This is a genomic window from Variovorax gossypii, from assembly GCF_003965815.1.
In the GTDB taxonomy this organism is placed as follows: Bacteria; Pseudomonadota; Gammaproteobacteria; order Burkholderiales; family Burkholderiaceae_C; genus Variovorax; species Variovorax gossypii.
The window spans coordinates 505,900-563,570 of sequence record NZ_RXOE01000001.1 but is presented as its reverse complement, the minus strand read 5'-3'; the positions used below and the strand labels follow the sequence as shown (position 1 = coordinate 563,570).

General features: G+C 68.7%; 47 protein-coding genes (1 of these 47 running past the window's edge). 23 read left to right on the top strand and 24 right to left on the bottom strand.

Annotated elements, in window-relative coordinates:
* Positions 1 to 11: 11 nt before the first annotated feature.
* The 8 genes from EJP69_RS02560 to EJP69_RS02525 form a co-directional block, all read right to left on the bottom strand.
* Positions 12 to 914, bottom strand: a complete 903-nt coding sequence (locus EJP69_RS02560) for a hypothetical protein (RefSeq protein ID WP_126468621.1) — start codon at positions 912 to 914, stop codon at positions 12 to 14.
* 140 nt (positions 915 to 1,054) lie between these two features.
* A complete protein-coding gene (locus EJP69_RS02555) occupies positions 1,055 to 4,054 on the bottom strand; it encodes a transglycosylase domain-containing protein (protein WP_126468620.1) in 3,000 nt (999 codons plus the stop codon).
* A 109-nt stretch (positions 4,055 to 4,163) separates the two neighbouring features.
* A complete protein-coding gene (locus tag EJP69_RS02550) occupies positions 4,164 to 5,060 on the bottom strand; it encodes an NmrA family NAD(P)-binding protein (RefSeq protein WP_126468619.1) in 897 nt (298 codons plus the stop codon).
* Positions 5,057 to 6,142 carry an ABC transporter substrate-binding protein gene (locus EJP69_RS02545; RefSeq protein ID WP_126468618.1) on the bottom strand — a complete coding sequence of 362 codons (1,086 nt, stop codon included), beginning with the start codon at positions 6,140 to 6,142 and terminating at the stop codon, positions 5,057 to 5,059. The genes EJP69_RS02550 and EJP69_RS02545 overlap by 4 nt, the downstream gene beginning before the upstream one ends.
* Positions 6,143 to 6,160: 18 nt before the next feature.
* Entirely contained in the window at positions 6,161 to 7,798 is a 1,638-nt protein-coding gene (locus EJP69_RS02540) for an ABC transporter substrate-binding protein (protein WP_126468617.1), read from the bottom strand.
* Positions 7,799 to 7,802: 4 nt separating this feature from the next.
* The gene (locus EJP69_RS02535) at positions 7,803 to 9,428 is read right to left on the bottom strand and encodes an ABC transporter substrate-binding protein (RefSeq protein WP_126468616.1); all 1,626 of its coding nucleotides are present in this window, start codon (positions 9,426 to 9,428) and stop codon (positions 7,803 to 7,805) included.
* Positions 9,425 to 10,942 carry an amidase gene (locus EJP69_RS02530; RefSeq protein ID WP_126468615.1) on the bottom strand — a complete coding sequence of 506 codons (1,518 nt, stop codon included), beginning with the start codon at positions 10,940 to 10,942 and terminating at the stop codon, positions 9,425 to 9,427. The genes EJP69_RS02535 and EJP69_RS02530 overlap by 4 nt, the downstream gene beginning before the upstream one ends.
* A gap of 16 nt (positions 10,943 to 10,958) precedes the next feature.
* Positions 10,959 to 12,572: an ABC transporter substrate-binding protein gene (locus EJP69_RS02525; protein ID WP_240652008.1), complete on the bottom strand. Its 1,614-nt coding sequence runs from the start codon at positions 12,570 to 12,572 to the stop codon at positions 10,959 to 10,961.
* A 216-nt stretch (positions 12,573 to 12,788) separates the two neighbouring features.
* Between EJP69_RS02525 and EJP69_RS02520 the strand changes: the two genes are divergently transcribed.
* The 14 genes from EJP69_RS02520 (at position 12,789) to EJP69_RS02455 (ending at position 30,209) form a co-directional block, all read left to right on the top strand.
* On the top strand, positions 12,789 to 14,027 hold the full coding sequence (locus EJP69_RS02520) for an acyl-CoA dehydrogenase family protein (RefSeq protein WP_206169276.1): 1,239 nt from the start codon (positions 12,789 to 12,791) through the stop codon (positions 14,025 to 14,027).
* Between the two features lie 98 nt (positions 14,028 to 14,125).
* Positions 14,126 to 15,310, top strand: a complete 1,185-nt coding sequence (locus EJP69_RS02515) for an LLM class flavin-dependent oxidoreductase (protein WP_126468613.1) — start codon at positions 14,126 to 14,128, stop codon at positions 15,308 to 15,310.
* Positions 15,311 to 15,357: 47 nt separating this feature from the next.
* A complete protein-coding gene (locus tag EJP69_RS02510; protein ID WP_126469266.1) occupies positions 15,358 to 16,386 on the top strand; it encodes an aldo/keto reductase in 1,029 nt (342 codons plus the stop codon).
* Positions 16,383 to 17,624: an SfnB family sulfur acquisition oxidoreductase gene (locus EJP69_RS02505; RefSeq protein ID WP_126468612.1), complete on the top strand. Its 1,242-nt coding sequence runs from the start codon at positions 16,383 to 16,385 to the stop codon at positions 17,622 to 17,624. The genes EJP69_RS02510 and EJP69_RS02505 overlap by 4 nt, the downstream gene beginning before the upstream one ends.
* Positions 17,625 to 18,014: 390 nt before the next feature.
* Positions 18,015 to 18,782, top strand: coding sequence for a response regulator (locus EJP69_RS02500; protein WP_126468611.1), 768 nt, complete (start codon positions 18,015 to 18,017; stop codon positions 18,780 to 18,782).
* Between the two features lie 117 nt (positions 18,783 to 18,899).
* Positions 18,900 to 20,252 (top strand): LLM class flavin-dependent oxidoreductase, encoded by a 1,353-nt coding sequence (locus EJP69_RS02495; protein WP_126468610.1) that lies wholly within the window; start codon positions 18,900 to 18,902, stop codon positions 20,250 to 20,252.
* Between the two features lie 185 nt (positions 20,253 to 20,437).
* Positions 20,438 to 21,649, top strand: coding sequence for an acyl-CoA dehydrogenase family protein (locus tag EJP69_RS02490; RefSeq protein WP_126468609.1), 1,212 nt, complete (start codon positions 20,438 to 20,440; stop codon positions 21,647 to 21,649).
* A gap of 67 nt (positions 21,650 to 21,716) precedes the next feature.
* The gene (locus EJP69_RS02485) at positions 21,717 to 22,730 is read left to right on the top strand and encodes an ABC transporter substrate-binding protein (RefSeq protein WP_126468608.1); all 1,014 of its coding nucleotides are present in this window, start codon (positions 21,717 to 21,719) and stop codon (positions 22,728 to 22,730) included.
* Between the two features lie 7 nt (positions 22,731 to 22,737).
* A complete protein-coding gene (locus EJP69_RS02480) occupies positions 22,738 to 23,538 on the top strand; it encodes an ABC transporter ATP-binding protein (RefSeq protein WP_093307169.1) in 801 nt (266 codons plus the stop codon).
* Entirely contained in the window at positions 23,535 to 24,443 is a 909-nt protein-coding gene (locus tag EJP69_RS02475) for an ABC transporter permease (protein ID WP_126468607.1), read from the top strand. Before EJP69_RS02480 ends, EJP69_RS02475 begins: the two co-directional genes overlap by 4 nt.
* Positions 24,430 to 26,118, top strand: a complete 1,689-nt coding sequence (locus tag EJP69_RS02470) for an amidohydrolase (RefSeq protein ID WP_206169275.1) — start codon at positions 24,430 to 24,432, stop codon at positions 26,116 to 26,118. The genes EJP69_RS02475 and EJP69_RS02470 overlap by 14 nt, the downstream gene beginning before the upstream one ends.
* Entirely contained in the window at positions 26,115 to 27,281 is a 1,167-nt protein-coding gene (locus EJP69_RS02465) for an ABC transporter ATP-binding protein (RefSeq protein ID WP_126468606.1), read from the top strand. The genes EJP69_RS02470 and EJP69_RS02465 overlap by 4 nt, the downstream gene beginning before the upstream one ends.
* Positions 27,266 to 29,053, top strand: coding sequence for an ABC transporter permease subunit (locus EJP69_RS02460; RefSeq protein WP_206169274.1), 1,788 nt, complete (start codon positions 27,266 to 27,268; stop codon positions 29,051 to 29,053). The genes EJP69_RS02465 and EJP69_RS02460 overlap by 16 nt, the downstream gene beginning before the upstream one ends.
* A gap of 55 nt (positions 29,054 to 29,108) precedes the next feature.
* Positions 29,109 to 30,209 carry an extracellular solute-binding protein gene (locus EJP69_RS02455; protein WP_093195129.1) on the top strand — a complete coding sequence of 367 codons (1,101 nt, stop codon included), beginning with the start codon at positions 29,109 to 29,111 and terminating at the stop codon, positions 30,207 to 30,209.
* On the opposite strand, the gene EJP69_RS02450 is transcribed toward EJP69_RS02455, so the two are convergent.
* The 6 genes from EJP69_RS02450 to EJP69_RS02425 are packed head-to-tail and all read right to left on the bottom strand — an operon-like array spanning position 30,187 to position 36,857.
* The gene (locus EJP69_RS02450; protein WP_126468604.1) at positions 30,187 to 31,587 is read right to left on the bottom strand and encodes an LLM class flavin-dependent oxidoreductase; all 1,401 of its coding nucleotides are present in this window, start codon (positions 31,585 to 31,587) and stop codon (positions 30,187 to 30,189) included. The two genes, EJP69_RS02455 and EJP69_RS02450, sit on opposite strands and share 23 nt — an antisense overlap.
* 53 nt (positions 31,588 to 31,640) lie before the next feature.
* On the bottom strand, positions 31,641 to 32,510 hold the full coding sequence (locus EJP69_RS02445; protein ID WP_126468603.1) for an ABC transporter ATP-binding protein: 870 nt from the start codon (positions 32,508 to 32,510) through the stop codon (positions 31,641 to 31,643).
* A gap of 27 nt (positions 32,511 to 32,537) precedes the next feature.
* Positions 32,538 to 33,353 (bottom strand): ABC transporter permease, encoded by an 816-nt coding sequence (locus tag EJP69_RS02440; protein WP_093307176.1) that lies wholly within the window; start codon positions 33,351 to 33,353, stop codon positions 32,538 to 32,540.
* Positions 33,350 to 34,219, bottom strand: a complete 870-nt coding sequence (locus EJP69_RS02435) for an ABC transporter permease (RefSeq protein WP_126468602.1) — start codon at positions 34,217 to 34,219, stop codon at positions 33,350 to 33,352. Before EJP69_RS02435 ends, EJP69_RS02440 begins: the two co-directional genes overlap by 4 nt.
* A complete protein-coding gene (locus EJP69_RS02430) occupies positions 34,216 to 35,313 on the bottom strand; it encodes an ABC transporter substrate-binding protein (RefSeq protein WP_420824200.1) in 1,098 nt (365 codons plus the stop codon). Before EJP69_RS02430 ends, EJP69_RS02435 begins: the two co-directional genes overlap by 4 nt.
* A 26-nt stretch (positions 35,314 to 35,339) precedes the next feature.
* Positions 35,340 to 36,857 (bottom strand): amidohydrolase family protein, encoded by a 1,518-nt coding sequence (locus tag EJP69_RS02425; protein ID WP_126468601.1) that lies wholly within the window; start codon positions 36,855 to 36,857, stop codon positions 35,340 to 35,342.
* Between the two features lie 315 nt (positions 36,858 to 37,172).
* Between EJP69_RS02425 and EJP69_RS02420 the strand changes: the two genes are divergently transcribed.
* The 5 genes from EJP69_RS02420 (at position 37,173) to EJP69_RS02400 (ending at position 42,966) form a co-directional block, all read left to right on the top strand.
* Positions 37,173 to 37,946, top strand: a complete 774-nt coding sequence (locus EJP69_RS02420; protein WP_240652007.1) for a MetQ/NlpA family ABC transporter substrate-binding protein — start codon at positions 37,173 to 37,175, stop codon at positions 37,944 to 37,946.
* Between the two features lie 10 nt (positions 37,947 to 37,956).
* Positions 37,957 to 39,555, top strand: a complete 1,599-nt coding sequence (locus tag EJP69_RS02415; protein ID WP_126468599.1) for an ABC transporter substrate-binding protein — start codon at positions 37,957 to 37,959, stop codon at positions 39,553 to 39,555.
* Between the two features lie 157 nt (positions 39,556 to 39,712).
* Positions 39,713 to 40,567, top strand: a complete 855-nt coding sequence (locus EJP69_RS02410; RefSeq protein WP_126468598.1) for a LysR family transcriptional regulator — start codon at positions 39,713 to 39,715, stop codon at positions 40,565 to 40,567.
* A 296-nt stretch (positions 40,568 to 40,863) separates the two neighbouring features.
* Positions 40,864 to 41,853, top strand: coding sequence for an agmatine deiminase family protein (locus EJP69_RS02405; RefSeq protein WP_126468597.1), 990 nt, complete (start codon positions 40,864 to 40,866; stop codon positions 41,851 to 41,853).
* A gap of 93 nt (positions 41,854 to 41,946) precedes the next feature.
* The gene (locus EJP69_RS02400; protein WP_126469263.1) at positions 41,947 to 42,966 is read left to right on the top strand and encodes an agmatine deiminase family protein; all 1,020 of its coding nucleotides are present in this window, start codon (positions 41,947 to 41,949) and stop codon (positions 42,964 to 42,966) included.
* Between the two features lie 21 nt (positions 42,967 to 42,987).
* Here the strand turns inward: EJP69_RS02400 and EJP69_RS02395 are convergent, their stop codons facing one another.
* From EJP69_RS02395 to mltG, 6 genes are all read right to left on the bottom strand, one after another.
* Complete coding sequence (locus EJP69_RS02395; RefSeq protein ID WP_093195119.1) at positions 42,988 to 43,668, bottom strand: ankyrin repeat domain-containing protein; 681 nt, start codon at positions 43,666 to 43,668, stop codon at positions 42,988 to 42,990.
* Complete coding sequence (locus EJP69_RS02390) at positions 43,665 to 44,471, bottom strand: TatD family hydrolase (RefSeq protein WP_126468596.1); 807 nt, start codon at positions 44,469 to 44,471, stop codon at positions 43,665 to 43,667. Before EJP69_RS02390 ends, EJP69_RS02395 begins: the two co-directional genes overlap by 4 nt.
* 115 nt (positions 44,472 to 44,586) lie before the next feature.
* Positions 44,587 to 44,973: a PilZ domain-containing protein gene (locus EJP69_RS02385; protein ID WP_093306771.1), complete on the bottom strand. Its 387-nt coding sequence runs from the start codon at positions 44,971 to 44,973 to the stop codon at positions 44,587 to 44,589.
* Complete coding sequence (locus EJP69_RS02380; RefSeq protein ID WP_093306772.1) at positions 44,970 to 45,983, bottom strand: DNA polymerase III subunit delta'; 1,014 nt, start codon at positions 45,981 to 45,983, stop codon at positions 44,970 to 44,972. The genes EJP69_RS02385 and EJP69_RS02380 overlap by 4 nt, the downstream gene beginning before the upstream one ends.
* Positions 45,980 to 46,645 carry a dTMP kinase gene (tmk, locus tag EJP69_RS02375; RefSeq protein ID WP_126468595.1) on the bottom strand — a complete coding sequence of 222 codons (666 nt, stop codon included), beginning with the start codon at positions 46,643 to 46,645 and terminating at the stop codon, positions 45,980 to 45,982. Before tmk ends, EJP69_RS02380 begins: the two co-directional genes overlap by 4 nt.
* Positions 46,642 to 47,664 (bottom strand): endolytic transglycosylase MltG, encoded by a 1,023-nt coding sequence (gene mltG / locus EJP69_RS02370; RefSeq protein ID WP_126468594.1) that lies wholly within the window; start codon positions 47,662 to 47,664, stop codon positions 46,642 to 46,644. The genes tmk and mltG overlap by 4 nt, the downstream gene beginning before the upstream one ends.
* 125 nt (positions 47,665 to 47,789) lie before the next feature.
* Between mltG and ygfZ the strand changes: the two genes are divergently transcribed.
* Entirely contained in the window at positions 47,790 to 48,716 is a 927-nt protein-coding gene (gene ygfZ / locus EJP69_RS02365; protein ID WP_126468593.1) for a CAF17-like 4Fe-4S cluster assembly/insertion protein YgfZ, read from the top strand.
* A 147-nt stretch (positions 48,717 to 48,863) separates the two neighbouring features.
* The gene (locus tag EJP69_RS02360) at positions 48,864 to 49,793 is read left to right on the top strand and encodes a hypothetical protein (RefSeq protein WP_126468592.1); all 930 of its coding nucleotides are present in this window, start codon (positions 48,864 to 48,866) and stop codon (positions 49,791 to 49,793) included.
* Here EJP69_RS02360 and EJP69_RS02355 read toward each other — a convergent pair.
* The 4 genes from EJP69_RS02355 to EJP69_RS02340 all read right to left on the bottom strand — a co-directional run bounded on the left by EJP69_RS02355 (position 49,787) and on the right by EJP69_RS02340 (position 55,818).
* Entirely contained in the window at positions 49,787 to 50,662 is an 876-nt protein-coding gene (locus EJP69_RS02355) for a YbgC/FadM family acyl-CoA thioesterase (protein WP_126468591.1), read from the bottom strand. The genes EJP69_RS02360 and EJP69_RS02355 overlap by 7 nt on opposite strands.
* 70 nt (positions 50,663 to 50,732) lie before the next feature.
* On the bottom strand, positions 50,733 to 53,540 hold the full coding sequence (locus tag EJP69_RS02350) for a DUF6493 family protein (protein WP_126468590.1): 2,808 nt from the start codon (positions 53,538 to 53,540) through the stop codon (positions 50,733 to 50,735).
* Positions 53,537 to 54,907: an SWIM zinc finger family protein gene (locus EJP69_RS02345; protein WP_126468589.1), complete on the bottom strand. Its 1,371-nt coding sequence runs from the start codon at positions 54,905 to 54,907 to the stop codon at positions 53,537 to 53,539. Before EJP69_RS02345 ends, EJP69_RS02350 begins: the two co-directional genes overlap by 4 nt.
* The gene (locus EJP69_RS02340) at positions 54,904 to 55,818 is read right to left on the bottom strand and encodes an alpha/beta hydrolase (RefSeq protein WP_240652068.1); all 915 of its coding nucleotides are present in this window, start codon (positions 55,816 to 55,818) and stop codon (positions 54,904 to 54,906) included. Before EJP69_RS02340 ends, EJP69_RS02345 begins: the two co-directional genes overlap by 4 nt.
* Before the next feature lie 141 nt (positions 55,819 to 55,959).
* Between EJP69_RS02340 and EJP69_RS02335 the strand changes: the two genes are divergently transcribed.
* The gene (locus tag EJP69_RS02335) at positions 55,960 to 57,096 is read left to right on the top strand and encodes an iron-containing alcohol dehydrogenase (protein WP_126468587.1); all 1,137 of its coding nucleotides are present in this window, start codon (positions 55,960 to 55,962) and stop codon (positions 57,094 to 57,096) included.
* 184 nt (positions 57,097 to 57,280) lie between these two features.
* On the top strand, positions 57,281 to 57,671 hold the start of the coding sequence (locus EJP69_RS02330; protein ID WP_126468586.1) for a type VI secretion system Vgr family protein. The gene runs 1,952 nt beyond the window's last position; 391 of the gene's 2,343 nt are visible here — the first part of the coding sequence; its start codon is at positions 57,281 to 57,283; the stop codon falls past the right edge of the window.

The window sequence follows — 57,671 nt, the reverse complement described above, 5'->3', positions numbered from 1 at the left end:
CTAAACGCGGATCAGATCCACCGCCTGACGTCGACATTGGGCAGGCCTTCGAGCAGCGCGATGCCTTGCTGCGCAACACCGACGGAAAGGGTTCTGGCTTGGGTTTGCAAGGCCGTGGATCGCTGTTGCACCCTGGCTCTCAAAGCGATGGCTGCCTGGTTTTCTGCCCTAGCCTCATTCATCAGCAGGCCTTTGTCGTGACCGGTCAGTTGATTTGCCCGCTGCCGCATCAACGTGGACATATTGGCTTGAAGCCGGGCAAACTCCAGTGACCGCGGCGCGTCGACTGCCTGATATCTGACCTGTTGAACGGCTGCGTCGGCGATCTGTCGCTCCCTGGCACTCATGAGCCGGTCGACGCCGATGCCGCCCATGGGGGCGTAGCTTGTCGCGTCCGAGCCATTCAGTGATAGGAATGCGATGCGCCATTCGATGCGCATGTCCTTCGCCAGCACGAACTCGTAAAGCTTCGAGGAGCAGCCGACCGGCATGTACCTCGGTGTGTTGGCGAGGCGCAGCAGCGACGATCCCGAGTCGCCATAGCAAGGGCTCTTCGAGAGCGCCAGCTCGACACAACGCAGCTGGTTTTCCTGCAGGTCGGCACCTCGCAGCAGGGCCGGCCAGCAGGCGATGAATATCTCCTCTGCGTGATAGCCGCGAATGTCGTTGACCTTGTTGGCTCGGCGCGAGCCTCCACCCGGCAGGTCGCAGCGCCACATCTCGGGCCGATCCGCCGGATGGGGGTTGTACTTGTGCTTCGGAGCATTGGAGCCCTCCGACCAAAGGTCGCGAAGCGTGCTGTCGTCCTCGTTGAAACGCATGACCAGCCCCACCGTGTTCGGCCCGGCCTTGGCTTGCATGTCGTCCACCGCCTGCCGGAAGGCCGGCGTCGGCTGTATAGCGCGTTTGGGCATGTCCGCGATCCTTCTTGAACCATCGACAGCGCGGATCGTAGGGAGGCGACAGCGCCACGGCCATACCCGAAAACGGGTATGCCGGGCTCCGGCGTGGGGAGGGACGGCAAGTCGGCCTGAGCCGCCGGCCGCCGGAAAAATCAGTCGCCCCCGCACCCGCTGCGCTGGAGCACGGGCAGCAGCTGCGGCCCCAGCGACTTCAGCAGCTGGGTCGGCAGCGCGCTCGTGAACCGGTAGCGGGCGGCATAGGGTTCGTGCACATAGGCCATGACGGTGCCGAAGTAGCGCTCGCCGATCATGAAGACGAAGGTGGCGGAGCGGTCGATCTTGCGCTCGGAGATCACCCGGCCGCCGCGGCCGGTGCGCTCGTAGCGGTGGTCGCCGGTGCCGGTCTTGCCGCCGATGTCGATCGCGCGGCCGCTCGCGTCCGCGAGCGCGCCTTTCAGGCGCCTTGCCGTGCCGTCGTTCACAACCTCGAAGAGTGCCCGGCGCAGCGTCGCCGTCACTTCCGTCGGCAGCACCCGCTCGGGCTTCGCGTTGCGCGGCTCCAGGCGTGTCTCGTAGGGCGTGTCGCGCGCGAAGTGCAGTGCCTCGACTCGCTGCGTGGGCAGCCGCACGCCGTCGTTCACGATGATGCCCATCAGCTCGGCCAGGGCGGCCGGCCGGTCGCCCGATGCGCCGATGGCGCTGGCGTACGACGGCGTCAGCGAGGCGAACGGGTAGCCCTGGCGCTGCCATGAGCGATGGATCTGTGCGAAGGCGTCGAGCTCGAGCAACTCGCGCAGGCGCCTGTCCTGCGCGCTCTTGTGGCGCGTCTTGAAGAGCCAGGCGTAGACCTCCTGGCGTTCGCCCGCGCTCGCGTCCAGCACATCGGCCAGCGTCGCGCCCGGGTGGCGCCGCAGGAATCCCACCAGCCAGAGCTCCAGCGGATGCACGCGGGCGACGTAGCCGCGATCGGCCAGCGACAGGCCGGCGTAGGTGGTGCGCAGCGCCTTCAGCTCGCGCGGCGAGGCCGCGCCCCGGCCGAGCTGCCGCGCGAGCAGCTCGTCGAGCCGTGCCTCGCTGGCATCCGGCTCGATCGTGAACAGCACGCTCGCCAGGCGCGGCGCCGAAGGCCTGAGGCCGCGCAGCAGCAGCGCCTCGGCTTCCGCGGCGCTGCGGTTCTGGTACTTGCGATGAAAGCGGACGAGGAAGGCCGAGCCCTCGCGGTCGGCGAAGCGCGCGAGCAGCTCGCGCCGGCGCGGGTCGGCGGGGTCCTTCAGCATCCGCTCGGGGTCCGTCGCGCCGCCGAACATGCGGTGGCGGACCAGGTCGCGCATCAGGCGGATGAACACCAGGTTGACCGAGTGCTTGAAGCCTTCGCGCACCGTCATCGAGCTGCCGTTGCGCGAGCGCTCGAAGTTCTCGAACTGGTGCAGCCCGCCGCCGGTGAAGAAGGCCTCGCCCGGATTCGCGGAGTATTTCCGCTCCATGGCCGCCTCGAGCATCGGCGCGAGCCGGCGGTCCTTGGCCCGCAGCAGGTATTGCCGCGCCCAGGTGCCCAGCGGGTCGCGCGGGCTGGGCGCCAGCGCCGACAGCTCGGCCGTGCTCAGGCCGGACCAGCTCGCGTGCAGCTCGGCCACGAGCTCCAGGTAGCTCACCAGGGTGCGCAGCTTGGCGGTCGAGCCCAGGTCCAGCCGGGCGCCCTGGTTCACGTCGAAGGGCTGGTCGATGCTGTCGGCCTGCACGCGCAGCAGGTTGGCCCCGGCGCCGCGCTCGAACAGCGTGAAGCTGTAGACCAGCGGGCCCGGGTCCGCACCCGGGTCGAGCATGTGCGAGCCGTACAGTCCCGCCGCCTTGGCCGCGGCGGGCGTGCGCAGGCCGGCCAGCACCCGGGCCGCCACGGCCTGCGCCTGGCTGTCGAGACTGGTTTCGGCCTCGAGGTCGAGGCGCTCCAGGTCGTAGGCGCGCGGCACGTCGAGCAGCGTGGAGATATGCGTGCGCAGCGCGGTCGTGGCCTTGCGCTGCACGAAATCCGGCCGGGGCGTCGGCGGCAGCTCGGGCTGCAGGTGCAGGGGAAGCGGCAGTGCCGCATCGCGCAGGGTGGGCGTGATCAGGCCGGCCTCGGCCATCAGCCGCAGGTAGCTGTCGGTCAGCCGGGCCAGGCCCTCGCCGTCGCCGAGCAGGTGCTGCGAGGGGCGGCGCTGCGCGATCATCAGCGACAGCGCTTCCTTGAAGGCGCCGGCCTGGCGTTCGAGCGCCTCGGGCGTGGGCGCGGCGCCTTCGGCGTCGTCGGCCAGCAGGCGGTTGACCTCGCGGAAGTCGCGCCCGTACCAGGCCCACAGGCCGTCGCCCAGGCCGTGCACCTCGCCGATGCCCGGGCGCGCGGCCAGCGGCACGGTGTCGAGGTAGTCGACGACGATCTGGCGCCGCCGCGCCTGCGTGTCCTCGCCGTCCTGGTAGGCGCGCAGCGAGGCCGACGCCATCTGGCGCAGCTTCTCGCCGACCGACCCGGTGCGGCCCTGCGGCGAATGGCGGTACTTCTCGATCTGGGTGGCCAGCGTGCTGCCCCCGCTCGCCGTCCGGCCCAGGCTGACCGTTCGCAGAGCCTGCTCGAGCACCGCCTTCGCGAAGCGCTCCGGGTCGATGGCAGGGTTGCGCTGCACCGGCTGCGCATCCAGCAGGTGGCGGTCCTCGACGAAGAGCAGGGCGCTCACCAGCAGCGGGGGCACGTCCTCGAAGCGCTCGTAGGCGCGCCCGGGCACGCGCGTGTGCAGCAGCGCTTCGTTGCGGCAGTCGCGCACGCTCAGGCCGGCCTGGTTTTTCTCGCGGTAGGGGGCGAAGAGCCCGTGCTCCTGCAGCTCGATCAGCCGCGGCGACATGCGCGCCTGGCGGGTGACGGCATAGCCATGGAGCTGCAGGCGGTCGATGAAGTCGGGAAGCTGCCGGTAGCCCAGCCGCTCGTCATGCGGCCCGGTGCGGGGAAAGCGGATGGCGTCGCTGGGGCCTGCGTCGACGCTGAAGCGGGCGTCCCTGGCAAGGTCGCGCCAGAAGGCCGATTGCAGCCGCGAGGTCTTCAGCTCGTCCGCCACGAACACGACAAAAACTCCCCCCACGGCGAGCCCTGCGCCGACCCAGAAGAGCTTCTTGAACCATGCCATGCTCTGCCTCGCGAACAGTCTGCACCGTGGGTTCGTCAGCCACCATGATGCGCCTTTCGCGGGCTTTTGGGTTGGGCATGGCGAGGCGGGATGGCCCGCCCCGCGATCTTCAGGCCGGCACGCGGCCCGCGACAGTCTCCGCGAGAAAGGCTTCCACCGTGCGCGGCGGGCGGCCGAGGACATCGGCCACGGTGTCGCTCACTGGCTCGGCTTCGCCGGCGACGATCAGCGCCGCGAACTGGGCGTGCACGCGGGCGATGTAGGGCGAGGGCGCATTCGCCGCCTGCCGCTGCTGCTGTGCCTGCGCGGACAGCGGCGTGGCGACGATCCGGCGCCCCGTGAGCCGCGACGCGATGCTCGCGATCTCGTCATACCCAAGGGCGCTGCCGCCCGTGAGCACCCATGGCTCGGGCGAGGCTTCGTGGGAGGCCGGCTGCTCGAACAACGCCTCCACCGCCACGTCCGCGATGTCGCGCGCGTCGATGAAGGCGACCTTCGGATCGCCCGGCGGCGCATGCAGTTCGTCGCCGGCCGCGAGCTCCGACGCCACGCGCGCGAGCATCACCTGCATCCATGCGTTCGGGCGCAGCACGCGGTGGGCGATGCCCGAGCGGCGCAAGGCGGCCTCGATCTCGCGGTGCGCGTCGCCCGAGAGCGAGCGCCCGGGCGGATCGATGGTCCAGTGCGAACCCGAGAGCTTCACGATGCGTTCGACGCCCGCTGCCGCGGCCGCCTCGATCACCGCGATCTGCTGATCGGCCAGCGTGGGCGTGATCGGGGACAGCAGGAAGAGATGGGACACGCCTTCCAGCGCACGGCGCAGGGTGTCGCCGTCGTCGAAATCACCGACGGCCGTTGCGGCGCCTTGCGCCCTGAGGCCGTTGGCCCGCGCAGGATGGCGTGTGAGGGCGCGTACCCCGGCACCGCGCGCGAGCAGGCGCGGCACGAGCAGCTGCCCCAGCCGGCCGGTGGCGCCCGTCACCAGGATGCGGGGCGGCGAGCTCATGCGGCGGCCGCCAGCGCCACGGGTACGGCGTGCCCCGCCTGCGCATGCAGCGCGCGCAGCGGCGCGTGGTCGACCCAGGCGTCGAGATCGAAGTCCGCCGGCAGGAAACCCCACTGCAGCAAGAAATCCTTGAAATGCCCGATGGCCTCGACCAGCGGCGCATCGAGCCCGATGCCCAGGTGCCGGTGCACATCGGGGCCGTTGGAGGCGAGCACCGCTTCCTCGTTGGTGGCGATCTCGCGCGCGACGAAGCGCAGCGTCTCGTCGGGATGAGCCTCGGCCCAGCGGCCCGCGCGCGCGACCACGCCGAGCAGGCGCACCACGAGGTCGGGACGCTGCCGCGAGAGCGCGTCGTCCACCGTGAGCACCCGCGGCGTGCCGTTGTTGATGCGGATCTTCGGATCGGGATGGTTGCCGAACTCCACGACGACCTGCGCGCCGATCAGGTTCGCCACCACGATGCCTTCGGCGCCCTTGAGGAAGATCGCGTCCACCTCGCCGCGCACCAGTGCCTCGACCTCGCGGAAGTACGGATGGCGCCGGCGCAGCCCGAAGAGGCTCGGGTCGCCCTGCGCGACGATGACCGATTCTTCGATCAGCAGCTCCACCAGCGTCACGTCGCCGGTGGAGAGCCCGGCCAGCGACAGGCCCGACACGACGCCCTTGAGCGCCGTCGCGCGGTGGAAGTCGATCAGGTCGTTCACGCGGCGCGGCACCGCGAGGCGCCGGCCCGCGAGCGCCTCGGCCGATGCGATGCCGCTGCCCGGCAGTGTCACGATGGCCTGGAACTCGTCGGTCCAGGTGATGGCCACCAGCCGCGTGGCACGCCCGTTGGCGCGCGCCCAGATCGGCGGGATGTTGCCGCCCTGGCGGAAGGACCAGGCCAGGTGATGGTCGAAATGGCTCTCGCGGATGCTGCGGTCCTTCGAGTCGATGATCGATTCGATGGCGATGCCTTCCTCGGCGAAGGTCTCGGCCAGCCAGCCCTGCCGGGCGGCGATGCCGAGCGGGGAGGGCACGGGGCAGCGGGTGTACCAGAGCACGCCGGGGCTGGTGCCGGTGGGGGACGAAGGCGAAGTCATTGAGTGTGTTCCTCGGTTTCAGGCGCCGATCCACGCGCCGGCCAGGTTGCCGGCGATGCCGTCGGCGCTCACGGTGTGGCCGTGCACGCGGCGGTCGGCGATGGTGTAGTTGTCGATGGCCAGCAGCGTGATGTCGGGCAGGTCGCGCACGATGTGCCGCTGGAACTCCGCGAAGGCCTGCCGCCTGCGGCCCTCGTCCACCTCGACGGCCGCGGCCTCGAGCAGGCGGTCGACCTCGGGGTTGCTGTAGCCCGAGCCGTTCGAGAACGGCAGGCCCTTCCTGAAGTTCTTCGACCAGTACAGGCGCTGGATGCCCACGGTCGGATCGAATGTGTTGCTCATCACGCTCACGTGCAGGTCGAAGGCGCGGTCGGCGTACACGCGGCGCACGTAGGTCGCGAAGTCCTGCGAGTTGATGGTGACCTCGATGCCGATGCGGCCCAGGCTCTGCTTCAGGTACTCGGCCGTGCGCTGGCCGCCTTCGTTGGGGATCGGCACCAGGCCGAGCTTCAGCCGCAGGTTGCCGCCGGCCTTGCCGCGCGCGATGCCCGCCGCGTCGAGCAGCGCCTCGGCTTGCTTCAGGTCGTAGGGCAGCACGGGCAGGTCGGGCACGTAGAACTTCTTCAGCGCCGGATGCACCGGCCCCGGGATCAGCGTGCCCTGGCCGTACCACACGGTCTTGCGCACCACCTGCCGGTTGATGGCGTACGCGATGGCCTGGCGCACGCGCAGGTCCTGCAGGGCGGGGTTCTCCAGGTTGAACTCCACGCGCGAGACGTTGTTGATGTACTGGTAGCCGTTGGGCTCGAACACCAGGTTCGGCTTGGCGCGCAGCCGTTCGACGTCGCCCAGCGGCACCGGCGTGCCCGGGCTCAGGTGCACCTCGCCCTTCTCGATGGCGGCGGCGCGGGCCGCCGCGTCGGGAATGAAGCGCACGATCAGCCGGTCGACGTAGGGCCTGGGGTTGTCCCAGTAGTTCGGGTTGCGCTCGTAGGTCACGTGGCTGCCGCGCACCCACTCCTTGAACACGAAGGGGCCGGTGCCGACGGGCGCGTTGTTGGCCGGGTTGGCATCGGCCTTGCCGCTCTCGTACAGGTGCTTCGGCACGATGGGCGATTCGGAGGCGGAGAGCGCGGTGATCAGGTAGGGCACCGGCTTCGACAGCACCAGCACGGCCGTGAACTCGTCCGGCGTGCGCACCTCGGCCAGGCTGGAGAAGGTGGCGCGCCCGCGCGGGTGGTATTGCTTCAGCAGGCCGATGGAGTGCGCCACGTCGGCCGAGGTGAAGGGCCGGCCGTCGTGCCACTTCACGCCGCGGCGCAGGGTGAAGGTGTATTGCAGGCCGTCGCTGCTCACGGACCAGGCGGTGGCAAGCTGCGGCTGCGGCGCGAGGTCGAAGTCGTAGCTCAGCAGGCCTTCGGTGACCTTGGCCGAGATCAGCACCGACGAGCCCGCCGAATGCGCGATGGTGGTGAGCGTCGGCGGCTCGGGGTCGATCAGCACGGTGAGCGTGCCGCCGCGCACCGGGGCGCCGGTAGTGGTGGTGGGTGCAGGGAGCCCCTGCGCCCACGCGGGCGCCAGGCCCGCCAGGCCCGCCAGGCCCAGGCTCGCGCCGCCCTGCAGGAAGAGGCGGCGATGGATGGCGTTGTCGTTCATGGTCTCAGGCCCTGATGTAGATGTCGGCGAAGTTGCCCGAGAGCCCGTCGGCGCCGACCGTGTGGTCGCCGATGCGCCGGTTCGCCACCGTGACCTGCGCCACGGCCACGAGGCCGATGGTCGGCAGCTCGGCGGCGATCACGCGCTGGAATTCGCTGAAGAGCGCGCGGCGCTTCGCAGGGTCGTTTTCCACCGCCGCGGCCTCCAGCAACCGGTCGACCTCGGGGTTGTCGTAGTGCGCGCCGTTCGAGAACGGCACGCCGGGGCGGAAGTTCTTCGACCAGTAGAAGCGCTGGATGCCCACCGTGGGGTCGAACATCTGGCTCATGCCCTGGTTGTTGAAGTCGAAGTCGCGGTCGGTGTACACGCGCTTGATGTAGCTGCCGAACTCCTGCGTGCGCACCGTCACGTCGATGCCCACGCGCGCCAGCGCCTGGCGGATGTACTGGCCCACGCGGTTGCCGCCGCCGTCGAACACGTCGTGGCTCACGCGAAAGCGCACGCCGTCGGCGCCGCGCGGAAAGCCGGCCTCGTCCAGCAGCGCCTCGGCGCGCTTGCGGTCGAAGCGCGGCACCGCCACCTTCGGGTCGTGGAAGGCCTTGAGCACCGGCGAGATCGGCCCGGGCGCGGCGATGCCGTAGCCGTACCACACGGTCTTCAGGATCACCTCGCGGTCGATCGCATGCGCCACGGCCTGGCGCACCTTCGCGTGTTTGAAGTAGCGGTTGTCGAGGTTGAACTCGATGCGCGTGGTGGAGTTGTTGAAGTACTCGTTGCCACGCGTGTCCAGGCCAAGGTGAGGCAGGTCCTTCAGGCGGTCGAGGTCGGGAATGGGCACGGGCGTGGCGCCGGCAAGGTCGACCGTGCCGCTCTCGAGCGCGGCGGCGGCCGCCGCCTGGTCGGGAATGAAGCGCACCACCAGGCGGTCGATGTACGGCTTGCCCGGGTCCCAGTAGTTCGGGTTGCGCTCGTAGATCACGTGGCTGCCGCGCACCCATTCCTTGAAGACGAAGGGACCGGTGCCCACTGGCGCGTTGTTGGCCGGATGGGTGGCCAGGTCCTTGCCCTCGTACACATGGCGCGGAACGATCGGCGACTCAGCCGCCGCGAGCGCGGTGAGCAGGAACGGGGCAGGGCGGCTGAGCACCAGCACCGCCGTGTGCGCATCGGGCGTGCGCACCTCGGACACGCTCGCGAAGGTGGCCCTGCCGCGCGGATGCGAGGCCTTGAGCGCGAGTATCGAGAAGGCGACATCGGCCGAGGTGAAGTCGCGCCCGTCATGCCACTTCACGCCGCGCCGCAGCCGGAAGGTGTATTGCAGGCCGTCGGGCTGCACCTCCCACGCTACCGCCAGCTGTGGGCGCGGGCGCAGCTCGAAGTCGTAGCTCAGCAGGCCTTCCACCGCCTTGGGCGAGACCAGGAAGGTACCCGCGGCGGAGTTGACCAGGCCGACCAGCGTGGGCGGCTCCAGCGCCGTGAGCAGGGTGACGACGCCGCCTTGCGCGCGGCGCGGCGCATCGGCCGGGGTTGCGGCGGTGGCCGCCAGTGCCGGTGCAGCCAAGGGCAGGCCGAGACCGCCGAGAACACGCCGGTGAAAGCGCCGTCGGCTGATGGGCAGCGTGGGCCTCATGCCGCGCCGCTCCCTCCGAAACCGGGCGGCGCGATGAAGCCGCCGTAGACCTGCTCGAGCAGTTCGGCGAAGGCGATGGTCGTGCGGTCCTCGAGATAGGGGCCGACGGCCTGCGCGCTCACCGGCAGGCCGTCTTCGTCGAGCCCGACCGGGAAGCTGGTGGCCGGCAGGCCCGGCAGCACCGGCAGGCCGGCCCAGTGGAACAGGTCGAGGAAACGAACCTCGCGCGTGCCGTTCTCGAAAGCGACGGGATAGGTGCGCTCGTCCTTCGGCTCGGTGTGGTTGTGGCGGAAGGCCGGAAGCGGCGCGACCGGCGTCACCACCACGTCGAAGTTCTCGAAGAAGCGCTCCCACTGGTGGCGCAGCGCCACGCGGCGCTCGTTGTCCTTCAGCCATTCGCCGTGGCGCAGCGTGGGCGCGCGCAGCCATGCGGCATCGGCGCTGTCGTCGTCGGGCGAGAGAGCTTCTAGCCGCTTCTGCGCCGACTTGCTCAGCGCGGGCGGCGTGGCCAGCGAGGAGCCCAGCAGGCTGCGGTAGACGCGGTGCGACTGCGTGAGGTCGGGCAGCAGGCCGGCCGGCAGCTCCGAAGGCCGCGTCACCTTCACGCCCTGCGTGCGCAGGCGCTCCACCACGCGATCGACCACCAGCGCCTCGTGCAGGCTGCGCGCGCTGCCGGGCCACTGGTCGATCACCAGCACGCGGAAATCGCTCAATTTGGCGTGGCGCGCCGGCGGCAGGGTCGCCTTCCAGGCCTTGGCGGCCAGCGGCTCGAGGTTGACCAGCAGGTCCAGCGCGAGCCCGAGGTCGGACGCGGTGCGCGCCAGCGGACCGGCCACGGCGAGGTCGCGATCGGCCAGCCGGCCCGAGGGCACGCCGGTGCCGCGCAGCGCGACGAGACCTGCCGTCGGCTTGTGGCCGTACACGCCGTTGAAGTGCGCCGGAATGCGGATCGAGCCGCCGATGTCGGTGCCCAGCTCCAGCGCCACGTAGCCTGCCGCGAGCGCGGCGGCCGAGCCGCCCGAGGAGCCGCCCGGCGTGCGCGCGGTGTCCCAAGGGTTGTTGCTCACGCCGTAGACGTCGTTGTAGCTCTGCAGGTCGGCGAGGGCCAGCGGCACGTTGCTCTTGCCGACGATCACCGCGCCGGCGCCGCGCAGCGCCGCGACGGCCAGGGAGTCCTGCGCGGCCACGTTGTTCGCATAGTCCGGGTTGCCGCTGCTCGTGACGTAGCCGGCGACATCGAACGATTCCTTCACCGTGATCGGCACGCCGAGCAGCGGCCGCCGCTCGCCGCGCGCCAGGGCTGCGTCGGCTTCGCGGGCCGCCGCGCGGGAGGCCTCGTCGTCGCGAACCACCACTGCGTTGAGGTCGTTGTCGAAGCGGCTGATGCGCGCGAGCACATGCTCCAGCAGATCGACTGCCGACACGCGGCCGGCGGCCAGCGCCTCGGCCTGCGCGCGGGCACTCGCGAAGGTCAGCGAATCCAGAAGGGTGTGATGAAGGTCCTGGGTGGTCATGTGGGCTTTCGGGTGGTCACTTGCGCGGTTCGATCCATGCGTCGGCCAGGTCGCCCGACATCAGGTCGATGCTGTTGTGGAAGTCGTGCAGGCGCGCGCTGTGCACCACGATCGAGGGCACCGCGACGATCGGAAGCACCGGCAGCTCGCGGCCGACGATCTGCTGCACCTGCCTGAACTGCGCCGCGCGCTTGCCCGCGTCGAGTTCGACGGCGGCCTGGCGGAACAGCTCGTCGACCTGCGGGTTGTCGTAGTGGGCGGCGTTCACCCAGATCAGCGGGTTGCGCACGCCGTCGCCCCAGTAGATGCGCTGCACGCCCACCGTGGGATCGAAGAGGCGGCCCAGGCCGTTGATGTTGATGTCGAAATCGCGCGTGGTGTAGACCCGCTTGAGGAAGGTGGGAAGGTCGCCGTCCACGATCTCGACCTTGATGCTCACGCGCGCCAGCGCGGAGCGCAGGTAGTCGGCCGTGCGCTTGAACTCCGCGCCGGGGATGTAGCTCAGCCGCAGCGAGAAGCGCTGGCCGTTGGCCTGCTTGGGCTGGCCCGCCTCGTCGAGCAGGCGGTTGGCCGCGGCGACGTCGAAGGGATAGCGGAAGGTGCTGTCGTCGTAGTAGTCGGACAGCACGCGCGGGATCGGCGAGTTCACGACCTCCACGCGCTTGTAGTAGATCGTGTTGCGGATGAAGTTGCGGTCGATGGCCTGCGCGATGGCGTGGCGCACCTTGGCGTTCGCCAGGACCGGGTTCTCCACGTTGAACTCGAGGAACGAGGCGTTGTTGAGGAAGCCGTCGTAGCCGTCGTCGACCTTGAGCTTCGGGTTCGTCGACAGCCGCTCGAGGTCGGCCAGGCTCACGCCCTGAGCCACGTCGACTTCGCCGGTCTCTATGGCGGTGGAGATCGCGGCCGGGTCGCGAACGAACTTCACGATCACGCGGTCGATGTACGGGCGGTCCTTGCGCCAGTAAGCCGGGTTCTTGCGCAGCACCAGGTGGCTGCCGCGCACCCACTGCTCGAAGATGTACGGCCCGGTGCCCACGGGTGCCGAGATGTTCGGGCTGGAGAGCGGGTCGCCGTCGGCATAGCGGTGGGCCGGCACGATCGGCAGCTCCGCCGACGACAGCGACTTCAACAGGAAGGGCGCGGGCTTGGCCAGCACGATCACCGCGGTGAGCGGATCGGGCGCGTCCACGCGCTCCACGTTGGCCAGCGTGATGCGTCCGCGCGGGCCTTGCTTCTTCTGGACCAGCACCGAGTAGCGCACGTCCTCGGCGGTGAAGTCGCGCCCATCGTGGAACTTCACGCCCGGACGCAGCTTGAAGGTGTACTTCAGGCCGTCGGCGCTGACCTGCCACGAGGTGGCCAGCAGCGGCTGCGGGTTGAACTTCGCGTCGTAGCGCAGCAGGCCCTCGGTGACCTTGGCGCTGATGTTTCGGTTGTCCGTCTTCGTGTCGAGGAAGGACACCAGCGAGGTCGGCTCCTGCGACACCGCGTAGGTCAGCGTTCCGCCGCTCACCGGCGTGGGCGCGGCGGCGTTCTGCGCGCTTGCGGTGAAGGGCAGGGCGGCCAGCGCGAGGTGAATCAGCCGCCGGTCGAACTTCAGTTTTGCGAGGAGAAGAAATGAAAGCATGGGATGGATCACCGTGTCCGCGAGTGGCTCGAAAGGCTGACGATGGTCTTGGAAATCCGTCCCGGCGCTTAGCATTTTTTCGATCATCGAAATGCAGTCGCGACGGGTGCCCGGCGTGCTGCGCACCGAGCCGAAAACCGAGTTTGCTTATGCGCAAACCGATGAGTGCCGCGGCCTATATTCCCGAGCCTCTGCCGCTTACGGGAAATGCAAGCAATGAATGCCGTCGATCGCGCCGTGCCAGGTGCCCAACTCAGAACCTTGCTCGAGCGGCTGCCTGCGCTGGCCGCGGCGATTGCCGAAGGCGCCTCGCAGCGCGAACGCGAAGGCACGTTGCCTTTCGAGGCTTTCGCGCTGTTTCGCGCGTCGGGGCTGGGCGCGCTGCGCATCCCAGCTGATCGCGGCGGCCCCGGCGGCTCGATCGAAGACCTCGTGCAGGTCGTCGCCACGCTGGCCGCGGCAGACTCCAACGTGGCGCACGCATTGCGCACGCACTACAACGCCATCGAGCTGTGGACTTCCGCACCGCCGAATGCGGATGCCGACCGCCAGCTGGCCCGCGTGCTCGAGGGGGCCCTGTTCGGCGGCGCCTTCACCGAACTCGGCACGCCGCGTTCGGGCACGGTGACCACCGCGCTCGAACGGCAGGGCGACAGGCTCGTGCTCAACGGCAGCAAGTACTACGCGACCGGCACCGCGTTTTCCGACTTCGCGAGCATCGCGGTGCGCGACGAGGAAGGCCGCGATGCCACGGTGATCGTGCCCACCGGCCGCGAAGGCCTTCACGTGAAGGACGACTGGGACGGCATGGGGCAGCGGCTCACGGCCAGCGGCAGCCTGGAGTTCGACGGGCTGGAGATACGGCCCGACGAGATCGTGCTCACCTCGCCGCGCAGCCTGCAGCGGCGCCACGCTTCCTCGCTGCGGCAGCTCTACCTCGTAGCCGTCGCGGCGGGCATCGTGCGCAATGTGTTCAGCGACGCCGTGCACTACGCGCGGCATCACGCCCGTCCCGCGGCGCACAGCCCGGCGTCCTCGGCAGCCGAAGACCACTTCACGCAATGGGTGTTGGGCGACCTGGCTACGTACACGCATGCGGTGGATGCGCTCATCGCCGACAACGCGCGGCAGCTCGACCGATCGGCCGAGGCCCTGAGGCGCGGCGCCGCGAACGGCGACGCGGATGAGGAGGGCGTGCAGCAACTGGTGCTCGACGGTGCGCTCGCGACGGCCAAGACGCAACTGGCGGTGAGCCGGATCGCGCTGCAGGCCGCCGAGCGCCTCTTCGAGGCCGGCGGCGCCTCGGCCACTTCGCGCAGGCACAACTTCGACCGCCACTGGCGCAACCTGCGCACCATCTTCAGCCACAACCCGCTGCTGCAGAAAGCGCGCGTGATCGGCGACTACCACCTCAACGGCACCACGAAGCACCTGGAGGAAGGCAAGGTCTTCTGAGCCTGATGATGAATCCCGCGAATTTGGATATGCGGATTCCGGGCGTGCCAATTCGGGTACGGCTGACCAGAATCCCGGACCTCGGAAGGTAATTTCAAATGTCCCTGCCACAACGGCCCGGCGCCATTGCCGGATGGGAGCGCTTTGCCGCTCCGACCGAATTCAGCGAAAGCCCGATCTCCCAGGCCTTCAGGCAGCCCGTGCTGCTGGGGCTGTTCCTGCCGATACAGGCGGGCGGCTGGAGCGCGTCGACACTGCCGCGCACCACCGACTGGCGCTTCGACTACAACCGCGATCTCGTTCTGAAGGCCGAGCGACTGGACTTCGACCTGGTGTTCGCGCTCTCGCAATGGCTTCCCAAGGGGGGCTATGGCGGCGTCTTCAACGGCAACGCGCTCGACTCGTTCATGACCACGGCCGCGCTCACCGCGCTGACGAGCCGGATCATGCTGATATCGACCATCCACGTGCTCTATGGCCCGCTGCATCCGCTGCACCTGGCCAAGTACGCCGCCACGCTCGACCACATCTCGGGCGGGCGCTGGGGCATCAACGTGGTCACGGGCCACCGCGCGGTCGAGCACGAGATGTTCGGCTCTCATCGCATCGAGCACGACCGGCGCTACGAGCTCGCGGCCGAGTTCCTCGAAGTGGTGCAGCGGCTGTGGGCCGACACCGAGAACTGGTCGTTCAAGGGCGAATCGCCGTGGAAGCTTGACGGCGCGTTCGTCTCGCCCAAGCCGCGCTTCGGACGGCCCGTGCTGGTGAACGCCACCGGCTCCGATGCGGGCATCGGCTTCGCGGCGCGCTACTCCGACATCGTGTTCATCACCAGCCCGAGCGGTTCCAGCTTCGCGAGCGCCATCGAGGCGCTGCCGGCGCACGCCGCGCGCGTGAAGCAGGCGGCGCGCGACGTGGGCCGCGAGGTGCGCACGCTGCTCAACCCGATGGTGATCAGCCGCGAGACCGAGCGCGAGACCTGGGACTACCACGACGCCATCGTCGCGCACATCGACGCCGACCCGAAGACCAGCTTCAACCGCTTCGACAGCGACGCGCACGCCTGGCGCGGCCGCGTCGGCAACGACGCGCCCAAGCGCCGCGCCATCGGCGGGAACATCGAAGTCATCGGCACGCCGGAGCAGGTGGTCGAGCAGTTCGTGCAGCTCAAGCGCGCGGGCATCGACGGCCTGCAGCTGAGCTTCTTCGACTTCAAGCCCGACCTCGAATTCTTCGGCGACCGCATCCTGCCGCTGATGAAGCAGGCGGGGCTGCGCCTGTAGGCGCCTCTTTTCTCACCCGATACCAAAGAACTTCCTTCATGAGCACCATCGACTATCGCCCCCTCGGCCGCAGCGGCATCCTCGTGTCGCCGTTGACGCTCGGCACCATGATGTTCGGCGGCCAGACCGACCGCGCCACCGCGCAGCGCATTGCCGACCGGGCCTTCGAGCAGGGCATCAACTTCATCGACACCGCCAATGCCTACAACAAGGGCGAGTCGGAAACGGTGGTGGGCCAGCTCGTGGCGCCCAACCGCAACCGCTGGGTGCTGGCGACCAAGTTCGCGAACGCCGATCCGGACATCGCCGGCCCCAACAACAGGAGCACGGGGCGACACGGCATCGTGCAGTCTGTCGAGGCCAGCCTGAAGCGCCTGGGCACCGACCACATCGACCTGCTGTACCTGCACCGCGAGGACCGCGCCACGCCGGTGGCCGAGACGGTGCGCGCGCTGGGCGACCTGATCCGCGCGGGCAAGCTGCGCAGCTACGGCCTGTCGAACCACAGTGCCTGGAAGATCGCGGAATTCAGCCGCACGGCCGACGCCCTGAACGTGGACCGGCCGGCGGCGAGCCAGCCACTCTACAACCTGGCCAACCGGCAGGTCGAGTCCGAGCACCTGCCCGCGGCCGAGTACTACGGCGTGGGCGTGGTGTCTTACAGCCCGCTCGCGCGCGGCGTGCTCACCGCCAAGTACGAGCCCGGCAAGGCGCCGCCGCCCGGCACGCGTGCCGGCCGCGACGACAAGCGCATCCTGCAGACCGAGTGGCGCGCCGAGTCGCTGCAGATCGCCCAGCGCGTGAAGGAGCACGTCGAGGGGCGGGGCATCACGCCCGGCCAGTTCGCGCTCGCATGGGTGCTGAACAACCGGCTGATCACGTCCGCCATTGCCGGCCCGCGCACGCTGGAGCAGTGGGAAGACTACGTGCCGGCGCTGCAGTACCGCTTCAGCGACGAAGACGAGGCGCTGGTCGACGCGCTGGTGACCACCGGCCATTCGTCGCTACCGGGCTTCAACGATCCGAGCCATCCCTTCTTCGGGCGGCTGCCGCGGCATCGCGTGGCTGCCTCATGAATGCCGTGCTCGCCTCGGTGACCAAGCGCCAGCAGCCCGCCCACCGCACCGCGCGCGCCGTGCAGGCGGGGCAGGTGCTGCGCTCCGATGCGGAAGTGCTCCAGGCCGCGCGCCGCATCGCCGGCCTGATCGCCGAGGGCTCGGCCGAGCGGGACCGCGATCGCATCCTGCCCGAGCCGGAACTCGACCTGGTCTCGGGCGCGGGCCTGTGGGCCATGAACGTGCCGCGCGAACACGGCGGCGCGGGCGTGTCCTATGCCACCGTGGCGCAGGTGTTCGCGATTCTTTCCGCGGCGGATGCGTCCATCGGCCAGATCCAGCAGAACCACAACAGCGCGGTGTTCTGGCTCTCGACCATAGGCACCGCCGCGCAGAAGGACTTCTTCCTGGGCGAGATCCTGCGCGGCTGCCGCTTCGGCAATGCCAACACCGATGCGCCTGGAAAGCAGGGCGTGCAGCCGACCGTCATCGCCCGCACCGCGCGCGGCCACGTGCTCAGCGGCGAGAAGATCTATGCCACGGGTGCGCTCTTCGCGCACTACGTCACCGTCATCGGCCAGAACGAGGCAGGCGAGAAGACGGTCGCCGTCATTCCAGCCGGCACGCCCGGCCTCTCGATCGAGGACGACTGGCAGGGCTTCGGCCAGCGCACCACCGCGAGCGGCCGCGTGCGGCTCGACCGGGTCGAGCTGCCGGACCTGTGCGTGCTGCCTATCCACCGTGCCTACAGCGAACAGGCCATGGGCGCCGTCTCGCAGCTCAGCCATGTGGGCATCGACCTGGGCATCGCGCAGGCGGCGTTGGACGACACGGTGCGCTTCCTGCGCGGGCACTCGTCGATAAGCCAGCCAGAGAGCTCGCCGCGCGCGGTAGTCGACCCGCTGGTCATCGCGCAGGCCGGGGAAATCCAGATCCGCATCCATGCCGCCGAAGCCATGACGCAGCGGGCGGGCCTGGCGGTGGATGCGGCAATCGCCGAGCCCGACAGGGCGCTTCGGGCGGCTGCGTCGCTGGCCGTGGCCGAGGCCAAGGTGCTTACTTCGGAGGTGGCGCTGCTTGCCTCCAGCAAGCTCTTCGAACTGTGCGGAACGCGCTCGGCGCAATCACCGCATGCCTTCGACCGGCACTGGCGCAATGCACGGGTGCACACGCTGCACGATCCGGTGCGGCACAAGTACACCGTGGTGGGCGACCACCTGCTCAACGGCATTCTTCCGGAGAGTGCCGGAGCGCTCTGATCGTCTCTGCCGTGCGGGAAGATGGGCAGCCGCGCGTCGCGAATCGACGGCTCCTTGCGTGATGCTTCCCGTCGCTAATCCTCCGAATAGACGCCACTGAGGCTGGGCGATTTTCGACTGAGCGAGAGCGAGAAAAGCGCTCAGGCTGGCGTTCCCGAGGCCGTTAGTGGATTAGATCAATCAATGCAGCCGGCCCTATAAATCAAAGTTCTTCGCATGGCCTTGTGGCCGATGCCGAACTTGATGAATCGAGCCGGTTTCCATGATTTTGCATTTGATTTTACGCAAGACCGAGGGGTCTGCCGGGGTGGAAGGGGAGAAGACGGGCTCGGGAAGCCAGTGCCATCGAGGTTCATGCCGCCTCATCCGGTGCGGCAAGGAGGCGCTTGGATGACAGGCCACCATCGCCCCGACGCGATCGCGGTCGTCGACGACGACCCCCGACTGCGGCAACTGATCGGCGGCTATCTCTCCCAGGAGGGCTACGAGGTCTTCGAGGCCGAGAACGGCAGGTCGCTCGCGTCGATCCTGCTTCGCCGCGCCATAGACCTCATCGTGCTCGACGTGCTGTTGCCGGGCGAGGACGGCCTGTCGGTCTGCCGGCGGCTGCGCGCCATGGGCGTACGCACGCCGATCATCATCCTCAGTGCGAAGGGCGAGGACGCGGACAAGATCGCCGGCCTGACGATGGGCGCGGACGACTATGTCTGCAAGCCGGTCAATCCACGGGAGCTTCGCGCACGCATCCAGGCGATCCTGCGGCGCAGCTCCCCGAGGGAAGAGCCGGGCGGCCCCTCGATCGCGAACGAGATCGTGCGGTTCGGGCCCTTCGAATTCAACCTGGGCACCCGCACGCTCCGCAAGGGCGACCGGATCCTCGGCATCACGACCGTCCAGATCGCGATCCTCAAGGTGCTCGTGCGGCATACGGGCCAGCCGCTGTCGCGGGAGAAGATCGCCCAGGTGGCGCGCGGACGCGAGCTCGGCGCCTACGATCGCAGCCTGGACGTGCAGGTCTCGAGATTGCGCAGGCTTCTGGAAGACGGGGCGTTTTCCTATATCCAGACGGTCTGGGGCGTGGGCTACATGTTCGATCCCAGCGGCAGGGAAGGCGTTGGGCGGCACCTGCAGGCGAGCGGCGAGGCGGCTTCCTGGTAGTGCCGGTGCCGCGTGAATAAGGAAGCGCGGAATTCTTCTTTGGCGCGGCCGCCGCGGCGGTCTAACGTGGCGTGCTTTGCGGCACGCCAGATGCCGTTCATTCCAGCACGGCATCTCATGAGTCAACGCAAGCTGCGCCTCGGCGCCTTCATCATGGCCACCGGCCATCACGTGGCCGCATGGCGCCATCCGGGGTCGCAGGTCGATTCGGGCGTCAACATCGATCACTACATCGAGGTCGCCAAGACGGCCGAGCGCGGCCTGTTCGACCAGGTGTTCGTGGCCGACACGCCCGGCGTCGGCTTCCACGGCGACGAGGAAGCCTTCAGCCGCCAGGGGAGGGTGTCCTACTTCGAGCCCGTGACGCTGTGGGCGGCGCTGTCGGCGGTGACGCGGCACATCGGCTTCGTCGCGACGGCCTCGACCACCTACGAGGATCCCTTTCTCCTGGCCCGCAAGTTCGCTTCGCTGGACCATCTCAGCAAGGGGCGCGCGGCCTGGAACGTGGTGACCACCAGTGCGGACAACGTCCACGGCAACTTCGGCCTCGACAGGCACCCCGACCCGGCCTCGCGCTACGAGCAGGCGCACGAGTTCATCGACGTGGCCAAGGGCCTGTGGGACAGCTTCGAGGACGACGCGTTCCAGCGCGATCCGGTCTCGGGCAAGTACTTCGACCCTGCCAAGCTGCATGCCCTTAGCCATTCGGGGAAGTACTTCAAGGTCGCTGGCCCGCTCAATCTGGAGCGGCCGCCGCAGGGCTATCCGGTGATCGTGCAGGCAGGGTCGTCGGAACCCGGGCGCGAGCTCGCGGCTGCGTCGGCCGAAGCCATCTTCACCGCCTGGACCAGCCTGGCCGAGGCGCAGGCGTTCTATCGCGACGTGAAGGGGCGGCTGGCCAAGTACGGCCGCAGGCCCGAGCAGCTGCTGGTGCTGCCCGGCATATCGCCGGTGATCGGCCGCACGCAGGAGGAGGCCGAGGCCAAGTGGGCGAAGCTCCAGAGCCTGATCCATCCATCCGTGGGCCTGAACACGTTGCACACCTTCTGGCCCGACGAAGACCTGTCGACCTGGGATCTCGATGCGCCCCCGCCCTACATCCCGGAGCCGCCGCCGGGGCGCAACAGCCGCGCCCACGTGGTGCTGGAGCTGGCCCGGCGCGACAGGCTTACCGTGCGGCAGCTCTACGAATACCTCGCCGGCGCGCGCGGCCACTGGGTGGTGGTCGGCACGCCGCAGACCATCGCGGACAGGATGCAGGAATGGTTCGAGAACGGCGCTGCCGACGGCTTCAACGTCATGCCGCCGGTGCTGCCTGAATCGCTGGAAGAGTTCGTGGACCTCGTGATCCCCGAACTCCAGCGCCGCGGCCTTTTCCGCACGGCGTACGAAGGCCGCACCCTGCGCGAGAACCTCGGGCTGGAGCGGCCCGTCAACCAGTTCTCCGTGAAGGGGCGGAAGGTCGCGTGACGGCGGCAGCTTCGTCCCGTCGCAGGCAGAGGCTGCACGAAGCCCCCTGAACGACGGCCGGCGCAATAACGGGATTCGCATTTGGTCATGCGGATTCCTTCGTTCTGCATGCGAACCTTCGTTCCTAGACTCGATGGCTCCCTTGTCGAGCGGTTCCCTCGCTCCTTGAAGCCGGGTGGAATCCCTTGTCATCTTCTCCCTCCCCATCTCCCGCCGATCCCTTCGATGAAGACTTCGGTGACCTCACCCCGGCCGTCCAGGCGCTCGCCGCCTCGCTGGCAGCAACGGCCGCCGCGCGCGACCGGGCCGGCGGCACCGCGCTGGCCGAGCGGCAGCTGCTGCGGCAAAGCGGGCTGCTGACGCTCGCCATACCCTCGGCCTTCGGCGGGCAGCAGGCGGCGTGGCCGCTGATCTTCCGCATCCTGCGGCGGCTCGCGCAGGCCGACAGTTCGCTCGCGCACCTGTTCGGCTTCCAGCACCTGCAGGTGGCGAGCGTCCTGCTGTTCGGCTCGCAGGAACAGCAGGCGCGCTACCTGGGCCAGGCGGTGGAGCACCGCTGGTTCTGGGGCAACGCCGTGAATGCGCGCGACACGCGGCTCACTGCCACGCGCACGCCGCAGGGGCTGGAGATCGACGGCATCAAGGGCTTCTGCTCGGGTGCTTCCGATTCGGACGTGCTCAATGTCTCCGTCACCCTCGGCCCCGAGCCCACCGACCGTGTCTTCGCCGTGGTGCCGACCTCGCGCGCCGGCATCCGCGTGCACGACGACTGGGACAACATGGGCCAGCGCCAGACCGACAGCGGCAGCGTTTCCTTCGAGCGCGTGCAAATTGCGCACGACGAGGTGCTCGGCCCGCCCGGCGTGGCGTCGAGCCCGCGCGCGACGCTGCGAAACCTGATCGGGCAGATCGTGCTCACCGAGATCTATCTCGGCAATGCGCTCGGCGCGCTGCGCGAGGCCATCGGCTACCTGCGCACGCAGACGCAGCCGTGGCCCATGGCCGGCGTGACGCGCTCCGAGGACGACCGGATGCTCCAGCTGCGCGCCGGCGAGATGTGGTCGAGCCTGCGGGCCGCCACGGCGCTTTCGAACCTGGCCAACGAACGTTTCCAGCAGGCTTGGGAGCGCGGCAACGAACTGACCGCCGGCGAGCGCGCCGCGCTGGCCGTGGAGGTGGCCTCCGCGCGCACCCAGGCCGGCCGCGTGGCGCTGCAGGTGACCTCGCAGATCTTCGAACTCGTGGGCGCGCGCGGCACCGCGGCGCGCCACGGCTTCGACCGCTACTGGCGCAACGTGCGCGTCCACACGCTGCACGACCCGCTCGACTACCGGCACCAGAGTATCGGCGCATGGCTGCTGGCGGGCGAGGCGCCCAACCCGTACGGCTACGGCTGACGGAATCGGCTCGCGGTTTTCTTTCCTTTTCCTCTCCGTTTTTCTTCTGCTTTTTTCGGGTACCCGCATGACACGTTCGCACTCCATCGACCGCCGCCAGTTCGGCCTCGGCCTCGCAGGCCTGGCGCTCGGCTCCTCCGCCTGGGCCCAGCAGGCCGGCGCCGAGAAGATCGTGGTCGCCGAAAGCCAGGGCTTCAGCTGGGCCATTCCTTACCTCGTCTCCAGCAAGAACTACTGGAAGAACCATGGCATCGAGGCGACCACGCTGCAGTTCACCTCGGGGCGGCTGGCCTTCGACGCGGCCGTGGCCGGCAAGGCGCAGTTCGCCACCTCGACCGACAGCGTGGTGGGCCTGGCGGGCGCCAACGGCGTGCCGGCGGTCATCGTGGCGGAGTTCTCGCGGCTGTCCAGCGGCATGGTGGTCGCGGCCCGCACCGACCGCGGCATCCAGACCGGCGCGCAGCTCAAGGGCAAGCGCGTGGCCACCACCATCGGCACCAGCGGCCACTACTTCCTGAGCCGCTTTCTCTCGCTGCACGGCCTTGCGCTGAAGGACGTGACGCTGGTCAACCTGCGCGGCCCCGATGCCGTCACCGCCGTGACGCGCGGCGACATCGACGCCTTCGCCTGGGGATGGGACTCCGGCCAGAAGGCGGTGGCCGACAGCGGCGGCAAGGTCAGGCTGCTGGACGACACCGGCCTGGAGAAGGTGTTCCTGAGCCACTACGTGCTCACGGCCAGCGAAGCGCTGGTGCAGGGCAAGCCCAAGCTGGTCGAAGCCGCGGTACGCAGCCTGCTGGACGCCGAGAAGTTCTACCGCGCCCAGACGACGGACGCGATCGCGCTGGTCGCTGAGCGCACCAAGGCCACGGTGGAAGTCACGAAGGCCGGGCTGGACACCGTCTCCGTCGGCGTGCGGCTGGACAACCGCCTGCTCGACGACCTGGTGCTGAACGCACAGTGGGCCATCGAGGCCGGTCTTGCAACGCAGCCGAAGGAAGACCTGCGCACGCTCTACCGCAAGCTGATCTACGCCGATGCGCTGAAGGCGGCGGCCCCCGAGCGCGTGACGCTGGGCTGAGCCGGAGATGAATGCATCGGTGAAGGAAACGGGGGCGGCGGGCCGCCCCGCCGTGAGCATCCGCGACGCGTCGAAGCTCTATGCGTCTTCGGGCGGCGAGCTCAACTGGGCGATGACCGGCGTGAACCTGGATATCGGCGAGGGCGAGTTCGTCTGCGCCATCGGCCCGAGCGGATGCGGCAAGACCACGCTGCTCAACACGATCGCGGGCTTCATCCAGCCGACGACTGGCTCGGTCGTGGCCGGCGGGCAGCCCGTGACCGGCCCCGGCGCCGACCGTGGCGTGGTGTTCCAGGAATACGCGCTGTTCCCGTGGCTCACCGCGCGCCGCAACATCGAGTTCGGCCTGAAGATGCAGGGCCTGGACGCACCGGCGCGGCGCGCCCGTGCCGAGGAACTGCTGGCGCTCACCGGCCTTTCGCACGCGGCCGGACGCTATCCCTTCGAGCTTTCGGGCGGCATGCGCCAGCGCATCGCGGTGGCACGCGCGCTCGCCACGCAGCCCAGGGTGCTGCTGATGGACGAGCCCTTCGCCGCCATCGACGCGCTCACCCGCACCAGCCTTCAGCGCGAGCTGCTTCGCATCTGGCAGGAACTGCGGCTCTCGGTCTTCTTCATCACGCACAACATCGAGGAGGCCGTGTTCCTCGCCCAGCGCGTGGTGGTGATGAGCGCCCATCCGGGCCGCATCCGCGAGATCGTCGACATCGACCTGCCTTACCCGCGCAACCGTGCCGACCCGGCCTTCGGTGCGCTGTACGAGCGCATCAGCGCGGCCTTTGCGCAGAACGAGGAGGCAACGGCATGAGCGCCGCGCTGAACGACCTGCGCGAGCTCGGCCCGAGCGAGGAGGAGGGCGCGACGACACACGCCGCCGCCGACGCGCGCAAACTCGCCATCGAGCGCGACTTCCGGCGCGAGCAGCTCGCGCAGCGCCGTCGCGGGCGTCGCCGGCAATTGCTGCTGGGCGTGATCGGCGTGATCGCCTTCCTCGCGGCCTGGGAGATCGCGCCGCGCGTGGTTCCCGGCATCAACACGAAGATGTTCCCGCCGCCGTCGCAGGTGGCCGGCGTGTTCGTGGAGATGACCTTCCGCACCGGCGAGATCTGGCCGCACGTGGGCGCGAGCCTGCTGCGGGCGCTGTGGGGGTTCCTGCTCGGCGCCTCCTGCGGCATCGTCGCCGGCGTGCTGACGGGGCGCAGCGCGACGCTGCGGCAGCTCACCGATCCGGTGCTGCACGGGCTGCGCGCCATTCCGGCCATTGCGATCGTGCCGCTGGCCATCGTGTGGTTCGGGCTCGGCGACCTGTCGAAGGTCATGCTGATCGCATGGGGTGCGTTCTTCCCGGTCTGGGTCAACACCTTCATCGGCGTGCGCGACATCCCGGTGGTCTACCTGCGCTCGGCCGCGGCGCTCGGGGCCGGCCCGCTCGCGACCATGGTGCAGGTCGCGCTGCCGGCGGCGCTGCCCTTCGTCTTCGCGGGGCTGCGACAGGCCACGGCCGTGTCCTTCGTGGTGCTGGTGGCGGCCGAACTCGTGGGCGCGGAGCAGGGGCTGGGCTTCCTGATCTCGTTCGCGCACCTGGTCTTCCGCGTCGACATCATGTTCGTCGGGTTGCTGTTCCTGGGCGCCATCGGCTTCCTGGCGGACCAGCTCTTCGCCTGGCTATTGCATCGCTTCTTCCCGTGGTACGGCGCCGATGCCCGGCGCTGACCTGATCCTCGAGGGCGGGCAGGTCCTCACCATGGTGCCAGGCGCGGCGCCGGCGCAGGCCGTGGCGCTCTCGGGCGACCGCGTGCTCGCGGTCGGCAGCAACGCGGAGGTGGCGCGCACACGCGGCCCCGAAACCCGCGTGATCGACCTCGACGGCCGCACGCTGGTGCCCGGCCTCATCGACGCCCACGCGCACATGGAGCGCGAGGGGCTCAAGACGCTGCGCCCCAGCCTCGCGCATGCCCGCAGCATCGCGGACGTGCTGGCCGTGGTCGCGGCCGAGGCCGCCCGCAAGCCGCCGGGCAGCTGGATCGTCACCATGCCCGTGGGGCAGCCGCCGTTCTACTTCGGCGGCCCCTCGAACCTTGCCGAGGGGCGCATGCCCGATCGCCACGAGCTCGATGCCGTGGCGCCGGACCATCTCGTCTACATTCCGGGCCTGTTCGGCAACTGGGGCGTGCCGCCGGGGCACAGCGCGCTCAACAGCCGCGCGCTGGCGCTGCACCGCATCGACGACGCGACCTGCCCGGACTGCAGTGGGCTCACCATCGAACTCGGTGCCGACGGACAGCCGAGCGGCGTGATCGTCGAGACCAACAAGCGCCCGCTGGTCGAGTTCTCCATCCTCACGCAGGTGCCGGCCTTCGGCTTCGAGGACCGGCTCGAAGGGCTCAGGCGCTCGCTGCCGCTTTATCACGCCTTCGGCACCACCAGCATCTACGAGGGCCACGGCTCCTCGCCCGAGACCATCGCGGTGTACCGCCGCCTGTGGGAGGAGGGCGGCCTCACGATGCGCACGCGCCTGTGCGTGAGCCCGACCTGGTCGAACGTGCAGGAGGCCCGCCTCGCGATGCGCGACTGGCTCTCGTATGCGCGCGGGCGCGGCACGGGCGACCCGATGCTGTCGGTCAGCGGTGTCTACATCGGGCTGGGCGGCGACAAGGCCGCCGCCGGCGCGGTTCGTCGCGCGCTGCCCAACACAGGCTGGATGGGCTTCGTCGAGTGGGCCAACCGCATCGAGGATTTCAGCGACTACGCATGGCTTGCGGCCGAGCACGACCTGCGCGTGCACAGCGTGGTGGTCGACCGGCTCGCCGAGGTGCTCGACGTGTTCGAGGCCATCGACGCGCGCTTTCCGCTCGCGGGGCGGCGCTGGGTGGTCGAGCACGTGGGCTACGTCACGGCCGAGGACATCGCGCGCGTGCGGCGGCTCGGGCTCATGGTCACGAGCATTCCGTTCTACATGCTTTGGAAGAACGGCGCCTCGCGGCTTTCCGACGAGGCGCGGCAGGAGCAGTTCCTGCCGCAGCGCGCACTGCTCGAAGCCGGCCTGCCGCTGGCGGCCGGCAGCGACAACATTCCGGTGAGCCTGTTCACCGCAATCTGGGCTTCGGTCGCGCGGCAGGAGCGCACCACGGGCCGCGCCATCGGCCCCGGCCAGGCGCTAGAGCGGCTGCAGGCGCTGCAGACCGTCACGCGCAACGGCGCCTTCCTCAGCTTCGAGGAGGACCGCAAGGGCACGCTGGCACCGGGCCGTTGGGCCGACCTCGCAGTGCTCGATGCCGATCCGCTCACCGCGCCCGTGGACGCGCTCGCGCACATCCGCGCGGAGCTGACGCTGGTCGGCGGGCGCGCGGTCCACGGCCATTCCTTCCTGCAGGCACAGTCTTCATGAGTTCCATCGGCACCGACATTCCCCTGCGCGGGCAAACCCTGCGCACCGCAACCGCAACAGCGCGCGACGGTGCGCCCGCGCGCGCGGCCTCCATCGGCAGCGCCATCTCGATCCGCGGCCTGAGCAGGCGCTTCGGCCGCTTCACCGCGGTGGACAACGTCGACCTGCAGATCGAACCCGGCGAGTTCATCACGCTGCTGGGCCCGAGCGGCAGCGGCAAGACCACGCTGTTGGGCGCCATCGCGGGCTTCGCCGAAGTGGACGCGGGCGACATCCTGGTCGACGGCCGCTCGGTACGCGGAGTGCCGCCGCACCGGCGCGGCTTCGGCATGGTGTTCCAGCACTACGCGCTGTTCCCGCACATGACAGTGGCGCAGAACGTCGGCTTTCCGTTGCGCATGGCGGGCCTCGGCCGCGCGGAAAGCGCACGGCGAATCGGCGAAACGCTCAAGCTGCTGCACCTGGGCGACTACGCCGAACGCCTGCCCGCGCAGCTCAGCGGCGGGCAGCAGCAGCGGGTGGCCATTGCGCGCGCCATCGTGCGAAGGCCGCCTGTGGTGTTGATGGACGAGCCGCTGAGCGCGCTCGACCGGCGCCTGCGCGAGGCGATCCAGATCGAGATCCGCGCGCTTCATCGCACGCTCGGCACCACCATCGTCTTCGTCACCCACGACCAGGGCGAGGCGCTGGCGCTGAGCGACCGCATCGCGGTGCTGGACCAGGGCCGGATCGTGCAGATCGGCACGCCCGGCGCGCTGTATCGGCAGCCGGGCAGCGAATTCGTGGCCCGCTTCGTCGGCGAATCCAACGTGCTCGACGCCCGCGTGCTGCGGGTGCAGGGCGAGGAGGTCGTGCTGCAGTCCGGCGATGCGCACCTGTTCGAGGCGCGCCATGCCGGCGCCGCGCTGGCGCCCGGCCAGCAGGTCAAGGTGCTGGTGCGGCCCGAGCGCGTGGCGCTGGTGGCACCGGGCACGCCGGGCGCGTTGGTCGCCACGGTCGAATCGACCGTATTCCTTGGCGAGATCCTGCGCATCGATGCCGTGCTGCCCTCGAGCGACAAGGTGCAGGTGCGCTGCCTCGATCCGCGCGATGCCCGGCTGCCGCTCGCCGGCGAAGCCGTGCACCTGGCCTGGCATGCGGGCGACGCGTGGGTGCTCGCGTGAGCGCGGCGGCGGCAGCCCCGGCCCGGCCGCCCCTGTCCGCGCGGCTCGACCTGCGCAACCCGGCATGGCTGCTCGCGCCGGTGCTGCTGTTCTTCGCGTTCTTCTACATCCTTCCGCTGGTCGACCTGCTGCACCTGAGCGTCGCGGGCGAAGCCGGGCTCTCGTACTACGCGCGCGTGTTCGAGGTGCCGCTGTACCGCGATTCGCTGCTGCGCACCTTCGGCATCGCCGCCGCGGTGGCCGCGTTGTGCGCGCTCTTCGGCTACCCGACGGCGCTGCTGATCCACCGCGCGCGCGGCACCTGGAAGCTGGTGCTGACGGCGGCCGTGGTGCTGCCTTATTTCATCTCGGTGCTGATCCGCACCTACTCGTGGATGGTGCTGCTCGGGCGCAACGGGCCTATCAACAAGCTGCTGCTCGCACTGGGCCTGGTCGACGCGCCGCTGCCGCTGATCTTCAACCGCGCCTCGGTGCTGATCTCGATCAGCGCGGTGCTGCTGCCGCTGCTGGTGCTCACCGTGGGCGGCAGCCTGGCGCGCATCGACCCGCTGGTGCAGCGCGCCGCCACGGCCAGCGGGGCAGGGCCGCTCGCGGTGTTCTGGCGCGTGCTCTTCCCGCAGACGCTGCCCGGCCTGCTCGCGGGCGTGCTGCTGGTCTTCATTTCGGCGCTGGGCTTCTTCATCACGCCTTCGCTGCTGGGCGGCCCGGCCGACCAGATGTTCGCGATGCATATCACGCAGCAGGCCGACTTCCTGGCCAGCGGCGGCTTCCTGCAGGCGCTGGCGGCGGTGCTGCTGGCGGTGACCTTGCTGGTTGTCGTGGTCGCGGCACGCTTTCTCGGGCTGGAATTCATCTGGGGCGGCCAGCGCGCGGGCAAGTCGCCGCGTGAAGCGGCGCACGGACGGCGGTCGTCGTGGCGGCGCGCAGTGCTCGAACGCGCGGCCGACCTGTTCGGCTGGCCGCTGCTGCGCGCGCTCGGCCTCGTGCCGTCGTGGCTCGGACGGCTGCTGTCGGGCGGGCTGGCGGTCGTGGCCTACGCGACCTTGCTGCTGCCCATCGTGGTGGCGGCTCTCATTTCGTTCAGCGACTCGGCCTACATGCGCTTTCCGCCGCCGGCGTATTCGTTGCGGTGGTACGAGAAGTTCCTGTCCGATTCGGCCTGGATGTCCTCGCTCGGCACATCCGTCGCGGTCGGGCTGCTCGCGACAGCGATCTCCGTCGTGCTGGGCACGGCCGCTGCGTTCGGGCTCGTGCGCTCCTCGCTGCCGGCCAAGTCGGCCTGGATGACGCTGCTGGTGAGCCCGATGATCGTGCCCGGCGTGGTGCTCGGCCTGTCGCTCTACAGCCTGTTCCTGCGGGCCGATCTCGCGGGCAGCGTGACCGGGCTCGCTGCGGCGCACGCCATCGGCGCCATACCGCTGGTCCTGGTGATCGTCGCGGCGAGCCTGCAGGCGGTGGACGCTCGCCAGGAGCAGGCGGCGGCGGTACACGGTGCCTCGCCGTGGCGGGTGTTCCGCTTCGTCACGCTGCCGGCCATTCGCCCGGGGGTGCTCGCCGCGTCGTTCTTCGCGTTCCTGCATTCCTTCGACGACCTCGTGCTTTCCATGTTCCTGAGCGGTGCGCGCATGACGACGCTGCCGCTGCGGCTGTGGGGCAACGTCAACTACAAGCTCGACCCCGTGCCGGCGGTGGTGGCGACCTTCGAGGTCGCGCTGATCGTCGTCGGCCTGTTCTTCGCGCGCTCCGCATGGGCCGCGCGCCAGCGGCGCTGAGCGCCGAACTCCTTTCGTTCCCCTTGTTTGTCATTCGCAGAAAGAAAGCATCCGCATGAAGCAGAGAAAGAGAAGCCCCCGTCCGCTGCAGGCCCTGACCGCGCTCGCGATCGCGCTGGGCAGCATCTGTGGCGTCGGTCCGGCCTGGAGCCAGGCGAAGGAAGTCGTCACGCAGGACCCCGGCGGCACCTATGGCGAGAACCTGCGCCGGCTGGTGTACGACCCGTTCACCAAGGAAACCGGCATCAAGGTGCTGACCGTGCAGGAGGCCCGCGGCGGACCGCGCGTCAAGGCGCAGGTGGAGGCGAAGCGCACCGAGTGGGACCTGAGCTTCATCTTCGACCAGGAAGTCCGCCTGCTCGACCCCTACCTCGCCGAGATCGACTACAAGAAACTGTCTCCCGAGGCGCAGAAGACCGTCGCTTCGCTGCCGAAGGAAGCCGTGCGGCCCAAGGGCGTGGCGCTGCAGGTGATCGGCGTGGCGCTGGTCTACAACAAGGAAGCCTTCCCGTCGAAGAAGTACCCGAAGACCTGGGCCGACTTCTGGAACGTGAAGGACTTCCCGGGCAAGCGCTGCCTGCCGCAGTGGTCGCGCTTCGTGTTCGAGTCGGCGCTGCTGGCCGACGGCGTGCCGGCCGACAAGATCTACCCGGTCGACTTCGAACGCGCGCTGCGCAAGATCGCGGAGATCAAGCCGCACGTGGTCAAGTGGTGGCTGACCAACTCGCAGGCACCGCAGCTGCTGCTGGACGGCGAGGCCTCGGCCTGCCTCTCGTACACCGGCCCGGTCGCCCGCCTGAAGAAGGAAGACGCCAACGCGCCGCTGGAGCTGACCTGGGACCAGGCCTTCACCTACTACGACTTCTTCTCGATCCCGAAGGACGCGCCGCATCACGATGCCGCGCTCAAGCTGCTGTCGTTCCGCCTCGACGCGGAGCGCGCGGCACGCCTGGCCGAAGCCACCAGCGTTGCGCTGCCGTCGCCGCGCGTGTACGCGGCGGCCGACCCGAAGCTGCGCGACTACTGGACGAACAGCCCCGAAGTGGAGAAGAAGGCGATCAAGTGGAACGCCGACTTCTGGGGGGCCAAGGCACCGGACGGAACCACCAACGAGGAATACGCCCAGCAGAAGCTCAACCAGCTGCTGGCACGCTGAGCGGCGTTGCCTCTCTCGCCCCGGCGATCGCCTTGCGCGCGGCCGGGGCAGGGTGGGCCGGCCGCTTCAGGCCGAGATGCTCGCGCAGCGTCCGGCCTTCGTACTCGCTGCGGAAGAGCCCTCGGCGGCGCAGCTCGGGCAGCACCAGCGCGATGAAGTCGGTGAGCCCGCCGGGCAGCGTCGGCGCCATGATGTTGTAGCCGTCGGCGCCGTGGTGCACGAAGCGCTCCTCGAGCTGGTCGGCGATCTGCCCGGGCGTGCCCACCAGCTGCCAATGGCCGCGCGCGCCGGCCACGCGCTGGTAGAGCTGGCGGATCGTGAGGTTCTCGCGCCGCGCCAGGTCGATCATCAGCTGCTGGCGGCTCTTGCTGGCATTGGTCTCGGGCAGCGGCGGAATGGGCCCGTCGAGCGGATGACCCGACAGGTCGAAGCCGCCCGTGAGGCCCGACACCAGCGCGAGGCCCACGACCGGATCGATCAGCGACTGCAGCTGCTCGAACTTTTCCTTCGCCTCGCTTTCGCTGCGGCCCACCACCGGGAACACGCCGGGCAGGATCTTCAGGTCGTCGGCGTCGCGGCCGTACCTGGCAAGGCGCCCCTTGATGTCGGCGTAGAAGGCGACCGCGTCCTCCAGCGTCTGCTGCGCGGTGAACACCGCCTCGGCGGTGCGCGCGGCAAGCTCCCTGCCGGCCTCGGAGGAGCCTGCCTGCACGACCACCGGGTGGCCCTGCGGCGGGCGCGAAACGTTGAGCGGCCCCTGCACCGAGAAATGCTTGCCGCGGTGATGCAGCACATGGCGCTTGTCGGGGTCGTAGAAGCGGCCGCCGGCCTTGTCGCGCTCGAAGGCGTCGTCTTCCCAGCTGTTCCACAGGCCCGCGACCACGTCGGCGAACTCGCTGGCGCGCTCGTAGCGGTCGGCATGCGCGAAGTGTTCCTCGCGGTTGAAGTTGCGCGCTTCGTGGGCGCTCGAGGAAGTGACCAGGTTCCAGCCCGCGCGGCCGCCCGAGATGTGGTCGAGCGAGGCGAACTTGCGCGCGATGTGATACGGCTCGTTGAAGCTGGTGGAGGCTGTGGCCACGAGGCCGATGCGCTGCGTCACCGCGGCCAGCGCGGAGAGCAGGGTGATGGGCTCGAACTGCGCCTGGTAGCTGTGCGCGGTGCGGCTCAGGAAGTCGACGTTGTCGCCGCGCGTGCCCACGCCGTCGGCCAGGAAGATCAGGTCGAACTTCGCGGCCTCGGCGGCCTGTGCGAGCTCGATGTAGTGCCTGAAGTCGATGCCGGCATCGGCCTTGGCCTCGGGATGGCGCCAGGCGGCGATGTGGTGCCCGCTCGGATAGAGAAAGGCGCCCAGGCTCAGGAAGCCCTTGCGTTGGGTCATTGGGATGTGTTCCTCGAAGAAAGAAAAACCGCCGGGCAGGGCCGGCGGAGGGCTCACCAGGCGAGTTGCAGCTGCGGCAGGGCGACGTTGCCCGCGGCGAGCCCGCCCCTGGCGGGCGGCTCGGCGCGCGGTCGCGGTTCGGTGTCCAGGAAGTCGCTCAGCACGTCGTCGCGCAGCCGGATGAATTCCGGATCGCTGCGGTTGCGCGGATGGGGCAGGTCGACGTCGACGATGCGCCGGATGCGCCCCGGCGAAGGCTGCATCACCACCACGCGGTCGCCGAGGAAGACGGCTTCCTCCACGTCGTGCGTGACCAGCAGCATCGTGATGCGCTCCTGCTGCCAGATGCGCTGCAGCTCGTTCTGCAGCCGGGATCGCGTGAGCGCGTCGAGCGCGCCGAAGGGCTCGTCGAGCAGCAGCACGCGCGGGCGGTTGACGAGCCCGCGCGCGATCGCCACGCGCTGGGCCATGCCGCCGGAAATCTGATGCGGCCACGAGCGTTCGAAGCCGTTCAGGCCCACGAGCGCGACGTGCTCGGCCACGAGTTCGGCCTTTTCCTTCGCGGTGAATGGCGCGTTGCGCAGGCCGACGGCGATGTTCTGCGCCACCGTCAGCCACGGAAAGAGCCGATGGTCCTGGAACACGATGCCGCGCTCGCGCCCGGTGCCCGAAATGGGCTGGCCGCCGAGCAGGATCTGGCCTTCGTACTGCGCGTCGAGCCCGAGGATGAGGCGCAGCAGCGTCGACTTGCCGCAGCCGCTCGCGCCGACGATGCTCACGAAGCGCCCGGCGGGCACGTGCAGGTCGATGCCTTCGAGCACCTGCAGCTCGCCGCCGTCGGCCTGCGTGCTCGCGTAGCGCTTGCCGAGGGCGCGGATGTCGAGTGCGTTCGACGAAACTGTCGGGGTGGTGGCGTTGCTCATTTGTTCGTTGCGTGCGGTTGTGCGGTTTCAGCTGCTGCGGCCCGTCCAGCGCGCCAGCCTGCGCTCGAGCGCGCGGGCCGAGGCGTTCATGAGCCAGCCGACAAGGCCGATCACGAACATGCCGAAGATCACCAGGTCCATCTGGAAATGCTCGCTGCCTTCGATCAGCGTGTTGCCGATGCCGCGGCCGGCCACCAGCAGGTATTCGGCGCCGATGGTCGCGAGCCAGGAATAGATGAGCGCCAGGTACACGCCCGTGAAGATCGAGGGCAGGGCGGCCGGCAGCACCACCTGCGTGACGGTCTGCCAGCGCGTGTAGCCGTAGACGCGCGCCACTTCGAGCAAGGGCGCAGGCGTGGTGCGGATGCCGTCGCAGGTGTTGACCACCACGGGCACCAGCGCGGCCAGCGAGAGGAATACCACCTTGGCCACGTCGCCGAGGCCGAACCACACCGAGATCAGCGGAATCCAGGCGAACAGCGAGATCTGCTTGAAGGTGTTGAAGCTCGGTCCGACGATGCGGTTGAAAAGCGGCGACAGCCCCAGCAGCGCGCCGAGCACCAGGCCCGAGGCGGTGCCGATCAGGAAGCCCGTGGCCTCGCGCGCCAGGCTGGCGCTCAATGCGCGCCAGAGGCGCCCGCTGGCCACCTGGTCGACGGCAGTGCCGAACACCTTGGCCGGGGAGACCAGCAGCGCCGAGTTGACGACGTCCAGCGACGACAGCAGCCACCACAACGCGACGGCCGCCACGGGCAGCACGAAGCCGCGCCAGCGGCCGCGCTGCTCGGGGCGCAGCGGCTGCACCACGGCCAGTTCGGCCGCATCCTGCGTGGAGGTGCTCATCGCGCGGCTCCGCCGGGCTGGCGCCGGCGCACGGCGGCCTCGAGCCTGTCGAGCAGGCGGTCGATGGCATAGCCGATGGCGCCCACCACGATCACGGCCGCCATCACCAGGTCGAGCTGGAACAGCTGGCGTCCGTAGACGATGAGATAGCCCAGCCCTTCGCTTGAGGCCACGAGTTCCACCACGACCAGCGAGAGCCAGGCCTTGGTGAAGCCCAGCCGTACGCCGGTGAAGAGCGTGGGCACGGCGTGCGGCAGCACGATCTCGAGCACCTGCTGGCGCCGGTCGTAGCCGTAGACCTCGCCCACCTCACGCAGCGAAACCGGCGTCTGGCGGAAGCCCTGCAGCGTGTTCAGTGCCACCGGCACCAGGGCCGCCTTGGCGATCAGGATGTACTTCAGCGGCTCGCCGATGCCCACGATCAGCAGCACGAAGGGCAGCCAGGCCAGCACCGGGATTTGCACCAGCGCATTGAAGGTGGGCAGCACATAGGCCTCGAAGCTGCGCGACAGGCCCATGGCGGTGCCCAGCACGAAGCCCAGCAGCGTGCCGACGGCGAAGCCGATGCCCACGCGCGCGAAACTGGTGCTCACGTGCAGCCAGAGATCGCCGCTGGTGGCCAGGTCGCGCAGGGTTTCCCAGACGAACCGGGGCGGCGGCAGTACCTGCGGAGAGATCCAGCCCTGCTCGGCGCCCGTGTACCAGAGCGCGAGCAGCGCGACGGGCAGGAGCCAGGGGAGGGCGCCCTCGCCGAGGCGGGCGATGCGGCGCCAGGACAGCGACGGGGCGAGAGCTCGCGCCCTGCCGGACGCGGGTGTGTCGTCACGCGGTTGCAGGACGGCCGTCAGCTCGGCTTCGGCGCTCATCTGGCCGCGACCGATGCGGCAGAACCAGCCTTGGGATTGCCCTTGGCGTCGTAGGCCGTCCAGTAGTTCTCCAGCCCTTGCTTCTTCAGCGCGTTCTTCAGGTAGCGCGTGTCGAACCAGTCGTCGATCGACACCTCGCGGCGGATCAGCTTGAGCTTGAGCGCATCGGCCACCACGGCCTTGTAACGCCCGATGATGAAGTCGTCGACCAGCGGCGAGTTGCGCGCGGCGAGCTGTTGCTGGTCGAACTCCGCCGCCCACGACGCGACCGGCGTGCCGCTGCGCGCCCAGATGCGGAACAGCTCGTCGCGGTTCTTCTCGTCGGACGACCAGCGCGCCGCGCGCACGAACACGTCGACCACGCGCTGCACCTCGGCCGGGTTGGCCTGCTCGAACTCGGAGCGAACCAGCAGCGAGGCCTGGCGCGTGAAGGCCGGGTCTTGTCCCTGCGTGGAATACACCACCTTGGCCAGGCCCTGATCGCGCACCTTGAACCACTCGTAGCCGCCGAAGGCCGCATCGACGCCGTTCGACACCAGCGCGGCCTGCGCGCTGCCGGTGTCGAGGTTCACGCCCTTGATGTCGCGTTCGGCCAGCCCGTTGGCCGCCAGCACGTTGATGGCGACGAGATGGCCGTTGGTGCCGCGGAAGATCGAGACGGTGCGGTCCTTCAGGTCCTTGATCGACTTGATGTCCGATTTCGGCGGCGCCACCAGGTAGAGGTTGTTGCGCGCGCCGCTCACCAGCAGCAGCTTGGTCTTCAGGCCGTTGGAGCGGCCGACGATCTGCGGCAGGTCGCCCTGGTAGGCGAAATCGATCTGCTTGTTGGAAAGCGCCTCGTTCACAGCCGGGCCGGCGCCCTTGAAGAACAGCCACTCGACCTTGATGCCCGAGGCCTTGAACTCGTCCTCCAGCCAGTTGTTGACGCGCGCGACGCCGCCCGGCGAGCCGCCCCAGGTGACGGGATCGCCGCCGCCCGCGGTGGCGACGCCGATTCGGATGGTGTCCGGCGCGGCCTGTGCGGGCGAGACGGCTGCCGCCGTGAGGGCCAGGGCGAAGACCAGGGCGAGGGGCGGGGCGGCCCAGCGGCGCAGGTTGGCGAAGAAAGGATGCACCCGGTTCACTTGCCGCCTTTCAGGCCGAGCTTGCGGCCGACTTCGGTGCCTTCGAAGAAGCGCGGGTTGGCCTCGGTGTAGAAGCGATACGGGTTCCCGAAGACGAAGGCCTTGAAGTCGGCGGCGGAGATGACGCCCTGCTGCACGAGGTCCCAGGTCTCGGCCAGCGGCTCGGTGAATTCGGGCACGTCCCAGTGGCCTACGTCGGACGACCAGATCGCGTTGATCTTGGTTCCCAGCGGGTTCACGCGGTCGTTGAAGGCCGCGGCCACGGTGCGGTCGTCCGCCTCGGAGCCGAAGTAGAAGTTGTCGACCCAGCGGTCGCGGATGTCCTCGACCTTCTCGATGCCGGCGAGCGCGAAGTCGTCGATCTCCGATTCGTTCGGCTCGCGGCTGTGCGGCAGCGCGGAAATACCGAGGCTGTCGCGCAGCAGCTTCGACTTGTCGAGCGTGCGGCCCTTGAGGAAGTCGGCACCGTAGCGCTCGAACAGCGATGCGAGCAGCTCGACGTCGGCCTCGGCGGGATCGTAGTTGCGCAGCGCATGCCTGTTGCGCTTCTCCCAGCGGTCCACGAGGTGCGTGTAGACATGCGCTCCCCAGTCGGCACCGCCTTCGAGCAGGCCCACGCGCAGGCCCGGGAAGCGCCGCGTCACGCCGCCGAAGAACAACGCCTTGGCGAAGGCCTGCGAGCCGTCGGCGAAATGGCCGATGTGGTTGTTCATGTAGTTGCTGATCGACTGCCGGCCCGTCCATCCCTGGCTGCCGTAGTGCGTGGTCACGGGCACGCCGAGCTCGACCACCTTGGCCCAGAACGGGTCGTAGTCGTGCTCGCTGTCGATGCCGTAGAAGTCGATGTAGCCCACCTGCCTGGCGATCTCGGGGTGCTCGGCGGCCGGGTACTTCTCGACGATGGCGCGGATCGGGCGACGCACGCCGCCGGCGATGTTGATCACCTTCAGACCGAGCGTCTTGACCGCGAACTCCAGCTCCTCGATGCCTTCCTGCGGCGTGTGCAGCGGAATGCCCGCCACCGGTGTCAGGCGGTCGGCGTAGGGCCGGTACTGGTCGGCATGGAAGTGGTTGATTGCGCGGTGCAGCGGCTGGCGATATTCGCTGCCGGCAGCGGCAGGGGAGAGCACGTCGTTGGGGAACAGGATCGAGTAGTCCGAGCCCTGCTCGCCGAGGCGCTCGTACAGCAGCGCGGGCAGCGTGTAGGTGGCGAGGTCGTAGGTGTTGCGCGTCACGCGGGCCCACCAGGGCGCGCGCAGCGTGCGGTGGAACTGGCGCTCCTCGGGCGTCTGCTGGTACCAGTCCTTGCCGCCGCCGTTGCGCGTGACGAAGCGCCCGCCCAGCGCCTTGCGCAGTGCATCGACGAGCTTGTTGCCGCCGTACTGCGCGACGTAGTCCTCGAGCACGGGCGCGTAGTCGTTGACGTGGACATCCGTGTCGATCACGGGATGGTCGAGGCCGGCCTTCACGGCGGCGGAGCGCGATGCGTGCACGCGGTTCAAACGATCGTTCATCTGCGGATTCCTCGGTGGGAAAGGAAGGAACGGCGCAGGCTACGCGCGGCCTGCACGCTCGCCAAAGAAGGCTTTTGGGATTGCTTAGCCGGTGCATGCATAAGAAGCGGCGGCCCGAGCTTGCAAGCTCGTGCATGCGAAAAACAGATATGGAAGCGCCCATCCGTTGTTTGAGCGAAAGGGCTGCGCGGCTAACCTGCGGCGCCCCGGCCTTCTCGCTTGATGCGTGAAGAAGGCCACCGACAAAAACCTGTTTCATATTTCCCGAGGGAACCCCGAACCATGTTGCTTTCATCCCGACGCGCTTTCTCTGTGATGACGCTTGCTGCCCTTGCTGGCCTCGGTGCCGCCGCACACGCACAGGAGGTGCTGCGCGTGGCCGCATCGCCGGTGCCGCATGCCGAGATCCTCGAGTTCGTCCGGCCACAACTCAAGGCGCAGGGCGTCGACCTGCAGGTGCGCGTATTCAACGACTACGTGCAGCCGAACCTGGCGGTGAGCGACAAGCAGCTGGACGCCAATTTCTTCCAGAACCGGCCGTACCTCGAGTCCTTCAACAAGGACCGCAAGACCGACATCGTTGAAGTGCCCAACAGCGACGTGCACATCGAGCCCTTCGGCGCCTACTCGCAGAAGATCCGCAAGGCTTCGGAGCTGCGCGAGGGCGCCGTGGTCGCGATTCCGAGCGATCCGTCGAACTCGGGCCGCGCGCTGTCGCTGCTGGCGCGGGAAGGGCTGATCAAGCTGAAGGACCCGTCCAACATCAAGTCGACCGCGCGCGACATCGTCTCCAACCCGAAGAAGCTGGTGATCCGCGAGCTCGAATCGGCCCAGCTGCCGCGCGCGCTGCCCGACGTGGACCTGGCGCTGATCAACACCAACTACGCGCTCGAGGCGAAGCTCGATCCGGGCAAGGACGCGCTCTTCATCGAGAGCGGCCAGAAATCGCCCTATGCCAACTTCATCGCTTCGCGCAAGGACAACGCGAGCTCGCCGGCCGTTACGAAGCTGGTGGCCGCGCTGCACACGCCGGAAGTCCGCAAGTTCATCCAGGACAAGTACAAGGGCGCGGTGATCCCGGCTTTCTGAGCGAGAAAACATGACGTTCCGGAATCACACGCGGTCGACCCCGCACCGTGCGGCATCGGCCGTGGCCGCTGTTTTCGCCTTCGCGGCGCTGGCTGCCACGGCCCAGCCGCGCCAGGGCGGCACGCTGAACTGGCTGATCAATCCCGTTCCTTCCTCGATCGTTCCTCTGACGACCACCGCCGGCGGCAACGCCGAGATCGGCCCGAAGATCGTCGAGGGGCTGCTGACCTACGACTACGAACTCAAGCCGAAGCCGCTGCTCGCCACGGCGTGGTCGCAGAGCAAGGACGGCCTGCAATACACCTTCGAGCTGCGCAAGGGCGTGAAATGGCATGACGGCAAGGACTTCACGTCGGCCGACGTGGCCTTCTCGATCCTGACGCTCAAGCAGGTCCACCCGCGCGGACGCGGCACTTTCGCCAACGTGGTGGAGGTGAAGACGCCTGACCCGTACACGGCTGTCATCGTCTTGAGCAAACCGTCGCCGTTCCTGCTGACGGCGCTGGCCTCGACCGAATCGCCGATCGTGCCGAAGCACCTGTACGAAGGCACGGACATCGCCGCCAGCAAGTACAACAGCGCGCCGGTGGGCACCGGGCCCTTCGTGTTCAAGGAGTGGGTGCAGGGTAGCCACATCATCCTGGAGCGCAATCCGAACTACTGGGACAAGCCCAAGCCCTACCTGGACCGCGTCGTGGTGCGCTTCGTGCTCGACGCCGCGGCGCGCGCTGCGGCGCTGGAGTCGGGCGCGGCCGATCTCGCGAACGGGACGGGCGGCATTCCGCTGTCGGACGTGGAGCGGTTCAGGAAGCTGGCCGGGATCGAGATCGACACGCGTATCTCGCCGTACCTGGGCAGCCATCAGCAGATCTACTTCAACCTGGACACGCCCGCGCTGCAGAAGCTCGAGGTGCGGAAGGCGATCGCGCAGGCCATCGACGTCAATGCGTTCGCGAAGACGGTGTGGTACGGCTACGGGACGCCGTCGGCATCGCCGATAGGGAAGGGCATCTCGCGCTATCACGATGCGAGCATCCAGCCGTATCCGTTCAATCCGAAGGAAGCCGAGGCGGCGCTCGACGCGACCGGCTTCAAGCGCGGTGCCGGCGGTACGCGGCTGAAGCTGCGGGTGCTCTACAACCCCTTCCAGGAACGGCGCGCGGCGGACTTCGTGCGCCAGTCGCTGGGGCGAGTCGGCATCGATGCGGCGGTCGAGAGCTACGACTTCGCGACCTACGTCACCAAGGCCTATACGGATCGCGCCTTCGACCTGACGCTGGAAAGTCTCACGAATCTTTTCGATCCCACTGTGGGCGTGCAGCGGGTGTTCTGGTCGAAGAACTTCAAGATCGGGCTGCCGTTCTCCAATGCGCCGCACTACGTGAATCCGGAAGTGGATCGTCTGCTGGAGGCGGCTGCGGTCGAAGTCGATGAAGGCAAGCGCCGGCAGTTGTTCACCGACTTCCAGCAGATCGTGCACCGGGACATTCCGTCGATCGAGCTGGGTGCCAATCCGGCGATCACGGTCGTGGCGAAGAAGGTGCGCGACTATGCGCCGACGGGGGAGCACATCCGGGGAAGTTTCTCGGACCTGTATTTCCAGCCCTGAACCTGGGTGCCGGCAGCGGGGGCTGCCGGCAATAGTCCATAGATTTGAGTCTCCACATTATTTAACATAATGAACATTGTGTACGATATGAATGCATCCGAGCAGACTCCCATCCACCGAGCATTAGCATCGAATCACCCCAAGAATCCCCCGCACCATGTCGAACGCCAGACTGCCTTCCTTCAGATTCCTGATCGGCTTCGAAGCTGCCGCCCGCCTGGGAAGCTACTCGCGCGCCGCGGAAGAACTCTGCATCTCCCAGTCCGCCGTGAGCCATCAGATCGCGCAGCTCGAGGAGCAAGTCGGCCAGCCGCTGTTCAGGCGCAAAGGTCGCGGCGTCGAGCTGACTGTCTCCGGCCGACTGCTGCTCGACAGCGTGGGCAAATCGCTCGACCAGATCCGCAGCGGCCTGAGCCGCATCGAGACCTACATGGACGACAGCCTCGTCACGCTGGTCTGTCCGGCGCCGGTCGTCAAGGGCTGGCTGCAACCGCGCGTCGACCGGCTGCTGCAGGAGCATCCGGCGCTCTGTCCAATCATCTCCATCGACGAAACCGCGCGCTATATCGACGAAATGGACGTCGACATCGCCATCACGCGCGAACCGCTCAAGCAGCGCGGCGTGCTCGAAGTCCCGCTGCTCGACGACGAGCTCGTGGCCGTCGTGCGCCCGGACTCCGATGGCCAGCCTGCGGGAATGCTCTGCCTGGAAACCGACCTCACGAGCGACCGCATCGGCCCCTTCATCCGTGAGCATTTCGGCAACCTGCGCAGGCTCGCGATCTACGACGATCCGCGCCTTCTGCTCGACGCCGCCTTGCGCGGCCATGGCGTGGCGCTCCTGTCGCGCCTGCTGGCCGACGAAGCCTTGCGCAGCGGCCAGTTGCGGCACCTCGCCGCATACCCGAGCCTGCCGCTCGGCACGCTCTGGATCTCGCGCACCGAGGGCGAGCCGCGCCTGCCGCTCGTTCGGCAGGTATTCGACAGCCTGCTGGCGTATTCCAAGGGCTGACATCCAATTCATGAGCTGGATTGCCCAATCAGTCCAGAAAAGATCAGTTTTTCAAATGAGTAAAGGTCGACAGAATCCGATGCCTCAGTAGTTACCCGTAGATTTTTTCAATGACGACTCGACGTGCCCTGATGGGCCTTGGCAGCCTCGGATTCATGAGCGGCATCCTTGCCGCATGCGGCGGCGGCGGTAGTGGCGGTGGCGGCTCCCAAGCCTTGTTCCCCATGCCGGCTCCTTTTCCAACACCCTCCCCGAACGCCCCTTCGCCCTCCCCGCAGCCCGCCGAAGCCTGGCGCATGCCCGACGAAAGCGCTCCGCACCGCGCAGTCTGGATGGCTTTCGCCGCCCGCGAATCCGTGTGGACCGCGCCCATGCGCCAGCCGGTGCAGCAGGCCCTGGCGCGCATCGCCAACGCGATCAGCGTCTATGAACCGGTCAAGATGCTTGTGGGCGCGGACGATTTCGCCACGGCCCGGCAGCTCTGCGGCTCCAACGTGCAACTGATCCAGCACGAGATCGACGACCTCTGGATGCGCGACACCGGCTGCGTCTTCGTTCGCAACGCCCGCGGCGAGCGCGCCGCGGTGAGCTTCAATTTCAACGGATGGGGCAACAAGCAGCCGCACGCCCGCGACGCCACGGTGGCCGCGCGCATGGCCGAACTGTCCGGTGTTCCGCTGCTGCGCAGCCGGCTCGTGATGGAAGGCGGCGGCATCGAAGTCGACGGCGAAGGCACGGCCATCATCACCGAGAGCTGCGTGCTCAACGCCAACCGAAATCCTGGCGTCAGCAAGGCCGACGCCGAAGTCGAGCTCAAGCGACTGCTGGGCCTGGAAAAGATCATCTGGCTGCCGGGCATCGCCAACCGCGACATCACGGACGGCCATACCGACTTCTATGCCCGCTTCATCAAGCCGGGCGTGATCGTCGCGGCGCTGGAAAACGACGAGACCTCCTTCGACCACAAGGTGACACGGCGCCACCTGGAACTGCTGCGCACGGCCACCGACGCACGCGGCCGTGCCCTGCAGATCGTCGTGCTGGAAACGCCTGGCAAGGTGCGACCCGAGTTCGCCCGCAAGGACTTCGCCGCCGGCTACGTGAATTTCCTGATCACCGACAAGGCCCTTTTCCTACCCGAATTCGGCGATGCTGTCGCCGACTCGGCGGCCCGCAATGCGCTGGCGGCCCAGTTGCCCAGCCACCAGATCGTGCAGCTGAACATCGACGCCATCGCCGCGGGCGGCGGCGGCATCCACTGCACGACGCAGCAGGAACCCGTGTAGCAGGACACCGACATGCGCATGCCCCCTCCCCTGACCCGTCGCCGCCTGCTGGGCGGCCTGAGCCTCGCGCCGCTGGGACTGGCCGTGCCGTCGATGGCGGCGGCACCCGAGTCCTGGCACATGCCCGACGAAGGCGACCCGCATCGTGCCACCTGGATGTCCTTCGGCCCCAATGAAGACGTCTGGGGCCGGCGCCTGCTGAAGCCGGTGCGCGAGCACCTGGCGCTCGTCGCGCGCACGATCGCGGCCTTCGAGCCCGTGCGCATGCTGGTGAACGAGGAAGACCACGACCTCGCGGCCCGCCTGTGCGGCAACCGGGTGCAGCTCGAGGTGCAGCCGGTCGACGACCTCTGGATGCGCGACACCGGCCCCGTCTTCGTGCGCAACGGCGCCTCGGGCCAGTGGGCCGGGGTCGACTTCAACTTCAACGGCTGGGGTCGCAAGCAGGAGCACGAGGCCGACGCCGAGGTCGCCGAGTACGTGACGCGCGCCGCCGGGGTGCAGCGGCTGCGTACCAAGCTCGTGCTGGAGGGCGGCGGAATCGAGGTCGATGGACAAGGCACGGCCATCATCACCGAGAGCTGCGTGCTCAACGCCAACCGCAACCCCGGCCTGGGCAAGGAAGCCTGCGAGGCCGAACTGAAACGGCTGCTGGGCCTGCGCAAGATCATCTGGCTGCCGGGCATCGCAGGGCGCGACATCACGGACGGCCACACCGACTTCTACGCGCGCTTCGCGTCGCCGGGCGTGGTGGTGGCCGGCCTGGACGAAGACCCCGACTCCTACGACCGTGCCGTCACCCGGCGGCACCTGGAAATCCTGAAGCAGGCCACGGATGCGCGCGGCCAGCGGCTGCGCGTGGAAGTGCTCAAGGGACCGGAATCGGTGCGCAAGAAGCACGAAACGCCCGAGTTCGCGGCGGGCTACATCAACTTCTACGTGTGCAACGGCGCGGTGATCGCGCCGCAGTTCGGCGACTCGCGGGCCGACGGCAATGCCCGTTCGCTGCTGCGCGAGCTGTTTCCGCGCCGCGAGGTGGTTCAGCTCGACATCGACGCCATCGCCGCGGGCGGCGGCGGCATCCACTGCACGACCCAGCAGCAGCCGCGCTAATAAGGGGCTCCCTTCAGGGACTTACCACTTGCCGTCCTTCGGAACGGCCTTGGCCGCGCTGGCCTTTGCGTTGGCTGCCGCAGCGATCATCGAAGCGGCTTCCGAGCGGTTCGCCTTGTTCGCGAAGTCGACGGCGGTCATGCCCAGCTGGTTCTTCATGGTGGTGTCCGCGCCTTCGTCCAGCAGCAGCTTCACTGCGTCGTTCGAGCCGTACATGGCCGCCATCATCAGCGGCGTGCTGCCGTTGGGCGACTGGGCATCGATGAAGGCGAAGTTCTCGAGCAGCACTTTCATGATCGCGATCTGCCCGCTGGTGGCCGCGTAGTGCAGCGGCGTCCAGCCGGTCTTGTTGACGGCGGCGTCGCGCTTGAGCAGCTGGTCGACCACGTCCTGCTGGCCCTTGATGGCGGCCAGCATCAGCGGGGTCTCGTCCTTCGGGCTGGCGATGTCGACGTCGGTCTGCGGCGCCTCGATCAGCACTTTCACGACCTTGGGCGACGGCTCCCGCAGCGCGATCAGCAGGCCCGTCTGGCCGTGTTCGTCGCGCGTGTTGGGGTCGAAGCCGCGCTGGATCAGGTTGCGCACGCCGCTGGCGTTGTCTCCGCGCACGGCCCGGAAGAAATCCTCGAACGAACCGGCATGAGCTGCAAAAGATGCAGCAATGACAATGAGATAAATCGATTTCTTGAAGTAGTTTTTCATGATTTGACTTCCCTGAACAATGTCTCGAAGTTGTCGCTCGTGGCCTTGGCGATGGCCTCCACGGGCATCTTCCGCAGCTCTGCGATCTGTTGTGCCACGTAGGGCACGTACGACGGGTTGTTGGTCTTGCCGCGGTACGGCACCGGCGCGAGGTACGGGCTGTCGGTCTCGATCAGCATGCGGTCGAGCGGAACGAAGGCGGCGACGTCGCGCAGGTCCTGCGCCTTCTTGAAGGTCAGGATCCCGGAAAACGAGATGTAGAAACCCAGGTCGAGCGCGGCGCGCGCCACCTCGGCGGTCTCGGTGAAGCAATGGAAAACGCCGCCGGCGGCACCAGGAGAGGCATCCTCGCCCTCCTCCTTGAGGATCGCCAGCGTGTCCGCCGAAGCTTCGCGGGTGTGGATGATCAGCGGCTTGCGCGTCTGGCGGGCTGCGCGGATGTGCACGCGGAAGCGGTCGCGCTGCCATTCCAGGTCGGAGATGCTGCGGCCGCCCTTGCGCTCCTCCATCTGGTAGTAGTCGAGGCCGGTCTCGCCGATGGCGACCACGCGCGGCCTTGCGGAAAGGCTCACCAGGTCTTCGACCGTGGGCTCGGCGATGTCCTCGTTGTCGGGGTGCACACCCACGCTGGCCCAGAAGTTGTCGTAGCTGGCGGCAAGGGCCTGCACTTCGTCGAATTCCTCGAGCTTGGTGCAGATGCAGAGGGCCCGGTCGACCTGCGCCGCGGCCATGGCAGCGCGGATCTGCGGCATCTGGCCCGCGAATTCGGGAAACGTGAGGTGGCAGTGGGAGTCTGTGAACATCGGAATGGATGGAGTGCGCGGCGCTCGCCCTTGTCAGGCCCGCCCGGGCTGTCGGCCTGTGTATGGGAGGGTGGCGCCGTCGAACGAGTTCCGCGTCACATGGACGGCGGAAAACTCAGATGGTTTGCGTGGGGCGGTCGGATGCCATCGAGCCGCCGAGCGCCGCCTCGATGCGCGCCTTCAGCTGGCGCGACTTCTCGTCCGAAGGAAAACGGATGCCCACGCCAGGCGCCCGGTTGCCGGCGGCGCGCGGCGGCGTGATCCAGGCCACCTTGCCTGCCACCGGGTAACGCTGCGGGTCTTCAGGCAGCGTCAGCAACACGTAGACGTCGTCGCCCAGCCGGTATTCGCGCGAGGTCGGAATGAAGATGCCGCCTTCGGCGAACAGCGGGATGTAGGCCGCGTACAACGCGCCCTTTTCCTTGATCGCGAGCTGGATGACGCTCGGCCGGGCGGGTGTGGAGGCTGCTGCGGACGCAGCTGAAGCGGCAGGTTGGTTCATGGGCGACGAGCGGCAGAGTTTAGGGTGGTTCGCGCTTCGCTCACAAGCGCTTCGAGCATGAGGCCCGCATTGAACGGGTGTTCCGCGGTTCTCGCGGCACTTGCGAGCGACTTCGACCAACGCGCGAGCGCCAGCCGGGACGGCGCCGCCGGCAGGTCGGCGGCATCGAAGAAACGGGGAGCGGCGCCGTTGCCCACAGCCATCAGGTCATGGCAGAGCTTCTGCAGGGCACCGACGGCTTGCGCGGGCAGATGATCTGCAAGCGCCCCGACGTCTCCGCGCACCATGGCCTTGGGCAGCAGGGCCCAGGCCTTCGGCGACTGCCCCGATCGGGCGAGCCGCAGGGCGTCGCTGGGCCGGCCGCCGGCGGCGCGCAGCAAGGCGGGCGCGTCGGCCGCGGGCACGTCCTGCGCGGCCAGCCAGGCCTCGGCCTCGGCGGTTTCGGGCCAGGGCAGCGTGAAGCCCAGGCAGCGGCTGCGGATGGTCGGCAGCAATTGCCAAGCGGCCTCGCTCGCGAGCACGAAGCGCACGTCGCCGACGGGCTCCTCCAGCGTCTTCAGCAGCGCGTTGGCGGTGATCGTGTTCATGCGCTCGGCCGGATACACCAGCACCACCTTGCCGCGCCCGCGCGCGCTGGTGCGCTGGGCGAAGCCGACCGCGTCGCGCATCGCCTCGACGCGGATCTCGCGGCTGGGCTTGCGCTTCTTGTCGTCGATTTCGGCTTGCGCCTTCTCATCGAGCGGCCAGTTCAGCTCGTGCATGGCGATCTCGGGCATCAGCACACAAAGGTCGGCATGCGTGCGCACCTCGATGGCATGGCAGCTCGGGCAATTGCCGCAGGCGACGCCCTCCTGCGTCGGCTGTTCGCACAGCCATGCGGAAGCCAGCGCCAGCGCCAGTTCGTATTGGCCGATGCCGGACGGGCCCTGCAGCAGCCAGGCATGGCCGCGCTGGCGCAGCAGCTCGGTCAGCGGCCTGCGCAGCCAGGGGGACAGTGCCTCGGCGCTCATCCGGCGCCTCTGCCGGCCAAGACGCCGCGCGTCGTCAATTCGGACTCGATCTGCAGCCAGACCTGCTCGCGCGTCTGGCTGGCGTCGATGCGCACGAAACGCCGGGCATCGGCGCTCGCGCGGTCCGCATAGCCCTGCGCCACGCGGCGGAAGAACTCGACCGGCTGCGCCTCGAACTTGTCGGGCACCCGGGCGCCGGCCAGCCGCTGGGCGGCGATTTCGGGGGCGAGGTCGAACCACAGCGTGACGTGCGGCTGCAGCAGCGTCGAGGCGGGCAGTGCCGCCCTCCCCGCCTGGGCCCATTGCTCCAGCGTCGAAAGCACGGCCAGGTCGAAGCCGCGCCCCGCGCCCTGGTAGGCGAAGGTGGCGTCGGTGAACCGGTCGCACAGCACCACGTCGCCGCGCGCCAGCGCCGGCTCGATGACCTGCACGATGTGATCGCGCCGTGCCGCGAACACCAGCAGCGATTCGGTAAGCGGGTCCATCGGCTGTTCGAGGATCAGGCCGCGCAGCGTCTCGGCCAGCGGCGTGCCACCGGGCTCGCGCGTGCGCACCACCGTGCGGCCCTGCGCCTTGAACAGCGCCTCCAGCGCATCGAGATGGCTCGACTTGCCCGCGCCGTCGATGCCTTCCAGCGTCAGAAACAGACCTTGGTCACTCATTGGGTCGCCTTCGATTTGGAATCGCCGCCGCCACGCTGGTAGCGGTTGACCGCACGATTGTGATCGTCGAGCGAACTGCTGAACTGGCTGGTGCCGTCGCCGCGCGATACGAAGTACAGCGATTTGCTTTGCGCCGGCTGCACCGCCGCCAGCAGCGCCGCCTTGCCCGGCATGGAGATCGGCGTGGGCGGCAGGCCGCCGCGCGTGTAGGTGTTCCAGGGGGTGTCGGTCTGCAGGTCCTTCTTGCGCAGGTTGCCGTCGAAGGCCGTGCCCATGCCGTAGATGACCGTCGGATCGGTCTGCAGCGGCATGCCGATGCGCAGGCGATTGGTGAACACGGCCGAGATTTCCGCCCGGTCGTTGGCCTTTCCTGTCTCCTTTTCGACAATGCTGGCCAGAATAAGCGCTTCATCGGCCGATTTCAGCGGCAAGTCGGAGGCGCGGGCGGCCCAGGCGGCTTCGAGCTTCTTGTCCATGGCGCGCATCGCCCGTTGCAGCAGGGCGACGTCGGTCGAGCCCTTCGAATAGGTGTACGTGTCCGGGAAGAAGCGCCCTTCCGGGTGCAGGCCCGGCTTGCCGAGCTTGACCATGAGCGCCTCGTCGGTCATGCCCACGCTCTCGGGCTTGAGCTGGTCGGCCTTGGCGAGCGCGGCGCGCACCTGGCGGATGTTCCATCCCTCGACCAGCACCACGCTGCGCGTGGCCTCCTCGCCGCGCACCAGGATGTTGAGCAGCAGCTTGGGCGTGACGCCGCGCTCCAGCTCGTAGCTGCCGGCGCGCATCTGGCGGTCTTGCCCCGAAACGCGGAACCACAGGTAGAGCAGCTGTGGCTGCACGTCGACACCCGTGTCGGCCACGGCCTGGGCGATGCCGCGCGGCGTGGTGCCGGGCTCTACCGACAGGTCGACGCTGGGCGCCGGCAGCCTGAGCGGCTGGTGCACCCACCAGAGGCCGGCGCCGCCGAGCGCGAGCGCGGCCAGGGCGGCGAGCAGGAAAAGCGTGAGGAAGAAGCTGCGCACGAGTCCGATGTGGGGATGACGGAGAAAAGACGGAGGCGTCGGATAGAAAAACGGTGCCCTTGCGAACCGAAGGGCTGGAGCCCCTGCCGCCCCGAAGGAACAAGCCCGGCCATGATAATTCAGCGATGACCACTGTCGTTCTCAATGGGGTGACCGCCCTCTCCCACCTCGGCGTGATCCGTGCCGAAGGCCCCGACGCCGCCAGTTTCCTCCACGGCCAGCTCACACAGGACTTCTCCCTGCTCGGTGCCTCCGACGCCCGACTGGCCGCGCTGTGCACCGCCAAGGGCCGGGTGATCGCAAGTTTCATCGGCATCAAGCCGCAACCCGACCTGATCCTGCTGGTGTGCAGCCGCGACATCCTGGCTGTCACGCTCAAGCGCCTGTCGATGTATGTGCTTCGCGCCAAGGCCAAGCTGACCGATGCCACTGAGCAATACGCGCTGTACGGCCTGGCCGGCACCGCCCTGACCGCCAACGGCCTCGACGCTGCCGCCGCGCCCGGCAAGCGCACCGCCATCGGCGACGAGGTCAGCGCCGTGTCGCTGTACCCGGCGGACGGCGTGCCGCGCGCCCTCTGGATCGCGCCGGCCGGCCATGCCGCCCCCGCGGGCCCGACGCTCGACGACAACCTCTGGCAGTGGAGCGAGGTCCGCAGCGGCATCGTGACCCTGACCACCCCGGTCATCGAGGCCTTCGTGCCGCAGATGATCAACTACGAGTCCGTGGGCGGCGTGAACTTCAAGAAGGGCTGCTACCCCGGCCAGGAAGTGGTCGCGCGCAGCCAGTTCCGCGGCACGCTCAAGCGCCGCACGTACCTCGTACAGGCCGATGCTCCGGTGTCCGTGGGGCAGGAAGTGTTCGCCGCCGGCGATGCTGAACAGCCCGTGGGCACCGTGGCGCAAGCCGCGCCGGCACCCGATGGCGGCTGGTCCGCACTGATCTCGATGCAGATCGCCGCGCTCGAGGCCGGCGGCTTGCGCGCGGGCGCGGCCGATGGCCCCGCGCTCACGGTCGAGCCGCTGCCCTATCCATTGCTCGAAGACATCTGAGCCACCCTACCCCCAACGCCCCTGGAGAAAAGGAGCGTTTGGCGCTATCGAAGAGATAGCGCCATTTTTTTGCGCGTCGTTTAACCCCGCCGGCGGTGCCGCTCCGTAGAAGCCTGCACCGATCAACTCCGGCAAGGAAGACACACCATGAAGCGCAGACTCTTCTCCACCGCCCTGGCCCTGAGTGCCGTGGCTTCGTTCTCGGCCTGCGCGCAGACCTCGGAACGAACTTATGTTCCTTCCACGCCGTCCAGCCGCATCGGCTCGCTGATGCAGATCAGCGTGGTCGACCGCGGCACCGGCGCCGAGCTGCCTATCTACCGCCATCGCGGCGAATACTGGGTGGCCGGGCGTCCCGGCGCACGCTACGCCATCCGGGCACGCAACGCGATGGGCGAACGCATCATGGCCGTGATGTCCGTCGACGGCGTCAACGTGATCACCGGCGAGACCGCGGGCGTCGGGCAGAACGGCTACGTGTTCAGCGCGCGCGAGCGCAGCGACATCACCGGCTGGCGCAAGAGCGACTCGCAGATCGCGGCTTTCGAGTTCGCAGCGGCCGGCAATTCCTACGCCAGCCGCACCGGCCGGCCCGACGACGTGGGCGTGATCGGCGTCGCGATGTTCCGCGAGCGCATGCCCGAGCCGCCGCCTCCGCCGATCACTCCTTTCCCGCGCCGCGACGAATACGGCGGATACGGCCCCGAGCGCGAGCGCCGCAGCGAATCGTCGTCGTACCAGGGCGATGCGCGTGCAAAGGCCGGTGCAGCCGACAGCGCCGCGCCCGCTGCGGCTGCCGAGTCTTCCGGAAATCTGGCTCGTCAATCCGCGCCCAGTCCGAGCCTGGGCACAGCGCATGGCCGCCGCGAAACTTCGTATGTGGGCAAGACCACCTTCGAGCGCGCGCAGTCGTCGCCCGACGAGGTGGTGCGCATCCGCTACGACAGCCGCGAGAACCTCGTCGCCGCCGGCGTGATCCCGGTGCCGCCTCCGCCGCGCTGGCCGCGCCCGGCTGGTCCGTCACCGTTCCCGGGCTCGGAACCCGGCTACGTGCCGGACCCGCCCAGCCGCTACTGAGAGGAAGAAGAAAGAAGAGACCGGCGCATCTCGATGTGCGGGATGCCGGCCTCCTCGAAGCCCTCGCCGTGCGGCACATAGCCCAGCCGCACATAGAAGCGCTCCGCGCTGCGCTGCGCGTTCAGCGCGACCACGCTGGCGCCGCGCTCCCTGGCGGCATCTTCGAGCGCCTGCATCACCGCCGCGCCGTGGCCGCCACTGCGCAGGTTGCGATGCACGGCCACGCGGCCGATGTGCGAGATGCCGTTCTCGGCCGGCAGCAGGCGTGCCGTGGCGATCACCTGGCCGAGGCGGTTGCGTGCCACGGCGTGCAACACCACGGCGTCTTGCTCGTCCCACTCCAGCGCTTCGGGAATGTTCTGCTCCTCGATGAACACGGCCCGCCGCAAGGCACTGGCGCCTTCGCCGAGCGTGGCCCAGTCACCCGTCTCGATGATGCGCATCGACTCGCCGGCCTCGAAGCCCGTCAGCACCTCGCGCAGCGCCGCCGGCACCGGCTTCGAAGTCTGCGTGGCGGGGTCCGCGAACACGTAGACCAGCTCGCAGCCGACCAGGAACTGGTCCTGCCGGAACAGCCCGCCCTCGAACACCATCGACGAATTGCCGATGCGCGCGCAGCGCATGCCCACGTCGAGCACGTCGTCGATGCGCGCCGAAGCCTGGAAATCGACCGTCGCCTTGCGCACGTACAGGTCGCCGCCCATCGAATGCATCGACTCCTCGTACGGCAGCGCCAGCGCGCGCCAGTAGTCCGCGATGGCGGTGTCGAAGTACATCAGGTAGTGCGCGTTGAAGACGATCTTCTGCATGTCGACTTCGGCCCAGCGTACGCGCAGGCGGTGGAAAAAGCGGAAATCGCTACGTTGCATTCATGTCTCCGGAATAGTTGGTGGAATCGAAGGATGGAAATGGATTGCGGCAATCCGAAGCGCCCAGGGCTCAGGCCGGCGAGGCCGGGCCCAGGGCAAGCAGGTTCTTTTGTACCGCACGGCCCTTGCCGCCGAGCTTGAGTTCTTTCAGCAGCCCCAGCGTGGTCGGGGGCAGCGCACGCTGCGAGCTCAGTGCGATCTCGAGCAGCAGCTCCATCAGCGCGGCCAGGTCCTTGGGGGGATTTTCGGCGTCCGCCGCGAGCATCTCGCAGAGAAGGTCGAAGACCGGCGCGGCCAGTCGGGCATCGGCGCGCACCGCCGACTGCAGGCTCTTTCCGTAGCGCTTGGCCATCGCGAGCGATGAAGCCAGCAGCGCGCGCATCTGCGCCCCCAGCGCCGGCACGTCGAGCCGCGCTTCGGTGAAGGCATGCACGAGCGCATCGACGGCAAGCGCCGTCTGACCCGGCTCCTTGCCCGCAAGAGCCAGTGCCTGCAACAGCACCGCCATCGGCTGCGAGGCGGTGACGGGTACCGTGGGGTCGAGCAGCGGCACGAGGTAGGCGCGGTTCTGCCACTGCGCCTCCCACCAGTCGAGGTTGTTGCCGATCTCTCGACAGCCGGCCGCGAAGAAGCTCTCCAGCGACGACGGCAGCACCGTGGCTGCGTAGCGCAGCAGGGCTTCGTCGTAGTCACCCTCGATGCCGGCGCGGCGCACCGCGACGAGCGCGTGCGGCGTGTCCTGATGTACCGCGACGGACGCCAGCAGGAAGTCGTGATGAACGTAGGTCTTGCCGTCGTAGGTGGAGCTTCGTGAACTCACCGACCATGTGCAGCGGGCTGCGCTCGCGCCGTTGGGGCCGACGTCGCCCAGGGCCGCCAGCACGCGCGAATCGTCTCCGCCCGGGTGTCGGATGCGCGCGGCAGCCGCGAACAGGGCCTCCTGTGCCTGGTCGGCCTTGGCCGGAATGACGATGCCGTCCTCGCCGAGCGCATGGCGCAACGCCCGCACCAGGGGAACATCGGCCAGCCGACGGGCCTTCTCCCGCAAGACCGCAGCACCTTGCCCCTGCACCGGGGCCAGCCGCAGAAGCCCCCTCACCTGCTCTCCCAGGCTCGGTTCCGCGCTGCGAGCCTGATACGCCGCGACGCGCTCGACGAACACCGCCGCATCGATGAAACCCCGCGCATGCGTGGCCGACGACAACGGTGCAAGGCACCAGCCTTTTGCGGCCTGATTGACGAGATCGTCGATACGCAAGGCCAGGAACTCGTCGGCCTGCGGCTTCTGCAAACCGAGCCGGCGCGGATCGTCGCGCAGGTCGGGCAGGCGCTCCCCGCTCGTGACGAAGACCAGCAACCGCGCCAGCCGGGCCGGCACCTCGCTGCGCAGCAGCTTTCGGGCTCGCTTGACCACGGGCGCGCACTGCTTCACCAGCGCTTCCGGCAGCGGCGCCATGCGCACCAGCGCCTCGACGACGCGCTCCAGCTCATCGATGTCGTTGGAGTTCTCGAGCACGAAGGCGATACGTTCGACCAACTCGGCAGGCTCGGTGATCGGCACGAGCGCACGGCTGGCGTCGAGCGGGTCCGTCGGGCCGTCTCCCGTAGCTTCTGCCGGAGTCTGCTCGACGACCACCGGCACCATGGCGAGCGCGGAGGCATCCCCGAGCAGCGCCGCAAGCGCCGGCCGGTTGACCGCCGCCACGCTGTCGACGTACGCCGCCAGCTCATTGCGCGCCGCGTCGTCCACGCCCCAACCCTTGAGCCGCTCGATGATTTTCTTCTGCAGGTCGGCCGCCTCGTGCACCAGCCCGCACAGCACCACCGCCGAGGCTTCATGCGCCAGCGAAGGTTCGCGCTTGACTGCGGCCTCCGCCAGCTTCAGCGCGGCCTCGACCTGCGACTTGGCACTGGCATGGAACGCCGGGCGCAGCGCGGGCAGCAGCGATGCTCCGTCGACGTGCCCCGCCGCCTGCAGCGTTTTCAGTGCACCGAGTGCCAGCGCGACAGTCGGCGGAATGCGGCTCTGGCACAGGCCGAGGTAGCGCGCAGCAAATGGCGCCATCTCCTCGGCGTCGGGCGCCAGCGTGTCGTGAAAGCGAGAAAACCAGCCCGCGCGAAACTGGGGCCAGTCTTTCTCCAGCGTGCCCAGCGTCTTCTCGAGCAACTGCGCGCGTGTGAATTCGCCCCGCGCCACGCCGTCCATGAAGATGTACGACCAGGAGTTCTTCGGCGAGTGGTTGTACTTGTCGACCGCGGACAGGTTGTGCTCGCCGGTGCCTTCCACGTCGAACAGGCGGAGCACGGCCTGGTACAGGCCGGGGTCGCGCTCGAAATGCTGGTCCATGGTGGTCAGGCGGGAAAGCGCACGCGGCAGGGCCATGAGGCCGATGGCGTATTCATCGCCTTGCGGGCGATCGATCAGCCCCGCCGCGACGAGGTTCTGCACCGGCATGATGTGGGCCGCGAAGGCTCGCAGCCCCGCCTCGGCTGCCTGCTGCAGCGCGGCGCGCCAGCCGGCGGCATCGATGCCGAAGCGCTTGCACAGCGCCAAGACGGTTTCCTGGTCGAGCGCGACCCGCAGGCTCGCATGGTCGAGCAAGGCCTTGGGCTCCATGCACACGACCACGGCAGCCTGCAGCGCGCGGTACTGCGCGGCCTGGGCCTCTCCGCCCCACTGGCGCGCGTACGGGCTGCCCTGCCAGTGGCTCGATCGCATGATCTGGCCCATCTTCTCGAGCGATTCGCCGCAAGCCTTGCGACCGGCGGCGGGCATGGCCTCCAGGCTCGCGAGCGCCGCCTCGAAGTCGCCTTGGTACACCGCCTGCTCCAGTGCGCCCTCCGGCACGAATGCCGGCAGTTCCTCTGCATTTCTCACTGTCCGCCTTCCGCCGCGAAGGCCGTCGCCTCCACCGCCAATACATGCTTGCAAGGGCCGCGCTCGCCCTGGTGCTTGGCATACCAGGGACAAGTGCAGCGCAGCTCCCCATCGATCTCCCGAACGCTGTACGCAGTGCCCGAGCTGTTCACCTGCGCCTCGACCGGGCTGGTCTTGGCGATGGTGACGGCGCCGCGCGCCATGAGCTCGCGCGCATCGGCCAGCCGCGGATGCATGTCCTCGACCGAAGACAGGTCGAACGGCAGCACGCGGTGAAAGTAGCGGCGCTCGACCACATCGAAGCCCACCAGGCCGGAGGCGCCGAGGATGCGCAGGCTGTCTTCCACGCTTGCCTCGGCGATGTCCAGCGTACGCGCCAGCGCCGGTGCGTCGATCAGTGCCTGCCAGTTCAGCTGCGCCCTCACCTGCGACACCGCGCGTTCGTCGTCCATGCGCATCAGCGCGCGCAACGCCTGTCCCTCGCCCGAGAAGCCGCGCCAGGGCTCGGCGCTGAGCGCCAGCGTGAGCCGCGCGCCCGGAAAATTCAGCACCCATGCACTGGCCTGCTGTGCTTCGTCGGCATGCACGGCAAGGCTCCGAGCCTTGGGCAGCAGGGCCTCGAGCACGCGCAGCCGGCTGGTGTCGGTCACGCGCACGCCTTGCGGATGCGGGCGGGTCGTGGTGAAGGGACCTTTCGGCGACGGCACCACCCAAAGCGGCGTGCGGCTGGTGGATGCCTTGGGCAGCGTGCGGAGGAAGCGCAACGCCTCCAGCCCCTTGAGCTCGAAGCGGTGCCGCATACCGGCCAGGTACGACTGCACCTCGACCATGCCGCGCAGCCAGCGCAGCGGCAGCGCCACCTTGCGCTCGACCACCTCGCTGTCGCCAGATTGCAGCGTCAGCGCATCGCGCCCGACCGAGAGCGCAAGCCCGTCGGCGTCACGAAGCCGGGCCAGCGCGGCGCGCATCGGGGCATTGAAATCGACATTCGTCGTGCCCTTGCCCACCACCTGCCCGTCATAGGAGTCGGGCAGCAGGTCCACGCGCACATAGCAGCTGCAGCATGAGGAAAAGCCTTCGAAGCGCAGCAGCTCGCCGCCGGCCGTGACCACCGGATCGGCCAGCGCGATGGCGCGCGCGACGCTGTTGGCGGGCGTGAAGAAGCGCGAGCCGACCACCAGGTGCACGGCACTCAGCAACTCGGCGCACAGCCGGGGCTGAAGCAGCCGGCCCTCGAAGAAATGCGGATGCGCCGCGCCGCCATCGGCCTGCGGGCTGGAGGTCGCGAGGCTCAGCCGCGGGCCCGACGGCTCCGCCAGCGCGGCCGATGCGTGCGCGTACCGGTAGGCATGCGCGACCGCGCTCAAGGCTGCAAGGCCTCCCGCAGGGCCCGGGCCGCATCGTCCTGCGCCTGCAACGCTTCGGGAATGGCGCGGCCCATCTTGATGAATTCGTGGATCACGCCGCGATAGATCTCCAGATCGACCTGCACGCCCACCGCGCGCAGCTTGTCGGCGTAGGCGATGCCTTCGTCCACCACCGGATCGCACTCGGCCAGCCCGATCCAGGCCGGAGCAACGCCGTCGACGTCGTCGGCCAGCAGCGGCGCGAAGCGCCAGTCGTCGCGGTCGGCCGGCGTGTTGACGTACTGCGAGAAGAAGAAGTCGATCATCGCCTTGGTCAGCAGCGGGCCGTCGACATGGCGCAGGTGCGAGGCGGTGTCCTGGTGCGCCGTGGTGCCGGGGTAGATCAGCATCTGCAGCGAAAGCGGCAGGCCCGCGTCGCGCGCGAGGATGGCGCACACGGCCGCGAGCGTGCCGCCCGCGCTGTCGCCGCCCACGGCCAGCCTCGACGGGTCGAGGCCGAGGCTGGCGCCTTGCTTCGCGATGAACTGGAAGGCGTCCCACGCATCGTTCGACGCCGTCGGGAACTTGTGCGCGGGCGCCAGCCGGTAATCGATGGACATCACCGCGCAACCGCTCTTCGCGCTCAGCACGCGGCACAGCGTGTCGTGCGTGCGGATGTTGCCAACGGTGAAGCCACCGCCGTGGAAGTAGATGAGCACCGGCAGCACAGCCGATGAAGGCGCGTACAGCCGCACGGGCATCGCATATCCGTCGCGGGCCGCGATGGTGAGGTCTTCGATGCGCGCCAGTTCAGGCTTGGGCACCTCGAGCACGCCGGCGCCTTTTTCGTAGGAGGCCTTGGCCTCGTCGGGAGTCTGCCGGTCGAGCGGCGGATGGCCGGCACGTGCCATGCGTTCGACCACGCTGGCCATCTTCGGCGTGAGCCGCGTGCCGGACGGTGTTCCGGGCGCGACAGCGGCAAGGGTTTCTTTCGTGTGCAAGACTGATCGCTCTTGTTAGATTTGGCTGGTCGGCAATCGTACTGCCCCGGGCTCCCCGAGGCCTTCATCCCCATGGCACTCATCCAATACCTCACACAGATCCAGTTCGAGTTCGGCGCGATCAAGCTGCTGTCGGCCGAATGCGCGCGCATCGGCATCAACCGTCCGCTCATCGTCACCGACGCGGGCGTCCGCGCGGCCGGTGTGCTGCAGAAGGCGCTCGACGCCATCGCCGACCTGGAAGTCTCGGTGTTCGACCAGACACCCTCCAACCCGACCGAGGCATCGGTGCGCGCGGCCGTCGAGCTCTATCGCAGCGGCCGCTGCGACGGCCTTATCGCCGTGGGCGGAGGCTCCGCCATCGACTGCGCCAAGGGTGTCGCCATCGCGGCCACGCACGAGGGCCCGCTCAAGACCTACGCGACCATCGAGGGCGGCTCGCCGCGCATCACCGACCGCGTGGTGCCGCTGATCGCGGTGCCCACCACCAGCGGCACGGGCAGCGAAGTGGCGCGCGGCGCGATCGTCATCGTCGACGACCATCGCAAGCTCGGCTTTCACAGCTGGTTCCTGATGCCCAAGGCCGCCATCTGCGACCCCGAGCTCACGCTCGGCCTGCCGCCCCGGCTCACGGCCGCCACCGGCATGGACGCCATCGCGCACTGCATGGAGACCTTCATGTCGGCCGCGTTCAATCCTCCCGCCGACGGCATCGGCCTCGACGGACTGGAGCGCGCATGGGGCCACATCGAACGCGCGACGAAGGACGGCAGCGACCGCGAGGCGCGCCTGAACCTCATGAGCGCATCGATGCAGGGCGCCATGGCGTTCCAGAAGGGGCTGGGCTGCGTGCACTCGCTGAGCCACAGCCTGGGCGGCGTCGATCCGCGCCTGCATCACGGCACGCTCAACGCCCTCTTCCTGCCCGCGGTGATCCATTTCAATTCGGGTGCCGAATCGGTGCAGAAGGAACAGCGCCTGCAGCGCATGGCGCAGGCCATGCACCTCGATTCGGCCGGCGACCTGGGCGACGCCATTCGCGACATGAACGCACGCCTCGGCCTGCCCAAGGGCCTGGCCGAAGTGGGCGTGACGCCCGCGATGTTCGAGCAGATCATCGACGGCGCCATGGCCGACCACTGCCACAAGACCAACCCGCGCCTGGCCACGCGCGACGACTACAAGGCCATGCTCGAAGCCTCGATGTAAGGCTCGCGTAAGAGGCCTGTAAGGGCTTCTTCTACACATTGTTTCAGTGACCGTTCCGAGGGGTGTTTCAGAGGGAAAAGTAGCTCTCCGACACCCCTCGCGTCATTTATGTGACATAAGGGATTTCTAGACTGTCACCGAAGGTTTCCCAGCCGCGGAAACCCAAGGGTCAGGGAAGTTCCGAATGCAGCGTACCGTCCAAGTTCACACCGTCCTGAGCTCAGAACAGCTCAAGTTCCGCTCGATGCGGGGACAGGAAGGACTCTCCCAGCTCTTCGAGTTCGAGGTGGACATGGTCAGCCCCAGTTTCAGCCTCGATCTGAAGCAGCTGCTCGGCACCTCGCTCACGCTGGAACTGGCCGACGAAGGCGGCCCGCGCTTCCTCAACGGCACCGTGGTGCGCTTCGAACTCGTGGGCCGCGCCAACGAAACCGGCCGCCACTACATCTACCGCGCGCTGGTGCAGCCGTGGCTGTGGTACCTCACGCGCACCACCGACTGCCGCATCTTCCAGAACAAGAGCGTGCCCGAGGTGCTCGACGAGGTTCTGGGCAAGTACGGCTTCCAGTTCGAGA

Coding starts and splice junctions, on each gene's coding strand:
- EJP69_RS02560 (WP_126468621.1), bottom strand. CDS start 914: ATGCCCAAACGCGCTATACAGCCGACGCCGGCCTTCCGGCAGGCGGTG.
- EJP69_RS02555 (WP_126468620.1), bottom strand. CDS start 4,054: ATGGCATGGTTCAAGAAGCTCTTCTGGGTCGGCGCAGGGCTCGCCGTG.
- EJP69_RS02550 (WP_126468619.1), bottom strand. CDS start 5,060: ATGAGCTCGCCGCCCCGCATCCTGGTGACGGGCGCCACCGGCCGGCTG.
- EJP69_RS02545 (WP_126468618.1), bottom strand. CDS start 6,142: ATGACTTCGCCTTCGTCCCCCACCGGCACCAGCCCCGGCGTGCTCTGG.
- EJP69_RS02540 (WP_126468617.1), bottom strand. CDS start 7,798: ATGAACGACAACGCCATCCATCGCCGCCTCTTCCTGCAGGGCGGCGCG.
- EJP69_RS02535 (WP_126468616.1), bottom strand. CDS start 9,428: ATGAGGCCCACGCTGCCCATCAGCCGACGGCGCTTTCACCGGCGTGTT.
- EJP69_RS02530 (WP_126468615.1), bottom strand. CDS start 10,942: ATGACCACCCAGGACCTTCATCACACCCTTCTGGATTCGCTGACCTTC.
- EJP69_RS02525 (WP_240652008.1), bottom strand. CDS start 12,572: ATGCTTTCATTTCTTCTCCTCGCAAAACTGAAGTTCGACCGGCGGCTG.
- EJP69_RS02520 (WP_206169276.1), top strand. CDS start 12,789: ATGAATGCCGTCGATCGCGCCGTGCCAGGTGCCCAACTCAGAACCTTG.
- EJP69_RS02515 (WP_126468613.1), top strand. CDS start 14,126: ATGTCCCTGCCACAACGGCCCGGCGCCATTGCCGGATGGGAGCGCTTT.
- EJP69_RS02505 (WP_126468612.1), top strand. CDS start 16,383: ATGAATGCCGTGCTCGCCTCGGTGACCAAGCGCCAGCAGCCCGCCCAC.
- EJP69_RS02500 (WP_126468611.1), top strand. CDS start 18,015: ATGACAGGCCACCATCGCCCCGACGCGATCGCGGTCGTCGACGACGAC.
- EJP69_RS02495 (WP_126468610.1), top strand. CDS start 18,900: ATGAGTCAACGCAAGCTGCGCCTCGGCGCCTTCATCATGGCCACCGGC.
- EJP69_RS02485 (WP_126468608.1), top strand. CDS start 21,717: ATGACACGTTCGCACTCCATCGACCGCCGCCAGTTCGGCCTCGGCCTC.
- EJP69_RS02480 (WP_093307169.1), top strand. CDS start 22,738: ATGAATGCATCGGTGAAGGAAACGGGGGCGGCGGGCCGCCCCGCCGTG.
- EJP69_RS02475 (WP_126468607.1), top strand. CDS start 23,535: ATGAGCGCCGCGCTGAACGACCTGCGCGAGCTCGGCCCGAGCGAGGAG.
- EJP69_RS02470 (WP_206169275.1), top strand. CDS start 24,430: ATGCCCGGCGCTGACCTGATCCTCGAGGGCGGGCAGGTCCTCACCATG.
- EJP69_RS02465 (WP_126468606.1), top strand. CDS start 26,115: ATGAGTTCCATCGGCACCGACATTCCCCTGCGCGGGCAAACCCTGCGC.
- EJP69_RS02455 (WP_093195129.1), top strand. CDS start 29,109: ATGAAGCAGAGAAAGAGAAGCCCCCGTCCGCTGCAGGCCCTGACCGCG.
- EJP69_RS02450 (WP_126468604.1), bottom strand. CDS start 31,587: ATGACCCAACGCAAGGGCTTCCTGAGCCTGGGCGCCTTTCTCTATCCG.
- EJP69_RS02445 (WP_126468603.1), bottom strand. CDS start 32,510: ATGAGCAACGCCACCACCCCGACAGTTTCGTCGAACGCACTCGACATC.
- EJP69_RS02440 (WP_093307176.1), bottom strand. CDS start 33,353: ATGAGCACCTCCACGCAGGATGCGGCCGAACTGGCCGTGGTGCAGCCG.
- EJP69_RS02435 (WP_126468602.1), bottom strand. CDS start 34,219: ATGAGCGCCGAAGCCGAGCTGACGGCCGTCCTGCAACCGCGTGACGAC.
- EJP69_RS02425 (WP_126468601.1), bottom strand. CDS start 36,857: ATGAACGATCGTTTGAACCGCGTGCACGCATCGCGCTCCGCCGCCGTG.
- EJP69_RS02420 (WP_240652007.1), top strand. CDS start 37,173: ATGACGCTTGCTGCCCTTGCTGGCCTCGGTGCCGCCGCACACGCACAG.
- EJP69_RS02415 (WP_126468599.1), top strand. CDS start 37,957: ATGACGTTCCGGAATCACACGCGGTCGACCCCGCACCGTGCGGCATCG.
- EJP69_RS02410 (WP_126468598.1), top strand. CDS start 39,713: ATGTCGAACGCCAGACTGCCTTCCTTCAGATTCCTGATCGGCTTCGAA.
- EJP69_RS02405 (WP_126468597.1), top strand. CDS start 40,864: ATGCCCGACGAAAGCGCTCCGCACCGCGCAGTCTGGATGGCTTTCGCC.
- EJP69_RS02400 (WP_126469263.1), top strand. CDS start 41,947: ATGGCGGCGGCACCCGAGTCCTGGCACATGCCCGACGAAGGCGACCCG.
- EJP69_RS02395 (WP_093195119.1), bottom strand. CDS start 43,668: ATGAAAAACTACTTCAAGAAATCGATTTATCTCATTGTCATTGCTGCA.
- EJP69_RS02390 (WP_126468596.1), bottom strand. CDS start 44,471: ATGTTCACAGACTCCCACTGCCACCTCACGTTTCCCGAATTCGCGGGC.
- EJP69_RS02385 (WP_093306771.1), bottom strand. CDS start 44,973: ATGAACCAACCTGCCGCTTCAGCTGCGTCCGCAGCAGCCTCCACACCC.
- EJP69_RS02380 (WP_093306772.1), bottom strand. CDS start 45,983: ATGAGCGCCGAGGCACTGTCCCCCTGGCTGCGCAGGCCGCTGACCGAG.
- tmk (WP_126468595.1), bottom strand. CDS start 46,645: ATGAGTGACCAAGGTCTGTTTCTGACGCTGGAAGGCATCGACGGCGCG.
- ygfZ (WP_126468593.1), top strand. CDS start 47,790: ATGACCACTGTCGTTCTCAATGGGGTGACCGCCCTCTCCCACCTCGGC.
- EJP69_RS02360 (WP_126468592.1), top strand. CDS start 48,864: ATGAAGCGCAGACTCTTCTCCACCGCCCTGGCCCTGAGTGCCGTGGCT.
- EJP69_RS02355 (WP_126468591.1), bottom strand. CDS start 50,662: ATGCAACGTAGCGATTTCCGCTTTTTCCACCGCCTGCGCGTACGCTGG.
- EJP69_RS02340 (WP_240652068.1), bottom strand. CDS start 55,818: ATGGCCAGCGTGGTCGAACGCATGGCACGTGCCGGCCATCCGCCGCTC.
- EJP69_RS02335 (WP_126468587.1), top strand. CDS start 55,960: ATGGCACTCATCCAATACCTCACACAGATCCAGTTCGAGTTCGGCGCG.